59 protein-coding genes (2 of these 59 running past the window's edge) are annotated in these 57,671 nt (G+C 41.6%); 27 read left to right on the top strand and 32 right to left on the bottom strand.

What is annotated here, in order from left to right; translation table 11 throughout:
- Window positions 1–171, top strand: partial view of a hypothetical protein gene (locus EZ437_RS04835; protein ID WP_131593781.1) — the 3' portion only. Its footprint begins 75 nt before the window's first position; the window shows 171 of its 246 coding nt (coding positions 76–246); the start codon falls outside the window, past its left edge; it ends in the stop codon at window positions 169–171.
- Here EZ437_RS04835 and EZ437_RS04830 read toward each other — a convergent pair whose 3' ends face one another.
- A complete protein-coding gene (locus tag EZ437_RS04830) occupies window positions 172–1,896 on the bottom strand; it encodes an FAD/NAD(P)-binding protein (RefSeq protein ID WP_131593779.1) in 1,725 nt (574 codons plus the stop codon).
- A 119-nt stretch (window positions 1,897–2,015) separates the two neighbouring features.
- Here EZ437_RS04830 and EZ437_RS04825 point away from each other — a divergent pair, with 119 nt between their 5' ends.
- The gene (locus EZ437_RS04825; RefSeq protein ID WP_131593777.1) at window positions 2,016–2,618 is read left to right on the top strand and encodes a DUF1543 domain-containing protein; all 603 of its coding nucleotides are present in this window, start codon (window positions 2,016–2,018) and stop codon (window positions 2,616–2,618) included.
- 663 nt (window positions 2,619–3,281) lie between these two features.
- Window positions 3,282–3,761, top strand: a complete 480-nt coding sequence (locus tag EZ437_RS04820; protein ID WP_131593775.1) for an Lrp/AsnC family transcriptional regulator — start codon at window positions 3,282–3,284, stop codon at window positions 3,759–3,761.
- A 7-nt stretch (window positions 3,762–3,768) separates the two neighbouring features.
- Here EZ437_RS04820 and EZ437_RS04815 read toward each other — a convergent pair whose 3' ends face one another.
- The gene (locus EZ437_RS04815) at window positions 3,769–4,173 is read right to left on the bottom strand and encodes a hypothetical protein (protein ID WP_131593772.1); all 405 of its coding nucleotides are present in this window, start codon (window positions 4,171–4,173) and stop codon (window positions 3,769–3,771) included.
- Between the two features lie 69 nt (window positions 4,174–4,242).
- Between EZ437_RS04815 and EZ437_RS04810 the strand changes: the two genes are divergently transcribed.
- A complete protein-coding gene (locus EZ437_RS04810) occupies window positions 4,243–4,587 on the top strand; it encodes a phage holin family protein (RefSeq protein ID WP_131593770.1) in 345 nt (114 codons plus the stop codon).
- Window positions 4,588–4,608: 21 nt separating this feature from the next.
- Here the strand turns inward: EZ437_RS04810 and EZ437_RS04805 are convergent, their stop codons facing one another.
- From EZ437_RS04805 to panC, 3 genes are all read right to left on the bottom strand, one after another.
- Window positions 4,609–5,748 (bottom strand): acyl-CoA dehydrogenase family protein, encoded by a 1,140-nt coding sequence (locus EZ437_RS04805; RefSeq protein WP_131593768.1) that lies wholly within the window; start codon window positions 5,746–5,748, stop codon window positions 4,609–4,611.
- A gap of 98 nt (window positions 5,749–5,846) precedes the next feature.
- Window positions 5,847–6,197 (bottom strand): aspartate 1-decarboxylase, encoded by a 351-nt coding sequence (gene panD / locus EZ437_RS04800; protein WP_131593766.1) that lies wholly within the window; start codon window positions 6,195–6,197, stop codon window positions 5,847–5,849.
- A 46-nt stretch (window positions 6,198–6,243) separates the two neighbouring features.
- Complete coding sequence (gene panC / locus EZ437_RS04795) at window positions 6,244–7,104, bottom strand: pantoate--beta-alanine ligase (RefSeq protein ID WP_131593764.1); 861 nt, start codon at window positions 7,102–7,104, stop codon at window positions 6,244–6,246.
- A gap of 151 nt (window positions 7,105–7,255) precedes the next feature.
- Here panC and EZ437_RS04790 point away from each other — a divergent pair, with 151 nt between their 5' ends.
- Window positions 7,256–8,080, top strand: coding sequence for a glycogen/starch synthase (locus EZ437_RS04790; protein ID WP_131593762.1), 825 nt, complete (start codon window positions 7,256–7,258; stop codon window positions 8,078–8,080).
- Window positions 8,081–8,098: 18 nt separating this feature from the next.
- Window positions 8,099–9,544, top strand: a complete 1,446-nt coding sequence (locus tag EZ437_RS04785; protein ID WP_131593759.1) for a DUF4270 domain-containing protein — start codon at window positions 8,099–8,101, stop codon at window positions 9,542–9,544.
- Window positions 9,545–9,614: 70 nt separating this feature from the next.
- On the opposite strand, the gene EZ437_RS04780 is transcribed toward EZ437_RS04785, so the two are convergent.
- Together EZ437_RS04780 and mutY are read right to left on the bottom strand one after the other, a co-directional pair.
- Window positions 9,615–10,037, bottom strand: coding sequence for a single-stranded DNA-binding protein (locus EZ437_RS04780; RefSeq protein WP_131593757.1), 423 nt, complete (start codon window positions 10,035–10,037; stop codon window positions 9,615–9,617).
- Window positions 10,038–10,051: 14 nt separating this feature from the next.
- A complete protein-coding gene (gene mutY / locus EZ437_RS04775) occupies window positions 10,052–11,101 on the bottom strand; it encodes an A/G-specific adenine glycosylase (protein WP_131593755.1) in 1,050 nt (349 codons plus the stop codon).
- Window positions 11,102–11,271: 170 nt separating this feature from the next.
- Here mutY and EZ437_RS04770 point away from each other — a divergent pair, with 170 nt between their 5' ends.
- From EZ437_RS04770 to EZ437_RS04745, 6 genes are all read left to right on the top strand, one after another.
- On the top strand, window positions 11,272–11,574 hold the full coding sequence (locus EZ437_RS04770) for an HU family DNA-binding protein (protein ID WP_008240139.1): 303 nt from the start codon (window positions 11,272–11,274) through the stop codon (window positions 11,572–11,574).
- 39 nt (window positions 11,575–11,613) lie between these two features.
- Window positions 11,614–12,450 carry a tetratricopeptide repeat protein gene (locus EZ437_RS04765; protein WP_225869490.1) on the top strand — a complete coding sequence of 279 codons (837 nt, stop codon included), beginning with the start codon at window positions 11,614–11,616 and terminating at the stop codon, window positions 12,448–12,450.
- 245 nt (window positions 12,451–12,695) lie between these two features.
- Window positions 12,696–14,246: an Rne/Rng family ribonuclease gene (locus tag EZ437_RS04760; protein ID WP_131593751.1), complete on the top strand. Its 1,551-nt coding sequence runs from the start codon at window positions 12,696–12,698 to the stop codon at window positions 14,244–14,246.
- Window positions 14,247–14,546: 300 nt separating this feature from the next.
- Window positions 14,547–15,923 carry a DNA repair protein RadA gene (gene radA / locus EZ437_RS04755; RefSeq protein WP_131593749.1) on the top strand — a complete coding sequence of 459 codons (1,377 nt, stop codon included), beginning with the start codon at window positions 14,547–14,549 and terminating at the stop codon, window positions 15,921–15,923.
- Window positions 15,924–16,280: 357 nt separating this feature from the next.
- Window positions 16,281–16,838 carry a LemA family protein gene (locus tag EZ437_RS04750; protein WP_131593747.1) on the top strand — a complete coding sequence of 186 codons (558 nt, stop codon included), beginning with the start codon at window positions 16,281–16,283 and terminating at the stop codon, window positions 16,836–16,838.
- Window positions 16,838–17,800 carry a DUF3137 domain-containing protein gene (locus EZ437_RS04745; RefSeq protein WP_131593745.1) on the top strand — a complete coding sequence of 321 codons (963 nt, stop codon included), beginning with the start codon at window positions 16,838–16,840 and terminating at the stop codon, window positions 17,798–17,800. The genes EZ437_RS04750 and EZ437_RS04745 overlap by 1 nt, the downstream gene beginning before the upstream one ends.
- Before the next feature lie 26 nt (window positions 17,801–17,826).
- Here the strand turns inward: EZ437_RS04745 and carB are convergent, their stop codons facing one another.
- Both carB and EZ437_RS04735 read right to left on the bottom strand, forming a co-directional pair.
- Complete coding sequence (gene carB, locus EZ437_RS04740; protein WP_131593743.1) at window positions 17,827–20,643, bottom strand: carbamoyl-phosphate synthase large subunit; 2,817 nt, start codon at window positions 20,641–20,643, stop codon at window positions 17,827–17,829.
- A 216-nt stretch (window positions 20,644–20,859) separates the two neighbouring features.
- Window positions 20,860–21,177, bottom strand: a complete 318-nt coding sequence (locus EZ437_RS04735) for a carboxypeptidase regulatory-like domain-containing protein (protein ID WP_131593741.1) — start codon at window positions 21,175–21,177, stop codon at window positions 20,860–20,862.
- A 159-nt stretch (window positions 21,178–21,336) separates the two neighbouring features.
- On the opposite strand from EZ437_RS04735, the gene EZ437_RS04730 reads away from it, so the two are divergent.
- The 6 genes from EZ437_RS04730 (at window position 21,337) to EZ437_RS04705 (ending at window position 27,568) form a co-directional block, all read left to right on the top strand.
- A complete protein-coding gene (locus tag EZ437_RS04730; RefSeq protein WP_131593739.1) occupies window positions 21,337–21,861 on the top strand; it encodes a hypothetical protein in 525 nt (174 codons plus the stop codon).
- A 97-nt stretch (window positions 21,862–21,958) separates the two neighbouring features.
- The gene (gene pnuC, locus EZ437_RS04725; RefSeq protein ID WP_131593737.1) at window positions 21,959–22,576 is read left to right on the top strand and encodes a nicotinamide riboside transporter PnuC; all 618 of its coding nucleotides are present in this window, start codon (window positions 21,959–21,961) and stop codon (window positions 22,574–22,576) included.
- A complete protein-coding gene (locus EZ437_RS04720) occupies window positions 22,560–23,087 on the top strand; it encodes an AAA family ATPase (RefSeq protein WP_131593735.1) in 528 nt (175 codons plus the stop codon). The genes pnuC and EZ437_RS04720 overlap by 17 nt, the downstream gene beginning before the upstream one ends.
- Window positions 23,088–23,321: 234 nt before the next feature.
- Window positions 23,322–25,592 (top strand): TonB-dependent receptor, encoded by a 2,271-nt coding sequence (locus tag EZ437_RS04715; RefSeq protein WP_131593733.1) that lies wholly within the window; start codon window positions 23,322–23,324, stop codon window positions 25,590–25,592.
- 5 nt (window positions 25,593–25,597) lie between these two features.
- Window positions 25,598–26,230 carry a thiamine phosphate synthase gene (locus EZ437_RS04710; protein WP_131593731.1) on the top strand — a complete coding sequence of 211 codons (633 nt, stop codon included), beginning with the start codon at window positions 25,598–25,600 and terminating at the stop codon, window positions 26,228–26,230.
- A 60-nt stretch (window positions 26,231–26,290) separates the two neighbouring features.
- Window positions 26,291–27,568: an MFS transporter gene (locus EZ437_RS04705; protein ID WP_131593729.1), complete on the top strand. Its 1,278-nt coding sequence runs from the start codon at window positions 26,291–26,293 to the stop codon at window positions 27,566–27,568.
- Here EZ437_RS04705 and EZ437_RS04700 read toward each other — a convergent pair.
- The 15 genes from EZ437_RS04700 to EZ437_RS04630 all read right to left on the bottom strand — a co-directional run bounded on the left by EZ437_RS04700 (window position 27,561) and on the right by EZ437_RS04630 (window position 41,542).
- Window positions 27,561–28,559, bottom strand: a complete 999-nt coding sequence (locus EZ437_RS04700) for a family 43 glycosylhydrolase (RefSeq protein ID WP_131593727.1) — start codon at window positions 28,557–28,559, stop codon at window positions 27,561–27,563. The genes EZ437_RS04705 and EZ437_RS04700 overlap by 8 nt on opposite strands.
- 11 nt (window positions 28,560–28,570) lie before the next feature.
- The gene (locus EZ437_RS04695; RefSeq protein ID WP_131593725.1) at window positions 28,571–30,310 is read right to left on the bottom strand and encodes an ABC transporter ATP-binding protein; all 1,740 of its coding nucleotides are present in this window, start codon (window positions 30,308–30,310) and stop codon (window positions 28,571–28,573) included.
- Window positions 30,311–30,400: 90 nt separating this feature from the next.
- The gene (gene frr / locus EZ437_RS04690) at window positions 30,401–30,964 is read right to left on the bottom strand and encodes a ribosome recycling factor (RefSeq protein WP_131593723.1); all 564 of its coding nucleotides are present in this window, start codon (window positions 30,962–30,964) and stop codon (window positions 30,401–30,403) included.
- Between the two features lie 42 nt (window positions 30,965–31,006).
- Window positions 31,007–31,714 (bottom strand): UMP kinase, encoded by a 708-nt coding sequence (pyrH, locus tag EZ437_RS04685; RefSeq protein ID WP_131593721.1) that lies wholly within the window; start codon window positions 31,712–31,714, stop codon window positions 31,007–31,009.
- A 10-nt stretch (window positions 31,715–31,724) separates the two neighbouring features.
- Entirely contained in the window at window positions 31,725–32,834 is a 1,110-nt protein-coding gene (gene nagA, locus EZ437_RS04680; protein ID WP_131593719.1) for an N-acetylglucosamine-6-phosphate deacetylase, read from the bottom strand.
- A gap of 70 nt (window positions 32,835–32,904) precedes the next feature.
- A complete protein-coding gene (gene tsf, locus EZ437_RS04675) occupies window positions 32,905–33,741 on the bottom strand; it encodes a translation elongation factor Ts (protein WP_131593717.1) in 837 nt (278 codons plus the stop codon).
- Window positions 33,742–33,839: 98 nt separating this feature from the next.
- Window positions 33,840–34,670, bottom strand: a complete 831-nt coding sequence (rpsB, locus tag EZ437_RS04670) for a 30S ribosomal protein S2 (RefSeq protein WP_131593715.1) — start codon at window positions 34,668–34,670, stop codon at window positions 33,840–33,842.
- Between the two features lie 18 nt (window positions 34,671–34,688).
- Entirely contained in the window at window positions 34,689–35,075 is a 387-nt protein-coding gene (rpsI, locus tag EZ437_RS04665) for a 30S ribosomal protein S9 (RefSeq protein WP_131593713.1), read from the bottom strand.
- Window positions 35,076–35,085: 10 nt separating this feature from the next.
- A complete protein-coding gene (gene rplM / locus EZ437_RS04660; RefSeq protein ID WP_131593711.1) occupies window positions 35,086–35,529 on the bottom strand; it encodes a 50S ribosomal protein L13 in 444 nt (147 codons plus the stop codon).
- Between the two features lie 102 nt (window positions 35,530–35,631).
- The gene (locus EZ437_RS04655; protein WP_131593709.1) at window positions 35,632–36,402 is read right to left on the bottom strand and encodes an SDR family NAD(P)-dependent oxidoreductase; all 771 of its coding nucleotides are present in this window, start codon (window positions 36,400–36,402) and stop codon (window positions 35,632–35,634) included.
- A gap of 54 nt (window positions 36,403–36,456) precedes the next feature.
- On the bottom strand, window positions 36,457–36,885 hold the full coding sequence (locus tag EZ437_RS04650) for an L-rhamnose mutarotase (RefSeq protein WP_205942641.1): 429 nt from the start codon (window positions 36,883–36,885) through the stop codon (window positions 36,457–36,459).
- Window positions 36,886–36,893: 8 nt separating this feature from the next.
- Window positions 36,894–38,537 carry a sodium:solute symporter gene (locus tag EZ437_RS04645; RefSeq protein WP_131593706.1) on the bottom strand — a complete coding sequence of 548 codons (1,644 nt, stop codon included), beginning with the start codon at window positions 38,535–38,537 and terminating at the stop codon, window positions 36,894–36,896.
- 6 nt (window positions 38,538–38,543) lie between these two features.
- Entirely contained in the window at window positions 38,544–39,773 is a 1,230-nt protein-coding gene (locus EZ437_RS04640) for an enolase C-terminal domain-like protein (protein ID WP_131593704.1), read from the bottom strand.
- A 240-nt stretch (window positions 39,774–40,013) separates the two neighbouring features.
- Window positions 40,014–40,649 carry a GIN domain-containing protein gene (locus EZ437_RS04635; RefSeq protein ID WP_131593702.1) on the bottom strand — a complete coding sequence of 212 codons (636 nt, stop codon included), beginning with the start codon at window positions 40,647–40,649 and terminating at the stop codon, window positions 40,014–40,016.
- A gap of 473 nt (window positions 40,650–41,122) precedes the next feature.
- The gene (locus EZ437_RS04630) at window positions 41,123–41,542 is read right to left on the bottom strand and encodes a hypothetical protein (RefSeq protein ID WP_205942640.1); all 420 of its coding nucleotides are present in this window, start codon (window positions 41,540–41,542) and stop codon (window positions 41,123–41,125) included.
- A gap of 13 nt (window positions 41,543–41,555) precedes the next feature.
- Between EZ437_RS04630 and EZ437_RS04625 the strand changes: the two genes are divergently transcribed.
- From EZ437_RS04625 to EZ437_RS04615, 3 genes are read left to right on the top strand one after another with little or no spacing between them, the layout of a single operon-like run.
- Window positions 41,556–41,762 carry a YtxH domain-containing protein gene (locus EZ437_RS04625; RefSeq protein WP_131593698.1) on the top strand — a complete coding sequence of 69 codons (207 nt, stop codon included), beginning with the start codon at window positions 41,556–41,558 and terminating at the stop codon, window positions 41,760–41,762.
- A gap of 10 nt (window positions 41,763–41,772) precedes the next feature.
- Complete coding sequence (locus tag EZ437_RS04620; protein ID WP_131593696.1) at window positions 41,773–43,170, top strand: MBL fold metallo-hydrolase RNA specificity domain-containing protein; 1,398 nt, start codon at window positions 41,773–41,775, stop codon at window positions 43,168–43,170.
- 22 nt (window positions 43,171–43,192) lie between these two features.
- Window positions 43,193–43,879: a class I SAM-dependent methyltransferase gene (locus EZ437_RS04615; protein ID WP_131593694.1), complete on the top strand. Its 687-nt coding sequence runs from the start codon at window positions 43,193–43,195 to the stop codon at window positions 43,877–43,879.
- Here the strand turns inward: EZ437_RS04615 and pepT are convergent.
- The gene (pepT, locus tag EZ437_RS04610; RefSeq protein WP_131593692.1) at window positions 43,876–45,135 is read right to left on the bottom strand and encodes a peptidase T; all 1,260 of its coding nucleotides are present in this window, start codon (window positions 45,133–45,135) and stop codon (window positions 43,876–43,878) included. The genes EZ437_RS04615 and pepT overlap by 4 nt on opposite strands.
- Before the next feature lie 56 nt (window positions 45,136–45,191).
- Here pepT and EZ437_RS04605 point away from each other — a divergent pair, with 56 nt between their 5' ends.
- Genes EZ437_RS04605 through EZ437_RS04595 form a run of 3 tightly spaced genes read left to right on the top strand, consistent with a single transcriptional unit; the run spans window position 45,192 to window position 48,222 of the window.
- A complete protein-coding gene (locus EZ437_RS04605) occupies window positions 45,192–45,851 on the top strand; it encodes an outer membrane beta-barrel protein (protein ID WP_131593691.1) in 660 nt (219 codons plus the stop codon).
- A gap of 13 nt (window positions 45,852–45,864) precedes the next feature.
- Entirely contained in the window at window positions 45,865–47,604 is a 1,740-nt protein-coding gene (locus EZ437_RS04600; RefSeq protein ID WP_131593689.1) for a M14 family metallopeptidase, read from the top strand.
- Complete coding sequence (locus EZ437_RS04595) at window positions 47,605–48,222, top strand: rhomboid family intramembrane serine protease (protein ID WP_131593687.1); 618 nt, start codon at window positions 47,605–47,607, stop codon at window positions 48,220–48,222.
- Here EZ437_RS04595 and EZ437_RS04590 read toward each other — a convergent pair.
- Complete coding sequence (locus EZ437_RS04590; protein ID WP_131593685.1) at window positions 48,219–49,187, bottom strand: hypothetical protein; 969 nt, start codon at window positions 49,185–49,187, stop codon at window positions 48,219–48,221. The genes EZ437_RS04595 and EZ437_RS04590 overlap by 4 nt on opposite strands.
- Window positions 49,188–49,272: 85 nt before the next feature.
- Between EZ437_RS04590 and EZ437_RS04585 the strand changes: the two genes are divergently transcribed.
- On the top strand, window positions 49,273–50,307 hold the full coding sequence (locus tag EZ437_RS04585; protein WP_131593683.1) for a dipeptide epimerase: 1,035 nt from the start codon (window positions 49,273–49,275) through the stop codon (window positions 50,305–50,307).
- Here the strand turns inward: EZ437_RS04585 and EZ437_RS04580 are convergent.
- Window positions 50,297–50,482 (bottom strand): DUF6358 family protein, encoded by a 186-nt coding sequence (locus EZ437_RS04580; protein WP_131593681.1) that lies wholly within the window; start codon window positions 50,480–50,482, stop codon window positions 50,297–50,299. The genes EZ437_RS04585 and EZ437_RS04580 overlap by 11 nt on opposite strands.
- A gap of 2 nt (window positions 50,483–50,484) precedes the next feature.
- Window positions 50,485–50,802 (bottom strand): rhodanese-like domain-containing protein, encoded by a 318-nt coding sequence (locus EZ437_RS04575; RefSeq protein ID WP_131595161.1) that lies wholly within the window; start codon window positions 50,800–50,802, stop codon window positions 50,485–50,487.
- A 145-nt stretch (window positions 50,803–50,947) separates the two neighbouring features.
- Between EZ437_RS04575 and EZ437_RS04570 the strand changes: the two genes are divergently transcribed.
- Window positions 50,948–52,048: a DUF4407 domain-containing protein gene (locus tag EZ437_RS04570; protein WP_131593679.1), complete on the top strand. Its 1,101-nt coding sequence runs from the start codon at window positions 50,948–50,950 to the stop codon at window positions 52,046–52,048.
- Window positions 52,045–52,998: a M20/M25/M40 family metallo-hydrolase gene (locus tag EZ437_RS04565; protein WP_131593677.1), complete on the top strand. Its 954-nt coding sequence runs from the start codon at window positions 52,045–52,047 to the stop codon at window positions 52,996–52,998. Before EZ437_RS04570 ends, EZ437_RS04565 begins: the two co-directional genes overlap by 4 nt.
- Here the strand turns inward: EZ437_RS04565 and EZ437_RS04560 are convergent.
- The 4 genes from EZ437_RS04560 to EZ437_RS04545 all read right to left on the bottom strand — a co-directional run.
- Window positions 52,995–53,489, bottom strand: coding sequence for a GNAT family N-acetyltransferase (locus tag EZ437_RS04560; RefSeq protein ID WP_131593675.1), 495 nt, complete (start codon window positions 53,487–53,489; stop codon window positions 52,995–52,997). The genes EZ437_RS04565 and EZ437_RS04560 overlap by 4 nt on opposite strands.
- Window positions 53,486–54,058, bottom strand: coding sequence for a thiamine pyrophosphokinase (locus EZ437_RS04555; protein ID WP_131593673.1), 573 nt, complete (start codon window positions 54,056–54,058; stop codon window positions 53,486–53,488). Before EZ437_RS04555 ends, EZ437_RS04560 begins: the two co-directional genes overlap by 4 nt.
- Before the next feature lie 14 nt (window positions 54,059–54,072).
- Window positions 54,073–56,601, bottom strand: a complete 2,529-nt coding sequence (locus tag EZ437_RS04550) for a family 20 glycosylhydrolase (protein WP_131593671.1) — start codon at window positions 56,599–56,601, stop codon at window positions 54,073–54,075.
- An 83-nt stretch (window positions 56,602–56,684) separates the two neighbouring features.
- Window positions 56,685–57,671 carry the 3' portion of a glycosyl hydrolase family 18 protein gene (locus EZ437_RS04545; protein ID WP_131593669.1) on the bottom strand. 366 nt of this gene lie beyond the right edge of the window, so 987 of the gene's 1,353 nt are visible here — the last part of the coding sequence; the start codon falls outside the window, past its right edge — the gene reads right to left on this strand; its stop codon occupies window positions 56,685–56,687.

The following is a 57,671-nucleotide window of genomic DNA, read 5'->3' as shown; positions in this document are numbered from 1 at the left end:
CTCCTTTATCTCCTCTACTTTAAGGGAATACACCTCCATTCATTGTATATATTCCTGTGCCTGACAGGGCTGATGGCCGGCATTGTCCTTAAAAATAAATACCTTCTGCTTATTGGAATAGCGGTCTATTGGATCGCATTGATCACAATTCTCTCCACAGGACTAAGATAGCTATATTTCAACCGTTTTTATTGCCTTCACGACCTTATCAGATGCCGCCTCACAAAAATCAATGCCCGAGTAATCCGGGTTATACCCGCCTATATACGGCACCGCCAGGATATAAATCCGTTCATTGGCAATCCCCTTTCCATCTACCACCTGGAAATTGTCGTTGATGGTAATCCCCGGAACTTTCAAAAAGAATGCCCCGTCATCATCCTGTTCCACCAGCTCATTGCCTGAATCAACTTCTTCCTTCGCTATGGCTGCCGACTGAAATCTAAGCCTGGCCGGACTAACCGTATTGCCTTCCAATAGTCCTTTAAAAGGAAAATCTTCCATGGAGAGATGTGGCTGTCCCACACAGTCTACAAACGTCTCGAAATGCTGAACCACAGTTTCACCGTCTTCATCTGTATAATGGTAATCAGCCCCGCCTGAATCTACCGGCAGGATACGGCTGTCATCGCCTACCGAAACCAGGTCTAAAACCCCCGCATCATGAAGGGCCATTAGTTCGCGACAGGAACTTTGGGGAACAAAAGCAATCACAATGGAGATCAGCGGCATCAGCACTTTCTGCAGTCGCTGCATATCCTCGGCCGAAAGGTATTTGGCCGGGTAGTTCATGGCAAAACTAAGCACCGCCAGCATTTCCTTCCAATAAATTGATTCCCGCTTTTTTATCGACAGCTCTGCTTCTACATATTCTTTCCTGAACAGTTCAAAAGGGGATATTTTCTCCCTCATTTCCATCATGGCTGCTACAAAGCTTTCAATGTCCATGTCCTTAATAAGGTAGTAGAACTCAGGGTCTTTTTCCGGAAACATGTCTTTAAAGTTTTTCTCAAATACAAAATCCAAAGACAGGAACCCGCCATTTTCTGCAATGTTCTTTTCAATTTCTTTCCGGCCGATCAGCGCATCTTTTCCAAGATGTGAATCTTCCAGGTGGAACCTGATAGCAGGTAAAAGTCCATTCCGTGAATGCATCACTATTTTAAAGTCTTTACAATCAGCATCCAGCTGATAACAAATCTTTCCATCTGCTTCTTCAAAGGTTCCGTTTTTTCTTGCCATCGTCCTCAGCGCATCAATAGCCGTCAGGGAAGCTCCTTTTATGCCAACTGGATGGTTTAGCGTCATTGCAAGCTTCCGGGGAGGATAGGGAGAATCGAAATAACCAGGTATGCGACCTTCGTGTTTCTTCGGCCAGTTATGCCCGGTGCAAACAACCACATGATCAAATATCAGTTCGCCCAGTGTATCAACCGTTACTAAAACAGTGCCGTTGGCTGCTTTATCATGAAGATCTGTGACTTTTGTATTTAAATGGACAACAGTAACAATGCCCTTCTTTTCGGCTACTTGCTGCAATAGCCCGAACTGGGCAGAAAGATATTCCCCAAAGAACAATCTTGGAAGCACCTTATATTCATTAAAATTCTCAGCATTAATGTTAAACTTTTTGAGCACTGCAGGCGGGGCTTCCTTAACCCATTCTTCAATGGTGTTGAATATCACAGGGATTTCATTATCAGAAACATTGGTAATGTGCTCTTCACTGGCACCTTCGTTACTGTAAGGCATACCGGCACCAAGATAATTTTTACGTTCAAAGATCTCTATTTCTATATTTTGTAGTTCAGACTCTATTAGCCGCTTGTACATAAACAGACCGCTCGGCCCGCCGCCAAGTATCGCAATACGTTTTTTCACCGTTGTGTTACCCATTTTCTAATTATCTGGCATATATACCCAATTGAAGGTCAAATTGTTTTAATAAGAGGAGACAAACCATTTAACTTATAACTTTGTAAAAAAATGCCGCCAAATGCAGGCCTATACAAATTATGAATGAACTACAGCTTCAGCCAGGAACTCCCAGGCTTTACATGGTCTTATTAGGTTCCAAAGCTCCCCGGCGAAATGTAGAACAACATGACTATTTCTTTGGCATAGCGGACAGTCTGAAAGAACTGATACCCCAGATGCGCGCATTCTGGCCGGAGGCGGGCGATAGTCTGCACATAGATGGCTGGCGTGAGGTAAACGTGGTAGATGGCTATGAAGTAAAGGTAGTGCCACGCACGCAAAGTTTTCTAACCGCGGAAAAAGCTCAACCTGCATTCCCGGAAAAGCTATTTTTCATCAACCTTGGTGGGTATCAGACAGGCAAACTCGAAGAGCAGCACTATACGGTATTATCAGTAAAAACAGATCGCGCGCAGGCTGTGCAAGAGGCAAAAAAAACAATCTTTTTCAAAAGCAATAAAATCAAAGGCGCCAACTCTCATATAGATGAAAAGTACGGCATTGATGTCGACGACATCTATAAAATAGAAGAAATTCTCGATCCTGCTCTTAAAGAGAATTTTCATATTGAGATCGTCGCAAATGCGGGACTACCTGCCGATCAGGTGCACCTTGGATACTTCAAACTCGATAAACTGTAATAAATTCGGTACTTCATCGGACCTGGGTCAGTACTCCTTCGCAAAAAGCACGCAATTTCCGAACAAACTGCGATTAAAATGCGCCTGAGACATGAAACATCCGCAAATAATGCCAAAAATAGACAAAAACAAAACAGCAGGATTTCCATCCGGACAATCCTGCTGTTTAACCTAAATTTTAATCATCTTTATGAAAGAATGATTTGAATGCATACCGGCTAACTACTTCCGGTGCACTTACAGAAACCCGGGATGATCGGTCTCGGATAAGTATTTTTATGGATATAATCATTTCCAATCATATTATTAAGACTGAACTCAAAGCCGCATGTTACATCCTGTCCGCACCGACAAATCTATAACCGGGCTTTGTGAGCTCAGGGTATTATTTGTCTATAAGACGCATCTAAGCTATAAAAGTTGCACAGAGGTATGAAAAAATATTGACTTTTGTGAAAACCGGAAAATTATTCTAAACGGCCCTTTGTTGCCAAAATTAAATTTTGTATAAAATGGAGGTAATACCATGTAAAAAAAATTCATTTCAGAAAATTTGTGAATGTCACAAGAATGTTATTAATTTGTATTGCAGGCATTACCCCTTGCCGGCTTTTATTGACCTAAATATTGTATGTTTTTTTATTAACAGTAACAAATGGTTATATGAATGCCCACACTTTGGATCAAATTGATCTTAATATCCTTAGCCTGCTACAGCAAGATGCCCGGCTAACAAGTAAAGAACTTGCGTACAAACTACGTAAAGGGAACACGACTATATTTGCCAGGGTAACCCGTATGAAGACACTTGGGTATATAACCGGTAGTGTGACGCTTATAGACCGAAAAAAATTCGGAGATATGCTAATTGCATTTACTCAGGTTAACATAACCAATCACAGCTGTGAAGCACTAACCGCTTTTCAGAAAAATGTGGTCCATTTCCCTGAAGTTTTGGAATGTTATCAGATGACGGGAGCGTATGATTTTTTGTTAAAGATAGTAGTAATTGATATGCCGGCATATAATAATTTTCTTGTTCAAAAGCTTGCCCGACTTCAAAATATAGGCGCCCTGGAAAGTCATTTTGTCCTTACCGAGACAAAAAGAGAGCTTGGCTATCCACTGGAAAGCCTTTTGTAACCAGCGCTCATCTTGTCAGCACCACCTGGTGTGGTCTTACTGCAGTATTCAATTGGGATTTTAGTATTTGTTCCTCCGTTCCAAACCTGGCGTTTAAATACGTGATCACCAGGTAGTCATTCCCACGCAAAAAAGGCCGGAATGGTTTAAAAACAATGTTCGTATCTGTGATTGTTAGTTTTCCTGCTAAAGGTGTTTCTTTAGTTAAACTATCTGTTTCGGACGGCGTTTGCAAAACCGAGATCAGGCTGTTCAGTACTGAATCCTGAGTCGCTACACCGGTAAGCTGGAGCAGGCCCGGCCGGTCAATATTACTAAACACGATACAGGTACTGTCTGCCGAAAAATCAATTAAAAGTGGCTTGCTATTTGTTGTGGAACAAGCAACCTGAATGCAGAAAAATAAATACATAACAGGCAGAAAAAGCCGGATGCCGGAAAATTTAATACGATATTTAACCATACCACTAAATTAAACATTATGAGACTGATTGTAGAAATTTTATTGATGGGCCTTGCGGTACTGCTTGGTGCCTACATTGTACCGGGAGTAGCCGTAGACGGATACGGAACGGCAATAATCGCAGCGATATTGATTGCCCTCGCAAATGCCACCATAGGTTTTATATTGAGGGTACTCACTTTCCCGATCAATTTTCTGACATTAGGGCTTGTTTCCTTCATCATCAGTGTTTTAATGATTTTACTGGTAGATAACCTGATGACGGGGTTTAGCACCACCGGATTCCTTGCTGCGGCAATACTGGCGATCGTGGTTGCGATTATTAAAGCAATCTTTGGCGCCATTGCGGGTACCAAAGATTAGTAAAGTAACTATAACGAACGCTTATCTCAAGATTTCCCTTGAGATCACCATTTTTTGAATTTCTGAAGTACCTTCATAGATCTGAGTAATTTTTGCATCGCGCATCAGGCGCTCTACATGATACTCTTTTACAAAGCCATAGCCACCATGGATCTGAACAGCTTCTATAGTTACATCCATGGCTACTTTAGAAGCATAGACTTTGGCCATAGAGCCTGCAAGGGTATAAGGTAGCCCCTGGTCTTTTAACCAGGCAGCTTTATAAACAAGCATGCGGGCTGCCTCTATATTGGTTGCCATGTCTGCCAGTTTAAATGCAATGGCCTGATGCTCGGCAATCGGCTTTCCAAACGATTTGCGTTCCTTGGAATAGGCAAGGGCCAGTTCGTAGGCGCCTGCAGCTATGCCCAATGCCTGAGCCGCAATCCCTATGCGGCCGCCTTCCAGCGTTTTCATGGCAAATGTAAATCCAAAGCCCTCTTCTCCTATCCGGTTCTCCTTTGGTACCTTAACATCATTAAACATGAGGGAGTGGGTATCGGAACCACGGATGCCCAATTTGTTTTCTTTAGGCCCCACGGTAAATCCCTCCATGCCCTTTTCAACGATAAAAGCATTGATACCTTTATGTTTTAAGGCCCGGTCAGTCTGTGCAATTACTAGATAGGTGGAAGCTGTACTGCCATTGGTGATCCAGTTCTTGGTTCCATTGAGCAGATAATGATCCCCTTTGTCTTCTGCCGTTGTTTGCTGAGAAGTAGCATCAGAGCCCGCCTCAGGTTCTGATAGGCAAAATGCACCGATCACTTCACCAGAAGCGAGTGGCTTCAGGTATTTCTCTTTCTGCTGTTCTGTGCCATAAGCTTCCAGTCCAAAGCAGACAAGGGAATTGTTTACAGATACTACTACCGAAGCAGAAGCGTCTATTTTGGACAGTTCTTCCATCACCAATGCATAAGAAACTGCATCAAGTCCGCTTCCATTGTATTTTGCTGAAACCATCATACCGAGAAAGCCTAGCGCTCCCAGCTTCTTTACCTGCTCAGCAGGAAATTTCTGATGTTCATCTCTTTCGATAACCCCCGGCTTTAGTTCAGTTTGTGCAAAATCCCTGGCAGCCTGCTGGATCATCAATTGTTCTTCACTTAGTTGAAATAACATAATATTATCTATCTAAAAATACGTACCGCCAAATTTAGTTAATTCTGGAGGGCAACACTATGTTTGCATAGTATTTTTTAAATAATATTTATTTTTACTTATTTCAGCAGTTTATTATTGTCGTCCGGAAATACGAGGATTGGGTGATATTTCTTAGCCTCTTCTATTGGCAAAGAGCCATAAGACATAATGATCAGGATATCGCCTACCTGAACTTTGCGGGCGGTAGCTCCATTTAAACAGATGGTACCTGTTCCACGTTCGCCTTTTATAACATATGTTTCAAAACGTTCACCATTGTTATTGTTAACGATCTGTACCTTTTCATTTGCGATGATCTGGGCGGCATCCATAAGATCTTCATCTATGGTAATGCTTCCAACATAATTCAATTCTGCCTGTGTTACTTTAACACGGTGTATTTTCGATTTTAATAGCTCGATAATCATTTTGCAAAGGTAACTATTTTTGCGGAGGAATACCTTTACCTCTTGTTCAGCTTAGTATCATATTATCAATCAGCCTGGTTTCGCCTACTTTAGCGGCCACAAGAACGACAAGACCGGAACCATGATCCGCTGTTGGGGGCATTAGCGTCTTACCGTCTGCTATTACAAAATAATCCAGTGCTACCCCGGGTGTTTGTTGAATCATTCGTTTTGCAGCTTCCTCCAGCAGGTGCAGCTTATCTTTACTATACTGATTTTCCGCCTTTTCAAAATAACCTTTTATATATTCAAGTGATTGGCACAGGACTACGGCGTGCTTCCTGTCTTCAGGATTGAGATGAATATTTCTGGAGCTCATGGCCAGGCCATCCTCTTCCCTGATAATGGGACAGGTGACGATCTTAACAGGCAAATCGAAATAGGCGACCATGTTTTCAATCATCAGTACCTGCTGATAATCTTTCTGTCCGAAAAAAGCCAGGTCAGGACCTACCGCATCGAATAGTTTCTTTACGATCTGTGTAACGCCTTGATAATGCCCCTTTCTGAATTCACCCTCCAGCAGGAACTCAGCCGGTCCGAGGTCAATATGCCAATGCTCTGGCACAGGATACATCTCTTTAACAGAAGGCATAAATACGACATTACATCCTGACGCACTAAGCATGGCCATGTCATGCTCAAGGGGCCTGGGGTATCTTTCCAAATCTTTTGGGTCAGTAAATTGTGTAGGATTTACAAAAATGCTGCAGACAACGATGTCTGCCTCAGACCTGGCGGCCTCGATCAGCGATACATGTCCTTTGTGCAATGCGCCCATTGTAGGCACCAAAGCAATTTTCTGTCCGGCCAATTTAATTGGGCCAAGCAGCGACTTTAACGCCGCAATCGTATTTATAACTTCCAAACCAGCTTATAAAATTTTTGGGGGTAAAGTTGGTTAATTATACATTACCAGCAAAACATCTTGCGTATTATATTGATAAATGTTATTATTTTGCTTACCTTTGCCCCTTGATAATCTTTTCTTTAACATAAATTTTTATTCGAATATGGAGATGGCAAAAACGAAGCTACTGATTGTTACACACGAGATGTCGCCTTTCCTTGAACTCACAAAGATTTCTGAAATTACCCGTCAGTTACCACAGGCGATGCAGGACAAAGGATTTGAGATCCGCATTTTAATGCCAAGGTTCGGTAATATCAATGAGAGAAGGAACAGGTTGCACGAGGTGATCCGCCTTTCGGGCATGAACATCATCATTGATGACAATGACAATCCGCTGATCATCAAAGTTGCTTCTATTCCTGCCGCACGTATGCAGGTATATTTCCTGGATAACGAAGATTATTTTCAGCGTAAATATGTATTCCGGGACAAAGAGGATAAGTTTTATGCAGACAATGATGAAAGGACTATATTCTTTTGCAAAGGTGCGCTTGAAACTGTGAAAAAATTAGGCTGGTCTCCGGATATTGTACACTGTCATGGCTGGATGACCTCACTGGTTCCTGCGTATATCAAGACCGTTTACAAAAACGACCCAACTTTTAAGAATTCTAAAGTTGTGTATTCTATTTATGAAAACTGTTTTTCTGAAACACTTAATACCGACATGTATAAAAAGGCTGTGATGAACTCAATGACAATTGAGGACACCAAAGCCTTTGAAAAGGCAGATTGCTCAGCACTGCACATAGGAGCCGTAACTTACTCAGATGCAGTAGTGTTAGCTGATGAAAACCTGAATGCAGATGTGTTAAAATTTGTTAAAGATTCCAATAAACCAACTTTAGCTTTTAATTTAACCGAAGATTTCGAAAACTTCTATTCATTGTATGAAGAAATTTCGAACGAAGAATTGGTTTCAATAGCATAAACTCAGGTATATTAAAATATGAAATTTATTAAACAAGACTTATTGACCCTGTTGATAGGTCTTTTTCTTTTTGCTTCGTGTAAAAGTTCTAACAGTATTGGTATCACCCCTGATCCTGATCTGGTTATCAAAGGAGCGCTTGACACGGTTCTGGTTGAGTCAAAAACAGTTCCCGAGGAGATCAAATCTACCCTGGGCTTTCCCAGACATCCGTTAGGTTATATAAACGGGGACCCCATTTTTGGAAATACAGAAGCAAGTCTTGCCATGTCGGTAACTTTACCGGCTGGAGGTTATGGCTTCGGGATTAGTCCAGTAGTAGATTCTGCCGTGCTTTTACTTCCGTATTCTACTCAGTTTTATGGCGATACAACTTCTTCTATATACAGCTTTAATGTGCATCAGCTTAAAAACGACCTGTCACTTGAAAAGTCCTTTTTAAGCAATAAGGTATGGCCGGTAGAAACGGATGTGCTAGGTACTTTTACGGGCAAGATCATGCCTAAAACGCCTGTAAAAGTCTTTGATATTGTAACAGGAAAGACAGACACCATTGTAACGTTGCCTCCTCATTTAAGGATCAAGCTGAGCAACGATTTCATTAAAAACAATATTATCGACCTGGATTCTGCGACAAGGTCCAAAAACGGAAAATTTGCGGCAGCGTTTAAAGGCTTGCATGTGAGTGTTAACAAGACAAATTCTACCGGTAAGGGTGGCATTATGTTTTTTGATTTTACAGGGGCCAATGCAAATGTCCAGATTTACTACAAGAAACAAAATGCAGCTGCGACTACTGAGAAGGATACAATAGCGGTAAGTTTTCCCATTGCGTCAACCACGGGGCCAATTGCTGCTACAGTGCTGCATGATTATACCGGGACTCCTGTTAAAACGCAGTTAGATGCCCCTAATCCAGCTACTCCATATAATGTTACTTATCTCCAGGCTTTGGGCGGTGTAAGGAACAAGATTTCTTTTCCTTCATTAAGCAAGTTCATTGAAAGAGTGAAAGGTGGAAATGCACGGGCTAAAATTGTCATTAATAAGGCAGAACTGGTGGTGAACCTAAGCAACGGAACTGATGTGGCACCTTTTACAGCGGCGCCACGTCTGGCATTGTATAGGCTTGATATAGCCGGACAAAGGGCCAATATTCCGGACAATGATGTACCTACACAAACTTCGGGAGATCCATACAGGTATGCGGGGTCAGAACTTGCTTTTGGTGGCTTTTATGAGACGGCAAATAAAAGATATGTATTTACAGTTACCAGCTATCTTCAAGACCTGGTCGATGGCAAGACGGAGGACTATGGAACTTATTTAGCAGCCAGTTCACTTACTGAATTTAACCTTAGCCCCGCTGTCAGTTCGGCTGCCAGAAGTGTAATCAATACAAAATCGCCTTCCACAGGCAATAAAGGCATTGAGCTAAAGATCTATTATACGTTAGTGAATTAATTACTTCATTTATGCTTCATGTCATCCTGAAATTAATTCAGGATGACATGAAGACAAATACCAATGATTTTTAAAACGGCAGATCGCCGGCAGGACCATCAATATAATCAGTTTCGCTTTTTGGAGTAGCATGTTCTGTACTTGCTGGAGTAGGTTCAAAATCGCTTTTCCTGCCAAGGATGGTAAAATTCTCTGCTACTATTTCCGTAACATATTTCTTTATCCGCTCTTTATCTTCAAAAGACCGGGTCCGAAGTTTTCCTTCTATATAGACCAGTTTCCCTTTTTGCAGGTACTTTGATGCAACTTCTGCAAGCCCCCTCCATAAAACAATGTTATGCCATTCTGTTTGTTCTATTCGTTTACCGTCTTTGTTATAGGTTTCCGAGGTTGCCAAAGGAAAGCTAGCCACCGTTACACCACCATCTAAATGTCTGACTTCAGGATCTTTGCCTAAATGTCCGACTAAAATAACTTTGTTAATACCTGACATGAATTCTGTTTTTACTAATTTACCGGAATAGCATCCATAAAATCGGCAATAACTTTAGGTTGTGGCAATTCGTCGAACAAAGCTAAAGTAACCCATTTTATTTCTGCATTCTGATTAAAGTTAATGATATAATTGTCTAAAGCAAAAAATTGAACATATATTGTTTGGTGAGTCAATAAATGTTTTTTATGTATCAGCGGCTTGATTGTACAATCTGGCCCAAACACCATTCTGACCATATTCAGGAACTCATTGTGCTGATCGGCATAGCTTGTAGTTGTTTCAATAAGTGGAAAATCATAGAGTTCCTGCCATATATCGCCTGCGTTTCTTTTATTTATAAGTATTTCATCATCCTTAATGCACACAAAGTAATTGAAATGCCTGTTTCGTTTTTTCAATTTCTTTTCTTTGACGGGAAGTGTAGTTGTGAGGTCGTTCTTTATTGCATAGCAATCTGAACGTAGCGGACAGGAGTGACATAAAGGTTTGGGTTTGCATTGTAAAGCCCCAAACTCCATGATGGCCTGATTGTAGTCGGAAGGCTGAAGTTGCCCGGCGATCAGTGCCTGGGCAAGTTCCATAAATTGCTTTTTTCCCTTACTGCTGTTGATCGGGGTTTCAATACCGAAATACCTGGACAGTAACCTAAATACATTGCCATCAAGTACTGGTCTTGACTCGTTGGCAGAGAATGATGAAATTGCGGCCGCTGTATAATCTCCGATACCTTTTAAGCGGATGAGGCTGTCATAGCTGGTAGGGAAAACTCCATGATGGGCTTCCATTACCTGCCGGGCGGTGAACAGCATATTGCGTCCACGCGAATAATAACCCAGGCCTTGCCATAACTTTAAGATCTGGGTTTCGCTGGCATTTGCAAAATCAGACACGGTAGGATAAGCCTCCAAAAAGCGGTAAAAATATGGCAATCCTTGTTCGACTCTTGTTTGCTGTAAGATAATTTCTGAAAGCCAGATCACATATGCATCTGTTGTATCCCGCCAGGGCAACATTCTTTTATTCTGCTGATACCAATTTAAGATCTCATTCTGAAAAGTCATAGGTACAAAAATACATGCTATAATCTGATATTTCACAAAACTTGCAATCAGGTGATAAAATGGCCAATAAATAAATCATCTTTTATTTTCCTATCTCATTAAAAAGCAATACTTTTGCAACCCCAAAACACTTATAAATATAACACACTGTAAATAAATAATAGAAGAATATGACTAAGGCAGATATTATTTCCGAAATATCAACGAAAACAGGAATTGAAAAGGTAGATGTACAAGAGACCGTTGAAGCATTTTTCAAAGTGATCAAGAATAGCATGATCGGCGGAGAAAATGTATATGTGAGAGGTTTTGGTAGTTTTGTTGTAAAAAAGAGAGCACAAAAAACTGCTAGAAATATTTCTAAGAACACTGCAATCATTATCCCTGAGCACTTTGTTCCAAGTTTTAAGCCAGCAAAAGTTTTTGTTGACAAAGTAAAGAACAATTCAAAAAAAGTAAGCGTAGAAGCTTAATCCAGCATGTTAAAAAGTATCCGATCTAAACAAATTATAGTGACCGCAGCAATCGTATTGCTCGTTGCTTTTTTGTTTTCACGGGATATTAAAGGCTTGGTTAAACCAAAAGAAGAAACCAGCAATGTTCCGGCGGGAGGACAAATGATGTCTGAAGCTGCGGAACAGCAAATCAGCCTGACTGAGGTTTCAACTATTGGAAAGAATATGATCAATGCGGGTTTAGCTGCCGAGATCACCTCACTTGAAAATGCATATAATAAGGCCGCTGATAAAGACAAAGTAGCAGCGGCCAAATTACTTGCCCAAAAATGGGATGACCTGGAACAATCCGTTCCGAGTGCACTATACCTGGAAATTGTGGCAAAAGAATCTCAGTTATTGCCTAACTGGCTTAAAGCCGGGGAGATGTTTCTGAAAGCTTTTGACAATAGCCGTGACAGTTTAATGCAACCTGCGCTATTGCAACGTGCAAATATTGCCTATTCAAATGCATTAAAAATTGACTCTACAAATCTCGATGCCAAAACAGGAATGGGGATTTCTATTGTCAACGGAATGGGAGCACCTATGCAGGGTATTGCGATGCTGCTTGATGTGGTTAAAAAAGATCCTAAGAACTTAAAGGCAAACATGAGCCTGGGGACTTTTGCAATTAAATCAGGTCAGTTTGACAAGGCAATTACCAGATTTATTGATATCATAGCGATAAAGCCCTCACCGGATGCTTATTTCTATCTGGCTACAGCATATGAAAACCTGGGCAAGAATGCCGAGGCCATAGATGCCTACGTAAAAAGCAAAGATTTAGCAGCTAACCCTACATTATCTAAGTTTATAGATAGCAAGGTATTGGAGCTAAAAAACAAAATTTAATAAACAGATTTATAAAAATATTTAAAATTCAAAGTTATGCCAAGTGGTAAAAAAAGAAAGAGACATAAAATGGCCACCCATAAACGCAAAAAGCGTTTAAGAAAAAACAGACATAAGAAAAAATAGTTTTTCTTAATGTGCTGCCCACCAGATAAGGCTATGATTTTTCTTGCCTTATTTGGCATTTGCACTGTTTTTTATTGTCCATTGTTTATAAGGCTTTAATGCCTTAAAATCTGTAGCTTTTGGTAAAAGAATTAATTATAGATTCATCTCCCCTGGGAGTAACCATAGCTTTAGTTGAAGACAGACAGCTTGTAGAACTTCACAAAGAACAGATCAATACCAACTACGCCGTTGGCGATATTTATTTAGGCCGTATAAAGAAAATTATGCCGGGCCTAAACGCTGCGTTTGTTGATGTTGGTTATGAGAAAGATGCATTCCTGCATTATTTTGATCTTGGACCACAAGTACAATCTTTAATAAAGCTTACTAAAATCAAGCGTAATGGCTCTGTTAATGGCACCTTATTGGATAATTTCAAATTAGAGGGAGATATAAACAAAGCCGGAAAAATTTCTGAAGTGGTGAGCAAAAACCTTGTTCTTCCTGTTCAGATCGCAAAAGAGCCAATTTCAACAAAAGGCCCGCGTTTAAGTTCTGATCTTTCTATAGCGGGACGTTACATCGTATTGGTGCCTTTTTCCAATGTAATTTCAATATCTAAAAAAATTAAAAGTAATACGGAACGTAATCGGTTAAAAAAGATTATTGAAAGTATTAAACCAAAAAACTTTGGTGTTATTATCAGAACCGTATCTGAAAGTAAAGGTGTAGCTGAGCTTCAAAAAGACCTTTTGGACTCTGTAACAAAATGGGAGAATTTCATAAAAAAATTACCCGATGCAGAGCCTTCGAAACGTGTCTGGGGTGAAATGGACCGTACATCTACTTTAATACGTGACATCCTGAGTACCGACTTTACAAATGTTTATGTAAATGACGCCAATCTTTTTGAGGATATCCGCTCCTATGTACATGAAATTTCTCCGGAAATGGAGAAGATCGTTAAGCTTTATAAGCATAAGGAGCATATTTTTGAACATTTTGGTATTGAAAAGCAAATCAAGAATTCATTTGGTAAAACTGTAAACCTTGCAGGTGGTGCTTATCTTGTAGTAGAACATACTGAAGCGCTGCATGTTATTGACGTAAACAGCGGAAATAGAACGGCGAGTAAGGAAAATCAGGAAGAAAATGCATTGCAGGTAAACAAGGAGGCGGCAAAAGAAATTGCACGCCAGCTGCGTTTGCGTGATATGGGTGGCATTGTGGTAATCGATTTTATTGATATGCACAAGCCCGTTAACCGTAAAATGTTATTTGATTATCTTAAGGACCTAATGCTGCTGGACCGTGCGAAACACACGATATTACCTCCAAGCAAATTTGGCCTTGTCCAGATTACGCGTCAGCGTGTAAGACCGGAGATGAACATCGTGACCAGCGAAAAATGCCCTACCTGTGATGGTACCGGGGAAATTAAGGCTAGCATTGTTTTGATGGATGACATTGAAAATAACCTGACCTATATTTTGCAGGAGCAAAATGAAAAAAACATTACACTTTGTGTGCATCCATACATTGAAGCATTCATCAATAAAGGACTTATTTCCCTAAAATGGAAGTGGTTCTTTAAATTTGGACAAAGGATAAAGATCAAAGCAATGTCTTCTTATAATCTTACCGAATTTCATGTACTTTCTTCCAAAGAAGAAGAGATTAAATTGTAAAAATTAACTTATTAGCTAAACAGGCCTGCTCTCAAAATGAAAGCAGGCCTGTTTGTTTATATAGATCAATTTACTCCCTTTATTTAGAATTAAAAAGTAAATTTGTAAGTCCTTAGAAAGTTGTAATGCTGTCATTTAGTGCCTCGTCGTCCTGAATTTTTCATTAGTGCGCATTGATTTTGGTATTCAAGTGCACTTCGTGGTTAATTTCAGGATCCCGGAAGAGAAAAACGGCATTGCAGGTACTGGATTCTGAAATAAATTCAGGACGACGAAAGGGTTAAATAAATACAGATCAAATTGGCTAAAAGTAAATCAGCATATTTCTGTCAGAGCTGCGGATATGAATCAGCAAAGTGGTTGGGTAAATGTCCTTCCTGCAACGAGTGGAACACCTTTGTTGAGGAAATAATAGAGAAATCAAATGCTAAAGTACCTTCCTGGAAAACATCCTCAGGTTCACAGCGCCTAAGTAAGCCGACCAGGGTTGACAATATTCAATCGATAAAGGAGGAACGGCTGCTTACCGGCGACCAGGAGCTCGACAGAGTGTTGGGCGGAGGGCTTGTAGCTGGATCAGTAATCCTGATAGGTGGAGAACCTGGAATAGGAAAATCTACGCTGATGCTCCAGTTAGCGCTCAATATTTCAGGAAAGAAAATCCTGTATATTTCAGGAGAAGAAAGCGAGCAACAGATTAAAATGAGGGCGGAAAGGATAACAGCTGTGCCGACAGCGGAGTGCTATATCCTTACAGAAACATCCACCCAGAATATATTTAAGCAGATTGAGACACTTGAACCTCATATTGTCGTGGTCGATTCGATCCAGACCCTGCACTCTGCACACATAGATTCTACCCCGGGTAGCGTATCGCAGGTTAGAGAATGTACTGCTGAACTATTGCGTTTTGCAAAAGAAACAGATACCCCCGTATTCCTTATCGGCCATATTACCAAAGACGGAACGATTGCAGGCCCTAAAATACTAGAGCATATGGTAGACACTGTCTTACAGTTTGAAGGGGACAGACATCACGTTTACCGGATACTCAGGTCTATCAAGAACCGTTTTGGCGCGGCTGCTGAAATGGGGATATATGCCATGCATGGAAATGGCTTGAGGCAAGTTTCTAACCCCTCAGAGATCTTATTGTCGCAAAGAGATGAGGAACTGACGGGTATTGCGATATCGGCCACGCTGGAAGGTGCAAGACCCATGCTTATTGAAACACAGGCACTCGTTAGTGCAGCAGCCTATGGCACGCCTCAGCGCTCTGCAAATGGCTTTGACACCAAGCGAATGAATATGCTGCTTGCCGTATTGGAAAAAAGATGTGGCTTCAGGCTGAGTACCAGAGATGTGTTTTTAAATATCGCCGGTGGTATCAAAGTGGAAGACCCAGCAATTGACCTGGCCATACTGGTAGCGATAATTTCTTCTCACGAGGACATCCCGGTATCATCCAAGATATGCTTTGCTGCAGAGGTGGGCCTGTCGGGGGAAATAAGGGCTGTAAACCGTATTGAACAACGGATAACAGAAGCAGAAAAATTAGGCTTTGAAAAGATCTTTATTTCCAATTATAACAGGAAAGGACTGGTTGTAGAAAAATACAAAATTGAATTGATTGCGGTACGTAAAATTGAAGGTGTATTTTCTATACTTTTTGGTTAATAAAACTAGTTGAGTGAAGAAAAATAAGTAATTATTTCTACATAATGTAGAAATAATTCCCCTAATAAATACATTTATATTTCCTTTGCACGATGTATTTCATTGATAATAAGCACATTAAATAGCATCTGCAAAATGGCGTGTTAGTTGTATATACATCTACGTTGCCATTCATTTATGATTAGTAACAAACAATAGGGATGATTATCCTCGTTATCGTAAGGTAGCGAGGATTTTTTTTGCAATACCCTGTAACTTTTAAAAGAGCATTACCTCTAAAAGCTAAACTTGCTATTGATGAAATTAAGTTTGAATTTCCTATATTTAGCTATTAAATAACCTCTTAAAAAAAGAAACATGATACTAATTGCCATAGTAGTTGCTGTATTGCTCATCATTGGAATAGGGATATATAATTCCTTAATTGGTAAGAAGAATCAGGTTACCAATGCCTTTTCTGCCATTGACGTAATGTTAAAAAAGCGGTTTGACCTTTTACCGAATTTAATAGAAACCGTAAAACAGTACACCCAGTATGAGGGTGATACTTTAACAAAAGTTGTAGAGCTAAGGGCTAAAGCCAATAATACTGATTTGACAAATGACCAAAAGCTGGATATAGACAGGCAATTGAGCTCAGGTGTAAAAAGCCTGATGGTGACAGTAGAGAATTACCCCGATTTAAAAGCTAACCAAAACTTCCTCAATCTTCAAAATACCTGGACGGAAAGTGAAGAACAGATAGCAGCTGCCCGAAGGAATTATAATGCCGCAGTAACAGATTATAACAATGCGATCATGATGTTTCCGGGAAGCATATTTGCCGGCATGTTAAATTATCAGCAGATAGCAGTATTAGCAAATACAGAGGAAGAACGTAAAAACATAAGTGCCAAAGAACTTTTTAACAGCTAATGGCCGAAGACATTCAATCCAATACCGCGCTCCAGGCTACACTTGCGGAACTTGAGGATCAGCGGAAAATAATTTCCCGCCTAAAAACAAAAAGTTACCTGTTGATTTTAGTTGGGATTGTTTGTGCAGCTGCAGGTGTATACTTTGGTGTTCCTATTGTAGCCACGGCCATAGCGGGAGGCCTAGGGCTGATTGCCGGCTTTTATTTTCTCAACAAAGCCGGGCAACTGTTTAACGAATACCGCCATGCGTTTAAACAGCGGGTTATTTCTGCCGCATTGAAGTCTATTGATCAAAGCATGGATATTGACTACCAGTCAGGGATGTCGGAAAATGACTTCGTGTATTCACAGCTCTTTACCAATCGTCCGGACAGGTATTCCAGCCAGGACCAGATCTATGGTGCCGCGGGAAAAACTAAATTCTCCTTTTCAGAAGTACATGCTGAGTACAAAACTGTAACGCAAACTAAAAATGGCAAACAGGAGCATTGGCATACGATTCTTAAAGGCATCGTTTTTTGCGCGGATTTTAACAAGCATTTCAATGGTACAACTGTAGTACGACCTAAAGATATGGGAAGTGCTTTGGGTGCCTGGATCTCTGAAAAAATGCCGCTTTTCTCATCTGGCAGCGATGTTGTTAAACTGGAGAGCCCTGTTTTTGACAAGAAATTCATCACCTACTCTACCGACCAGGTAGAGGCGCGCTATATCCTAACGCCTAGTATGATGGAACGGTTATGTAACCTTGACGACAGCAGCCATTACAGCATCTCTGTTTCATTTATCGGTAGCTATGTATACATTGCTTTTCCGCTGGACAAAGACTACTTTGAGCCCCCTGTATTTAAAAGCCTGCTGGATCAGAAGTCTCTAATGGAAGACCTGGAGATCATCCGGTTTATGTACGGGATCATAGCAGAACTGGACCTGAACACCAGGATCTGGACAAAGCAATAAAAAAGTCCCTTTCGGGACTTTCAATATTACTTAGATAAATACATCGACTTGTCTTTGACAAGCTTTCTGAAATATGGATCTTCAGTGTCTTTAATAAATCTAATGGCTTCTCCTGTCGACTTCATTTCCGGACCTAATTCTTTGGTTACCTCAGGGAATTTATAGAAAGAAAATACCGGTTCTTTGATAGCAAAACCTTCCAGTTTACGCACAATTGTAAAGTCTTTCAGTTTATTCACGCCCAGCATAACTTTCGCGGCGATGTTTATATATGGGACATCATAAGCTTTAGCAATAAAAGGAACAGTCCTTGAAGCCCTTGGGTTGGCCTCAATAACGTATACTTTCTCATTTTTAACGGCGAACTGAATGTTCAGCAAACCGATTACATTTAATGCCCTGGCAATCTTTTTAGAGTAAGTCTCCATATCGCTGATCACTTTTTCAGACAAGCTAAATGGCGGTAACACAGCGAATGAATCTCCAGAGTGAATACCCGCAGGCTCAATGTGCTCCATTAATCCTACGATATGCACATCCTCTCCATCACAAATGGAATCAGACTCAGTTTCCTCTGCCCTATCCAGGAAGTGATCAATCAACACCCTGTTTCCAGGAAGGTCACCTAACAATTTCACAACGGCTTTCTCCAGATCTTCATCGTTGATCACGATGCTCATGCCCTGACCACCCAATACATAACTTGGACGTACCAACACTGGATACCCTACTTGATTAGCAACAATAATTGCCTCTTCTGCATTTTCTGCAACACCGTATTTAGGATACGGAATGTCAAGCTCTTTTAACAGATCAGAGAAACGCCCCCTGTCTTCAGCGACATCCATATCATTATATGAAGTGCCGATGATCTTGATACCATGCTCTTGAAGCTTTTCAGCCATTTTCAAGGCCGTCTGACCACCTAACTGAACAATTACACCCTCAGGTTTCTCCAGTTCAATAATCTCACGGACATGCTCCCAAAACACTGGCTCAAAGTATAGTTTATCAGCCATGTTGAAATCTGTAGATACCGTTTCCGGATTACAGTTGATCATGATCGCTTCAAAACCAGTCTCCTTTGCTGCAAGCAGCCCGTGTACACAAGAATAGTCAAATTCTATACCCTGACCGATTCGGTTGGGACCAGACCCCAATACAATCACTTTCTTCTTATCTGACGAAACTGATTCATTTTCCTCTTCAAATGTTGAATAGTAGTAAGGAGTCTGTGCAGCAAACTCTGCAGCACAGGTATCGACCATTTTGTAAACGCGCTTTATGCCTAATGACTGCCTGCGGTCATACACTTCGTCTTCCGTTACATTTCCAAGCAGGTAAGAGATCTGAATATCTGAGAAGCCTTTCTGTTTTAAGGTAAAAAAGAAATCTTTAGGAATATTATTAAGTGAATATCTTTTAAGCTCTGTTTCCAGTTGAACAAGCTCCTGGATCTGAGAAAGGAACCATTTATCAATGCGGGTTACTTTACGGATGGACTCTAGTGGCACGCCCATGCTCATTGCATCTTTGATCAGGAATAAACGATTCCAGCTTGCGTGCTCAAGGCCGTACATGATCTCTTCGATACTGCGATTATGTTTGCCATCAGCACCTAATCCCGCCCTGCCAATTTCCAAACTCTGACAAGCTTTCTGTATTGCTTCTATAAAAGTACGTCCGATGGCCATTACCTCACCTACAGATTTCATCTGCAACCCTAGTTCGGTATTTGCGCCTTTGAACTTATCAAAGTTCCATCTTGGCACTTTAACAATTACATAATCCAATGTTGGCTCAAAGTAAGCGGAAGTAGTTTTTGTAATCTGATTTTCCAGTTCATCCAGATTATAACCGATGGCCAGTTTGGCGGCTATCTTAGCAATTGGGTAGCCTGTGGCCTTACTTGCCAGTGCTGATGAACGAGAGACTCTTGGATTAATCTCAATTGCGATAATTTCATCATTATCAGGATTTACTGAAAACTGAACATTACAACCACCGGCAAAGTTTCCTATTGCACGCATCATTTTAATCGCCTGATTACGCATATCCTGGTAGCAACGATCAGACAATGTCATTGCTGGTGCCACGGTGATAGAATCACCAGTGTGGATACCCATTGGATCAAAGTTTTCAATAGAACAGATGATAATTACATTGTCATTACTATCCCTTAATAACTCTAATTCATATTCCTTCCAACCTAAAACCGCTTGCTCTACCAAAACCTCGTGTGTTGGAGAAGCTTCTAATCCACGTTGCAAAGCCTGATCAAACTCTTCTTTCTTGTGTACGAACCCGCCGCCATAACCACCCAGTGTATAAGAAGGACGAATCACCAATGGATAACCGATTTCCTGCGCAGCTTCTTTACCTTCAAGGAAAGAGTTGGCTATTTTTGAAGTAGCAACACCCACACCTATATCAACCATCAACTGGCGGAAGGCTTCACGGTTTTCTGTTTTCTCGATTGCAGCTACATCCACACCAATTACCCTAACATTATATTTATCCCAGATTCCGCGTTCAGAAGCCTCGATGCAAAGATTAAGTGCCGTTTGTCCACCCATAGTAGGCAATACTGCATCGATCTTTCTCTCTTTTAAGATCTGCTCGATGGAATCTACGGTCAATGGCCATAAATAAACGTGATCACCGATCACTTTATCGGTCATAATAGTTGCGGGATTGGAGTTGATAATGGAAACTTCAATACCTTCTTCTTTCAAAGATAAGGCGGCTTGAGAACCAGAATAATCAAACTCACAAGCTTGGCCAATAATGATAGGTCCGGATCCGATAATCAGTACTGAGCGTATGGAGGTGTCTTTAGGCATAAGGCTTTAAAAAGTCAAATGTTATATTAGTGAAAAATGCTTTATTGCAGACTAGAATCGTCCAGGAGATTTCTTTAACAATGATTAAAGTTCCCGACTCTTCTGTCGGGATGCAAAGTTACGTTTTTGAACATTATAAATCAGGTATTTTTTCAAAAACCCTCTTTAATAAAAAAAGGGGCGTACGACAGTCTATAAATTTGCCTTAACAAGAAATTATTTCAGCAATTTAATCTCCCCTATATCAGTGATCGTGCTGTCTATCACCGCAACATTCTCCACCGAAGTATCTTTATAGGGCGACTTGGCTTTGATCAGTATCAGGTAGGTATCCGCTTTAGCGCCGTGAAAAGTAAGGTTGCCGCCCTTGATTTCCGCAGTTAATGTATCCTTTCCGGATACGGCAACTACTTTCTCTACTCCGTTTGCGGGTATTATCTTTCCCTGAATGCCTCCCGATCTGGATGATGTGAAAGCAAAAAGACCGGCCAGCAACGCCAGCATGACTACAAAATTCAAGCTTATTTTTTTCATTCTATTTCAACCTATACAAATTTGACACCTAATTTATTTAAATCAGCCAATTTGTTTTAAAAATCAGAATCAGCTGTCTGCTAATGACTACATTTATCATTGGAAATGCAGGTGGATGTCTGTTTTAGCATATGGAACAAGATTTGTATTTGTTCTGCTATGAAAAAGACATTTCCAATTTTGTTTGCTTTTATCATTGTAATTTCTGGATGCGCCACAGTACAATCTATCATCAAATCCACTTTTCCATACACTGCAACAATTATAGTTCCCGCTGCTTCCAAAAGTAACACACCTATTTCAGCGACCTCTTCGGCTACCAGTATAGATGAAGTGTTTGGAAATCAGAACGGTAACAACTATGTAAAAGAGATCAGAATTGCATCAGCCAAGATCGTAGCGAGCAATCCTAACAATAAAAGCTTGGGCATGTTTAAATCTATAAAGCTCTATATATCAAGTAGTAACAGCAACAGCGAGGTAATGGTTGCGTCAAGAAATGATGTTCAGGAAAATATTGGCTCAGAACTTGTACTAGATATAGATAATTCACGGTTTGTAGATGATTACATTAAAGGCAGCAGCATGCGTGTAAGATTGGAATATGTACTTCGAAACAGTGCAACAATGGATGTGAGCGTTAGAACATCGTTAAGCTTTATCTCCTCACCTAAAACACAATAGTAAAAATATCCCTCCGGGGAGAATCTTCATAAATAGTTTGTTTGGTTTATTGTCCGGCGCGGAATCATCCCTGCCGGATTTTTTTTTACTTTTGGTGATGCTCCTTCTAGAGACCTCTTTTTTTCAGTTAATAACAGATCAGTTTAAGCACACTACCTGGGCAGAATGGATTGGTGTGATCAGCGGTTTTATATGTATATACCTGGCTACCAAGGAAAGCATACTCAACTGGCCTGTGTCAATTATCAGCGTTGTAGCCTATGCCTGGGTGTTTTTTACAGCTAAAATGTATGGCGACATGGCCTTGCAGTTCTATTTTTTATTTACAGCATTTTATGGCTGGTATTTCTGGCTCAGGAAAAAAGAGGCCGACAACAAGCCTGTAACCATATTGACAAATCAAGAGTGGATAGCGGTGATCGCAGCCGTGATGATCCTTTCTGTTATACTTGGCTTCTTTCTCGACCGGTTTACAGACACTGACGTTCCGTTTGCCGATGGCTTCTGTACAGCTCTGAGCTTTGTGGCGCAGGTACTGCTGACTAGAAAGATCCTGCAGAACTGGGTACTATGGATTATCGTAGACATCTGTTATGTACCTTTATATATTTATAAGCAGCTAAACCTCAGTGCCATATTTTATACATTTCTGGTAGGCCTGGCAATAAAAGGCTATCTGGACTGGAGAAAAACATATCGTGAACAAATACATTAAGAAAATAGCCATAGTGGGCCCGGAAAGCACCGGCAAATCTACCATTACGCAACAGCTGGCAAGGCATTACCAAACGCTTTGGGTTCCGGAATATGCAAGATATTATTGCGCCGCTCTTACCAGGTCATGTGACCTTCAGGATGAGATCAATATGTTTCACGGACAGTGTGCACTGGAAGATTCCATTTTAGCGATAACGGAAAGGGAACTCTTATTTTGTGATACAACTTTCCTTACAGTGAAAATATGGAGTGATGAAATGTTTGGTGAAACCCCTCCCGTAGTACTTGAGGCACTGCCCCTTTACCATTATGACCTGTATTTATTGATGGACATAGACCTTCCCTGGCAGGAAGATCCTCTACGAGACTTTCCGCACAAGCGTGAGCATTTTATGCAGGTGTGGCATCAGGAACTTAAAGCATTAAATGCCAATTATGTAGTGATAGAAGGTGTTGAAAACAGGCTGCAGAATGCAATAAATGCAGTAGACAACTTTCTTTTGAAGTAATCTTAACCCCTAATTTCTTTCAAAATCCGATTATTTTGTGTATCTTTGTAGCATCAAAAAGGGGTGCCTTGTTTTGAAAGAAACACAAAAACGGGCTGAGAACATACCCATTACATTTGCTTGCAGATGTATACACCTGATCCGGATAATGCCGGCGGAGGGATTGGAGTTATGGAGTTTAACTATGCTGTAAGTACCCCTTACTTATAGTGGTTTAACTAAAGAATCAATAAATTGAAAAAATTAATCTTTGCACTGATCGTGCTGCTTGCGCCTGCTGTATTAAATGCGCAAACCAAACCTCTTGTCAAGTCCAGTAGGGATACCTCTATCATACTAGATGAAATTACTGTAAAGGCAACCCGAGCCGATGCCAAATCAGCAACAACCTATAAAAACATCAGTAAAAAGGAGATTGAAACCAATAACTTTGGACAGGACCTTCCTTTTATCTTAAACAATACTCCCGGTGTGGTAATCACTTCTGATGCCGGTGCGGGTATTGGCTACACAGGGATAAGGATCAGGGGCAGTGATGCAAGCAGAGTAAACATCACCATCAATGGCATTCCGTATAATGACAGCGAAAGCCAGGGAACATTTTGGGTAAACATGCCTGATTTTGCGTCTTCGGTAGACAATATCCAGATCCAGCGCGGCGTCGGCACCTCCACAAATGGTGCAGGAGCCTTTGGCGGAAGCGTAAATATCCAGACCGCATCCCCTTCTGATAAAGCCTATGCAGAACTTAACAATACATTCGGCTCGTTCAATACAAATAAAAATACGGTTAAAGTCGGAACTGGTCTGATAGACAATAAGTGGAGTATAGACGGGCGCTTATCGCGCATACAGTCGGACGGCTTCATCGACCGTGCGGCATCCAATCTTAAATCTTTTTTCCTCTCAGGTGCTTATCACGGCAAGACAGATCTGTTGCGCTTCAACGTATTTGGTGGCTCAGAACAAACTTATCAGGCCTGGAACGGAGTCCCTGAAGCAAAACTAAGAGGAGACCAGTCCGCACTGACCGATCATTATTACAACAACCTCGGTTACTTATACAATACCCCCGCGGATTCCCTCAATCTGTTCAATGCTAACAACAGAAAGTACAATCAGTTTTTATTTAAAGATCAAAACGACGACTACACCCAAAGCCACTACCAGGCTCTTTATGCCAAGCAATTCAGCGAAAAGTTCTCCTTCAATGGTGCCCTGCACTATACCGATGGAAAGGGATTTTTTGAAGAATACAAGAACGACCGCAAGTTTAGCGAGTATGGCTTGCCGAATGTTGTGGTAGGTGGTACTACCATCAGTCGGACCAACCTGATCCGTCGCCGCTGGCTGGACAATGACTTTTACGGATTGACCTATGCATTCAATTACCAGGAAAGTAATGCCTTAAACTTCACATTGGGTGGGGCCTACAATCAATATCGCGGCAAGCACTTCGGAGAGGTGATCTGGGCTGAATATGCTTCTACAGCAGCTAAAGACTATCATTATTATGATGGCAAAGGTGACAAAGATGATTTTAACACGTATGCTAAGGTGAACTACAGTCCTGCAGAACAATTCAACCTATTTGTAGACCTTCAGTACAGGAATGTCCAGTACGACATCAGTGGAACTGACAAGAACCGCAAAGTGCAGGACTTCCGCAACAACTATAACTTTTTCAATCCAAAAGTAGGCGCTACGTATTTCCTGAACGAGCAGAGCAACCTTTACGCCTCATTCAGTGTAGCCAATAAGGAACCCAACCGCGATGACTTCACCAATTTAAAGACTGGCTTGTTAGTCCCAAAAGCAGAGCGTTTAAATAATGTGGAAGCTGGTTACCGTGTGCAAAACGAGCGTTTTACGGGGGGACTAAATGTATATGGTATGTTCTATAAAGATCAGCTGATCTTTACTGGTGAGATCAATGAATATTCTGATGCATATCGTCAGAATGTAGACAAGAGCTACCGTATCGGAATCGAACTGGACGCTTCATATGTGATCAATACTAAGTTTGCTATCAACGCCAATGCTGCATTGAGCAGGAATAAGATCAAAAACTACATAGACTATGTATCGGTTTATGATGACAATTATGACCTGGTCGACGTACAGGCAACGAACTACGCTGATCCGGACATTTCCTTCTCGCCAAATGCCGTGCTTTTCGGCGAGTTGGTTTACAAGCCTATTGCAGGTTTTGCTCTTGCATGGCAAAGTAAATATGTCAGTAAGCAGTTTATGGACAATACACAAAACGATAGTCGCAAGCTGGATGCCTATTTTGTGAACAATGCCAGGCTGGGATATGACCTTCCGATAAAAGGGATAAAAAATGTTAATATCGGTGTATTGGTCAACAACCTGCTGAACGAGAAGTATGAAAGCAACGGCTATACCTACAGTTCCATTTACCCTTCAGGAACACTGACAGAAAATTTTTATTTCCCGCAGGCAGGTACAAATTTCCTACTTTCGCTGAACATTAAATTTTAGTCGCCATGAAGAAGTTTATCGAGAAATTACATTTTATCACGCACGATATTAACCATTTAACCCATATCGAACAGGCACAAATGGCTTGCGAAGCTGGTGCAAAATGGATTCAGTACCGCTGTCTGAGCAAAAATGATGATGAACTTCTGAAAGACATCCATGTGATTGCTGAAATCTGTGACGATTGGGGGGCTACCCTGATCGTCACAGATCATATCCATTTAAATGGCAAAGCTGACATTCAGGGTTTTCATATCGAGAACATGTCGGCCGATTTCACCGACATCCGCAATCTTGTAGGAGAAGACATCACGCTTGGGGGTTCTTCCAATACCATAGAAAACCTGCTGCGCATTGCACAGGAAGGTGCAGACTATGCGGGCTTCGGGCCATTTGCGGAGACCAGAACTAAACCAAACAGCTACCCTCATATCGACCTGTCTCAGTACCACCAGGCCGTAATGGTCTTAAGAGATCAAGGATTAGATCTTCCGATACTGGCTGTTGGCGGTGTAAAACTGGAAGATTTGGATGATCTATTTGGTGCGGGAATTTTCGGAATTGCAGTATCTTCTGCCATCAACCAGGCAGCAGATATGAACGAGGCATACAGGTCATTTTATGACAAAATCATGTAACATCTTTTTATACAGTTTTATGTCACTTGACATACATTTGTGCAAAAAATATTTCCCCCTTTGGAAAACCAAAATTTTATTGAAAAGCCAGACCCTTATGCTGCCCTGCGCTACAGGGAGTTTCGTTCTTATCTGGGCATGCGCTTTTTCTTCACCTTTGCGTACCAAATGCAGGCCGTCATCATCGGTTTCCATATCTATCACCTTACGAAAGATCCGCTGGCACTGGGCCTTATAGGCCTTTGCGAAGCCATTCCCGCCATTAGCATCGCGTTATATGGAGGCTACATTGCAGACAAATCTGAAAAAAGAGGTCTGTTGTTAAAAATCTTTACCGGGGTTTTTATATGCTCCCTCATCATGCTGATTGTCACGACCAAACAGATGCGCAATTACGTACCCTCCAGTTACATCGTCCCGATCATGTACTGCATGATCTTCGGAATCGGACTTGCACGCGGGTTTTTCGGACCTGCCACCTTTTCACTGATGGCGCAAATAGTGCCCAAAAAACTCTATCCAAATTCCAGTACCTGGAACAGTTCGAGTTGGCAAATGGCATCTATTTTAGGTCCGGCGGCCGGAGGTTTGATCTACGGTTTTTATGGGATCACTGTCACCTATATCATTATCATCCTGTTTATCTCAATTGCCTTAGTTTGCATCTTCTTCCTTAAACCGCACCCACCTGCATTTATCCCAAAAGAGAGCATTGTCAAAAGCCTTACTGAAGGGGTACAATTTGTGTTTAAAAGCAAAATGATGCTCGGTGCAATGAGCCTGGATTTGTTCTCCGTATTTTTTGGAGGAGCAGTAGCACTCCTTCCGGTCTTTGCAAATGACATTCTCAAGGTAGGATCTGAAGGACTCGGATTTATGCGTGCTGCAGCATCCGCCGGAGCGGTAGTCACCATGCTGGCCATGACGCGTTTTTCGCCTATGGGCAAGCCTTGGCGAAACCTGCTGATCGCTGTCACCGGGTTCGGTACAAGCATCATCTGCTACGGGCTCTCAAAGAATTTCTATCTTACTCTTGTGTTCCTCTTTGCCGAAGGCGCTTTCGATAGTATTAGTGTAATCATCAGGTCTACCATCATGCAGCTGCTTACACCCGATGAAATGCGCGGAAGGGTTTCGGCTGTGAACAGCATGTTTATTGGCTCATCCAATGAAATTGGGGCTTTTGAATCAGGCCTAACTGCCAAACTGATGAGAACTGTACCTGCGGTAGTTTTTGGAGGAAGCATGACCATCCTGGTAGCAGGCATTACCTATCTCAAGACCAAAGGCATGATTAAGCTTAGTTTACAGGAAATAAACGAGCAAAAGCTTAGTTAAGCCGGAGGGCACTTGCTACAGAAGGCCATCCGTTTTTCCAGGTGATCTGTTCTATTCTAAGCTTGGGTTTTGCTTTATCTTTGGCATCATACCCATGAAATACAAGGAAATCTGCGCCATCAAAAGTGTAAGCAGCGTTGTGGCCAACACCGTACCAATACGCATTCCCTTTCATAACCAGGAGTCCACCGCCATCGTTCATATCCCTGCCTTTTTCATCTAAATAGGGACCCGATACTTGCTTTGACCTTCCTACAATCATCCTGTAAGTACTTTTACTTCCCCTGCAGCAAAAGCCAACTGAAGCAAACAAATAGTAATACTTACCTTTTTTAAAGACAAATGGAGCCTCTATCGCATTGGCTTGCGTTTCTTCCGCGTCGGCATTTGCTGCCCTCTCATAGTTTGCTATGGTCTTTATCGCTTTAAGATTTTGCACCGAAACGCTTACGAGGTCCTTATTAAGTTTCAACAGTTGAATCCCGCCCCAAAAAGACCCAAAAGTAAGCCAGGCATTTTTTTTTGCATCTATAAAAACATTCGGATCAATAGCATTCCAGTTCGTTTTCCCAGGAATTGATTCAAGTACCAAACCCTTGTCTTCCCATTTAAAAGAAGCTGATTCCTCATCCAGCGTCACATTTGTAGCTACGCCTATTGCTGATGTATTCTTTCCAAACGTAGATACACAATAGTACAAGTAATACTTACCATTTATAAACTGGATATCCGGAGCCCATATAAAATCCTTAAAACCCTTAACTACCTTTATCGCCCATTGTGGCCCTTCAGAAAAAACAGGTCTCTCCCGCTTCCAGTTCACCTGATCTTTACTGCTCCAAACATTGATTCCCCGTCCTGTCGCAAATACATAAAATGTGTTTCCTTGTTTGATCATTACCGGATCATGAACAGATATCTCTTTTTGCAGCTCCTGCGAGGCCGCTTCAGAAGCATATATCAAAAGAAATAGCAATACCAATGTTTTCATAAAAAACAAGATTATCGTTCACCTACCTGCTGTCTCCACATGGCAAAGTACAGTCCTTTCTCAGCCAGTAAATCTTCATGTTTACCTTGCTCAATAATATAACCTTTTTCTAAAACATAAATCCTGTCTGCATGGCGGATGGTGGATAGACGGTGGGCAATTAAAATAGTGACATGACTTGTAAGTACAGATACATCACGGATAGTCGCAGTAATTTCTTCTTCGGTTAAGGAATCCAAAGATGAAGTAGCTTCATCAAATACCAGGATATCCGGATTGCGCAGCAATGCCCGGGCAATAGACAAACGTTGTTTCTCACCGCCTGAAACCTTGACACCACCTTCTCCGATTACTGTGTCCAAACCTTTGTCTGCTCTGGCCAGTAAATTCTGACAAGCGGCCTGGTGCAGTACCCGCATGCAGTCTTCATCGCTTGCTCCAGGTTTCACGAATTGTAAATTCTCCCTGATCGTACCAGAAAATAATTGGGTATCCTGTGTGACAAACCCGATTTTTTCCCTCAACAAGTCTAAATCTATTTCTGTCCCTGAATTTCTGTTGTATAAAACCTGTCCTTCTATCGGCTGATAAAGGCCTACGAGTAATTTAACCAAAGTTGTCTTTCCGGATCCAGAGGGGCCTACAAATGCAATGGTTTCACCATTATTTACTTCAAAGTTTACATGGTTTAAGGCATTGGTCTTACCAGAAAGGTGTTTAAAACTCACATTAGAAAATGCCACTGTTTCTATTTTTTCCAACTGGATCGGATTCAGAGGTTTTTTATCTACAGGCGTATTTAAAATGTTTTTGAAATTACCCAATGATACCTCAGCTTCTCTCCAGGCCAAAATCACATTTCCTAATTCCTGCAAAGGTCCGAACAGAAAGAAAGAATAGAAGAGAAATGAGAAATACTGGCCAGGCGTAATGGCCTTATCGAAAATTAACATCAGCAATACCACCACCATGGTGCTGCGTACCAGGTTAACCGTAGTGCCCTGTACAAAACTCATGCTCCGTACGTATTTTACTTTTCTTAGTTCCAGTCCTAGAATTTTGTATGTGGTTTTATTCAGCCTGTCGATTTCCTGACTGGCAAGGCCCAAACTTTTCACCAGTTCAATGTTACGCAAAGACTCTGTCGTTGAGCCCGCCAACGCGGTAGTTTCTGCAACAATAGAACGTTGTATGGTTTTGATCTTCCGGCTTAAAAACCAGCTTAAAAAGCTTATAATTGGAATCGAAGCAGCGTAGATCAATGATACTTTATAACTAACAGACAGCGAATAAACAATTACAAATATCAACCCGATCAAACTCACAAAAAGAATACTGATAAAAGAAGTGATAAACTTCTCGCTATCAAGCCTTACTTTCTGTAAGATCCCCAAAGTTTCCCCGCTTCTTTGGTCTTCAAATACCTGGTAAGGCAATTCCAGAGAGTGCTTCAAACCATCAGCATACATTTTTGCGCCAACTTTTTGTACAATAATATTAGTGAAATAATCCTGAAAGTTTTTGGCAATTCTCGATACCATGGCTGCACCGACTGCCAGACCTACTAGACCAAGAACACCCCAAATATATTCAGTTCTGCTTAATTCATTGTGCCTGTTTATATACCTGTCTAAAATTCTACCCGTAAAATATGGATCCAGCAGTGAAAACCCTATATTGAATGCCGCAAGTACCAGAGCCAGAACAACTACCCATTTATGTGTTTTTAAATATTGTAGCAGTAAATTCATTTTTTTATAATTAGAGTGGCAAAAATAAAGAAAGGGAATGAAGCATTCGCTTCGTTCCCTTTAATTTACAAGTAGATTATAATCCGCAGATTAAACTGTCATAACATCTTTCTCTTTGGCTTCTGCATGCTTATCCACTTTGATAATATATGCATCCGTTATCTTCTGAACTTCAGCCTCACCTGTCTTGATCTCATCATCAGAAATACTTTCGCCTTTCAGCTTTTTAATCTTTTCGTTGGCATCTTTACGGATATTACGAACAGTAATCCGACCTCTCTCAGCTTCTTCTTTAACCTTCTTAACCAAGTCCTTTCTGCGTTCTTCAGTAAGCGGAGGTACTACTAGTCTGATGATGATTCCATCGTTCTGTGGATTGATACCAATATTAGCCTCCATGATCGCACGTTCTATGGGAACCAGGAGTTGCTTTTCCCAGGGTTGTATAATTATTGTTCTTGCATCAGGAGTATTGATACTGGCTACCTGACTTAAAGCTGTAGCAGCTCCGTAATAATCAACCATGATACCATCCAGCATCCCTGCCGAAGCTTTACCTGCACGGATCTTCGTGAGTTCAGCTTCACAGTGCAAAATGGCTTTGTCCATAGTTGCCTGCGCATCCTGTAATTGTTTCTTTATGAGATCATTCATAATTTGTAAAATTTACCAAACTTAAATATAAAAAATTTTAGATCAACTCCTTACTAATGTTCCGATTGCCTCGCCATTCGCAATTTTCATAAAATTGCCATGCTTATTCATATCAAACACGATAATAGGCAACTGGTTTTCTTCGCAAAGCGTAAAAGCCGTCATGTCCATTACATTTAAACCATTGGCATACACCTCTTTAAAAGTAATTTCTGAATATTTAGTAGCAGTTGGATCTTTCTCAGGATCTGCGGTATAGATACCATCCACCCTTGTACCTTTCAATACCACATCGGCTTTAATCTCTATTGCACGCAGAGCTGCCGCAGAGTCGGTAGTAAAATACGGATTGCCTGTACCTGCGCCGAAGATGACCACACGCCCCTTTTCAAGGTGGCGCACAGCCCTTCTGCGGATAAACGGTTCGCAGATTTGTTCCATTTTAATTGCTGTAAGCAGTCTTGTCTTAAGCCCTACTTTTTCAAGAGCATCCTGCAGTGCCATACTGTTGATCACTGTGGCTAGCATGCCCATATAATCAGCCTGGGCCCGGTCCATCCCGGACTTTTCAGCACTTAAACCGCGAAAAATATTACCTCCTCCTATAACTATTGCTATTTGGAGACCTTCATCGTGTACCGCCTTAATGTCTTCAGCATATTGCCTTACAACCTCATTATCAATACCATATTGCTTTTCGCCCATCAGCGATTCGCCACTTAACTTCAGTAGGATGCGTTTATATTTCATGACCTCAAACTTAGATAAAATTGCTTTTATATGCAAAAACCTTTCCCAACTCTAAACTGTCAGATAGCAGTAGCAGATTTGCACTGCTGTTAACAGTCAAACTACCCGTTTTACTGCTGATTCCCATCAATCGCGAAGGATACAAAGAAGCCATTTTAAAAGCATCATTTAAGGAGATGTCACAGTGCCTTACGCAATTACTTACCGCCTGCAGCATCGTTATATTCGAACCCGACAACGTACCATCAGGAGTAATAAATTTCTCACCTGATAGCTGATGCTGATACGGCCCAACCTGGCATTCTGTCACCGCATCGGTGATTAAAAACAACCTGCCGGTCATCAATCTATGGCTCATCTTAATCACTTCAAAATCAACATGGCTTCCGTCGACGATGATACTTGCCATTGCCTCTGGGTGACTGAAAGCAGCAACAGGAAGTCCCGGAGCCCTGTGGTGTATAGCAGACATTGCATTAAATAAGTGCGTAGTCGTTTTAAATCCTTTGTTATAAGCTGCTGTTGCCTCCTCAAAATTTGCATCACTATGACCCAGAGAAAGTACCACCTTATTGTCGAGTAAATAATTGATCACCGAATCATCCTGAAGTTCCGCAGCAAGTGTCATCATTTTTACTGTCCCCTCAGCCCGGTCCAGCAGCTCCTTTACTTCGTCCAGCGATGCTTTGCGAACATATGCTTCAATATGTGCCCCTCTCCTTTTGGAATTGATGTAAGGACCTTCCAGGTGTAGCCCCCAAAATCCCCTGGCTTCATTTCTATAGGCTTTTGCTGCTTCAATGCACTTACTTACTATTTCCTTGCTATTCGTTGCTACACAGGCCAGAAATCCTGTAGTTCCTTTAGCCGACAGGTCATTATCCATCTGCCTTAATGTATCTGCCATAGGGTAGGCAGAGAACAGGTTTCCCCCACTTCCATAGATCTGCAAGTCAGTAAAGCCCGGAGTGATATAACCACCCTTAGCATCCACTACTTCGTATCTATCCAGAATCTGATCAGCACTTATCTTGACTATTTTTCCATTCTTTATGAAAATGCTTTGGCCTGTGATCAGGTTATCATCAATAAAAAACTTACCATTTACAATCGCTATCATAACTACTAATATAAGGCAATAAAAAAGGCCTCTTATAAAAGAGGCCTTTTTTATTTGAACAGGGTGGGTATTAAGCGCCCAATTGTACACGTTTAAATGCAACAACAGTTAAACCTTTTGCAGTTTCATCTAAAAACTTACGAACATCTTTAGAAGAATCCTTTACAAATTCCTGGTTTAATAAAGTACTGTCTTTGTAGAATTTATTCAATTTACCAGCAGCGATTTTTTCAACCATTGCTTCAGGTTTACCTTCAGCTCGTATTACTTCTTTAGCAATTTCAGTTTCACGCTCTATAACAGTAGCATCCACATCATCCTTATCTAAAGCAACCGGGTTCATAGCAGCAATTTGCATTGCTATGTCTTTACCAGCCTCATCTGCGCCAGCCACATCCTGGTTCAAAGCAACCAATACACCTAAACGGTAGTTACCGTGGATATAAGGAATTACTTTCTCGCCAGATACCGTTTCAAATTTAGAGATACCGATCTTCTCGCCGATTTTACCAGTGTTTTCAACGATTATGTCAGAAACCTTCTGACCATCGATCTCCATTGATAAAAGTTCTTCAAGAGAAGCAGGGTTTTTATCGATTGCAAGATCTGTGAATTTGTTAGCCAACGCAACAAAATCAGCATTTTTAGCAACGAAATCAGTTTCGCAGTTTAATTCAACTACTACACCACGTTTGCCATCAGCAGTAGCTTTAGCAACCACAACACCTTCATTAGAATCGCGATCCTGACGTGAAGCTGCTACTTTAGCACCTTTTTTACGTAAATAATCAACGGCTGCTTCAAAATCTCCGTTTGCTTCCACTAATGCTTTTTTGCAGTCCATCATACCGGCACCGGTCTGTTGGCGTAATTTATTTACATCTGCAGCAGTAATTTGTACTGACATCTTTATTTCCTTTTTAAGTTATTATTTAAAAAATTATGGGTCGTACAGTATTGTTGTAAGTAATCCTTCAACGCACCATACAACCCATATTATATTATTTAAGCTTCTTCGCTTGTACCTTCTTCGGTTTCAGCATCAGCACTTACTTTTTTTCTTCTTGCGCCAGGAGCAGCAGCTTCCGGAGCATCAGCAGCAGCTTTAGCAGCTACAGCTTCTTTTTCAGTTTCATCATCCTTTTCGCGTTTACGCTCGTCCAAACCTTCTTCGATTGCTTTGATGATTACATCACAGATTAAAGAGATAGATTTAGTAGCATCATCGTTCGCAGGGATTGGGAAATCGATGTTAGAAGGATCAGAGTTAGTATCTACCATTGCAAAAGTTGGAATGTTCAATTTCAACGCTTCGCTGACAGCAATATGTTCTTTTTTAACATCAATTAAAAAGATCGCAGCAGGTAAACGGTTTAAATCCGCGATACCGCCTAATAAGCTTTCCAATTTGATACGTTCACGCTGGATCATTAAACGCTCCTTTTTAGAAAGGATTGAATAAGTACCGTCTTTAGTCATTTTATCGATGGTAACCATCTTTTTGATTGACTTGCGTACCGTAGCAAAGTTGGTAAGCATCCCACCTAACCAACGTTCGGTTACGAAAGGCATGTTTACTTTTTTAGCTTGTTCAGCAACGATTTCTTTAGCTTGTTTCTTAGTCGCTACAAATAAGATCTTACGACCTGATTTTACGATCTGTTTGATCGCTGAAGCAGCTTCTTCAGTTTTAGTTAAAGTTTTATTTAAATCTATAATGTGGATACCATTGCGTTCCATAAAAATATATGGTGCCATTTTTGGGTTCCATTTACGGGTAAGGTGACCAAAGTGTACACCTGCATCCAGTAAGTCTTGATATGTAGTTCTTGCCATTGTTTTGTCTCCTTAAGATTAACGTTTACTGAATTGGAATTTCTTACGTGCTTTCTTGCGTCCTGGTTTCTTACGCTCAACCATACGCATATCACGGGTCATTAACCCCTTAGCGCGCAATGCTGGTTTTTTCTCAGCATCCAACTCAACAATAGCTTTAGCGATAGCTAAACGAACTGCTTCTGCCTGACCTTTAACACCACCACCTGCTACATTTACTTTTACATCATACTGGCCAACAAGTTCAGAAACTTCGAACGATTGGTTAACGATGTATTGTAAAGGTAAGGTTGGGAAATATTCTTTGTGGTCTTTACCGTTTACGGTAATAGTGCCATTGCCATCTTTTAAATAGATACGTGCAACAGCTGTCTTTCTTCTTCCTGAAGTATTAGTAACTGACATCTCTTCTTAATTAAAGTGTAATGGTTTTTGGTGATTGTGCCGCATGTGGATGCTCTGTTCCTGCGTAAACATAAAGGTTGGTGTACAATTTAGCACCAAGTTTAGTTTTAGGAAGCATACCACGTACCGCTTTCTCGATAACACGCTTAGGATGTTTCGCCATTAACTCTTTAGGAGAAATGAAACGCTGACCACCTGGGTATCCGGTATAAGAAGTGTATACTTTATCAGTAAACTTACTTCCGGTCAACTTAATCTTGTCTGCATTAATAACGATCACGTTATCACCGCAGTCTACGTGTGGGGTGTACTCAGGCTTGTTTTTACCACGGATGATCATTGCGATCTTCGATGACAAGCGCCCCAAAATCTCGCCTTGTGCGTCAACAACAACCCACTGTTTGTTAACAGTTTTAGCATTGGCAGAGACAGTTTTGTAACTTAACGTATTCACTTGCTTGTATTTAATTTGTTAAACAATTATTTATCCCCCGTAATTTTAGGGACTGCAAAGATAGATTAAAATCTTTAATTGTCAAAGAGTTGAGGAAATATTTTACCGCACAGATCTGTAGCCCAGTTCCGCGCCTCCGCTCACTGGCAGATTGGCACCTGTGACAAACCTCGCCTTGTCCGAAATCAGAAAAACACAGGCATCCGCTATCACATCTCCATCAGGACAATAGCCCATAGGATGTATATCGTTTAGGTATTTCTCTATTGAAACCGGATCAGGCTGCTCCCTGCTCCAACTCCTCAGCATAGGTGTCCATACACCCGCCGGCAACACAGCATTTACACGAATGCCATAAGGAGCATAGTCCAGTGCCATCGATTTTGTCAGTACATTCAGCGCCCCTTTTGTTGCAGTATACGCCGCATGGTTGTCCTGCCCTATTTCACCAACCAGGCTACTCGTATTCAAAATACACCCTTTAGATTCTTTAAGCGCTTCAAAACCAAACCTGGTGGTATACAATACACTTTTCAAGTTCACATTCATCACCCTGTCCCATTCCTCATCAGTTGTTTCATGCAGGGGTTTGGAAGGTGCAGCAATGCCTGCATTATTATGTATTGCATTTATCTTTCCATACCGGCTTAGTGTTGCTTGCATAGCCTTTTCTACTTCTCCGGCATTGGCCACGTCACACACAATGCCCATATGCTCATCCCCCAGTGTTTTAGCGGCAGCTTGTACCGGCCCCTCAGAAGAAGCCAGCAAGACCACTTTAGCTCCCTCAGCCGCATATGCCTTTGCACATTCCAGCCCGATCCCCGTAGATCCTCCTGTCAGGAAAATGACTTTATCAGTTAATAATTGCATTCTTTTTATTCTATGATTTTTTATATTCGGTTAATTAATAATAGTTTCATACCGCTAATCGGTATGAAACACGGCTTCCATATCAGTCCATATCTGGTTTTTCACTGCCGCCTGCGGCAATGGCTGCTGGCATGGGTCTGTCTCTTTCCACCATCGCTGCGTAGCCGGATCTGCCGCCATCTTTTTCATGTCGGCATCAAAGTCTTTTCCTGCATACTCAAAATAGCTAAACAGGTAGTATTCATTGCCGATCTTTTGAAGATAGATAGAGTAGTTACGGATGTTGCATTCCTTGATCTTTTTCAGCACCTCAGGCCATGCATCTGCATGAAGTTTTTTATAGTACGCAAGTTTTTCATGCTTAAGGCCAGTTACCGATCCAAATCTTTTCACTTCGGTTTTAGCAGGGCGATCAGCACAAGCAGAAAACAACATACTGCTCAGCAGCAAAGCAAGCACGCTTTTTTTAATTTGTATATTCATTTTAAAGATTACCTAAATACATAATACAACACCCCGGTCAGGAGCAATAACAGTACAGAAAGCACTTTATAGTTTCCAATGCCTTTCCATCCGGCACCTTCCAGAGGCTCCCAGGGTGTCTTCCAGTAGAGCATAGCACTTTCAGCAGTATGTTTTACCGGATATAGCTTCGAAAAACCCACCTGCATCACCACACAGGTACAGAACAGATAAAAAGCCATCATCATAAAAGGAATATGGCCAATGGTCGTTTCCGGGTACAGCTTATTAATGGCAAATACGATCACCCCAAGCGCAGATCCGATCCATAACGTCAGTTTGGCCGATGCAGCTGAAGCTCCTTTCCAGAATACGCCCAGCAAAAACACACAGGTTATCGGAGGCGCTATGTGCGCAATGATGTCGTTCAGCCCGTTAAATATACTCTCATACCGGTTTAACAGGGGCAGCAAGCCTAGCGAAAACACGAGCGCCAGTCCTGCAGAGATTTTCCCCGCCATGATCAGCTGCTTATCTGAAGCCTGCGGACGGTACCGCTGGTACACATCATAACTTACCATGGTAGAGATAGAATTGAGCGCTCCCGATACCTGGCTCATCAGACCTGACAGTAATGCCGCCACCAGTACACCTACCAGTCCTGAAGGCAATAGCTGCGTGATCATTAGTGTATAAATACCTTTGGAGTTTACCTGTCCATTTGAATCTACCCCCAAACTGCTTACATCCAGGTAACCAGATTTTGCCAACGTATAAGCAAAGAGACCCGGCAATACAAAAATAAATACCGGAAGGATCTTGATAAAGCCACAAAACAATGGCCCCACCCTTGCATGGTTTTCATCTTTAGCACCCAATACGCGCTGTACAATCGTCTGGTCAGCGCACCAGTACCAGATCCCTAATATCGGATAGCCTAAAAACACCGTATACCAAGCCATCCCGCTGCTATCTCCATGCGGGCGCAGCATCGATAGCTTATCCATTTGGCCATTATCTTTCAGCACTTGTGTCATTGGCTCCCATCCGCCCATTTTACTAAATGCAGCATAGCTGATAATGCATGCGCCAGTAAGTAAAACAACAGTTTGGATAGATTCCGTTACCACTACCGCCTTCAGACCGCCAATGATTGTATAAATCGCAGTGATGATACAGATTACAATCACGCTTACATACATATTCAGGCCAAACAAAGTTTGCAGTACAATTCCGCCTGCCAGCATAGAAAAAGCGATATGTATGATGATTGCAGATACAATGGAGATGATGGTCAGCCAGTCGCGACTGGACCTGTCATACCGCTTTTCCAGAAAATCAGGTAATGTGGCCACGCCAGATCTAATATAAAAAGGCACAAAGAACAGTGCCAGCAAGATCAGGGTAAAAGCTGCCATCCATTCAAAGTTTCCGTTCAGCAGTCCGCTGTCAAAACCGCTTTGCGCCAGGCTTACCAGGTGCACCGTAGAGATATTCGTGGCAAACAGCGCCAGTCCGATGGCCGGCCATTTCAAAGACTTACCCGCCAGAAAGTATTCACCCGCAGCACTGGCTTTACTTTTCCTGCGATGGCTGATACCCGCCCACAATCCTATAGCCAGGATGCCAAGGATGTAAAAAACGCTGATACCTAAATCTAAAGATTTTAACATTTCCGCTTAATTTAAGGATTTTAAATCACAACTGCTTCCAGGTTCCATTGGTGTCTGATACACCCCGCCTGTTACTTTAACCGGATGTACAAAGTGCTGCTGCAAATGGGGGATATGCTCCAGAAACAAGGCCTCATGTCCCATCGAAATATGATTAAACAAAACCAGGTGCTGATGCAGCTGTCCCATATCCCCCACATGTGGCACCACTGGAATGCCATACTTGCGGCAAAGCAAACTGATGGTGATAAACTCGCTCACACCACCTACCCTTACTGCATCTGCTTGTATAAAACCGGCAGAACCCGTCTGCAGGTAATTCTTAAAGATGATCCTGTTGGGCACATGCTCTCCCAGGGCCAGCTTGGTCGGAGCGATGGCATCTGCCAATACTTTATGTGCCAGTATATCATCAGGGTGGGTAGGTTCCTCAATCCAATAAGGGTTCATGCCCTGCAGTTCCTTACAGATCTTTAGTGCCTGGGGCAGGGTCCATTGCTGATTGGCGTCCAGCATTACTTTTACACTGTCTCCCGCCTCTTCCCTTACTATATGGGACCTGCGGATATCCCTTTCCGGATCAGTGCTGCCTACTTTCAGTTTCATAGCCGTAAATCCCTCAGCTATCGCTTTCTTACAGTTTTCGCGTACTTTTTCATCACTGTAGTTAAACCAGCCTATCGAAGTATCATAACCCGGATAGCCAGTCTGCAAGATTCGTTCCCGTTTATCCTTACCGGCCAGGTTTTCTTTAAGCAAGTGTATCGCCTGTCCAGCTGTCAGTTCATCTTCCAGGTACGACAAGTCTAGTGTGCTCACCACCTCTTCAGCCGAAAGATCATTCAGCAATTTCCAAAGCGGAAGGCCTCTCTTTTTTGCCCACAGATCATAACAGGCATTTGTCACTGAAGCAAGGGCGAGATGCACTATTCCCTTATGCGGGCCAAGCCATCTAAACTGCTGTTCGTTGCTAAGTTGGTTAAATACGCTTCCAAAATCAGCCATCAGTTCTTCAATATCCCTGCCCTTCAGCTGCATTGCATAAAACTCTGCAGCTTTACACACCAGGTCATTTCCTTCACCCAGCGTAAAGGCAAAACCTGTTCCTACGATGCCGCTATCATCTATTAAACTAGTGACCGCATAAGAATAGATAGGGTCCCGGTGAATTGCATCACTGCCGGCACCTTTGGCCAGCGGAAACCTGGCGTCATTTACCCGGATTTTCTGTATCATAATTCATATTCATTTTGGTTTATATTTGTGTATGGCTATGGAGGTCTAAAATAAAACCTTCCACATGTATATACAATGAATTATGCTTCTGTTTTAATGTATTATTCTATTATGGCAGCTCCCTTCGGTTCGGCCAGGGGTAGAGGTTTTCTTTCCCCTTTGCCAGGCATAGCATAAAAAGGGCTGCAGATATTAAAATCTGCAGCCCTTACCCCTACGTCCCCGTATATGTTCGTTTTGTTATTTTCCAATTGATGCGCTCAAGCTATCTGCCTTCACCACTACTGGACCTGCCAGCCTGCTATCCGTTTTGATGCTCACAAAGCTGTCAAACCTTACGTTTCTCATATTGCTGGCAATCAGCGTATGCTGATCAGTTGAACCGCTCATTTTCAATGTTGCATCATCACTTACTACAGTATATAAGCTGCCAGACATGGCGTTCAATTTTGCTTTAGCATCCTGGCTTAAAAATACCTGAAGATACTTCACGTCAAAATTGTTGCTCGTTACTACTGTTGCACTTCCCGCAGCCTCTATTCTCTGAAGGTCTTTGATCGATACATTGATCGTTACCTGGCGGCCTTCAATGGAATTGATATATAGTGTATTTCCTTTTCTCTGGATAAACGTAGTCTCCGCATTAAAGTTCTCACCTGCAGTAATCCCTTCTTTTTCATTTTGGGTCAATACCACTTTTACGTTCCCGCTCGCCCAGATCCTGTTAACTCCGTTTACTGATGTTTGTGGTATTGATGTACTTATATTGATCTCATTGTTGTTCCCATTTACCGCTGCAAAAGTTGTCATTGCTGAGCTGGTTAATACGATACCTGTTAATACTGTGGCGAATAATGTTTTAGTTAAAGTTTTCATAATAATATTTTTTTGCGTTTTAAATTTCTTTGTTGTTTGTAATTAAGACGCCATCCGGGCTAAAACGTTGCACGCAATAATGGCGTATTATACCAGCATCAAGTAACTCACGACAAACACCCAAAAGTTTTCGACGAACCGGATGTAATTTTTGATCATTGCTTAAAGCAGACAGGGCTGGCACCAAGGGTCTGTAAGCCGCCTTGATTACCGATGCCGCGGAAAATTGGATGCATTACAAGAAAATGACCACCCGGGCCTCTCAATTTTGTAAATGCGATGCATCCGGCTTTCCAAGGGCCTTGCATAAGCATTCGTAAAGCATTGCAAGGGGGTTGGAATAGCCTTTCGCCCATCCAACGTTTTTGGAACGCCTCTACAATGCTTTCCCAATTCCGAAGACACGTACACATGTAATGCCAGACAGCCGTCGCGCAGGGTAAAAGGCAGCTACACACACGCTCGTAGTTCATTTACCTGATCAGCCAGGCCAGGACAAGCTGCCAAAGTATACAGATGATAAAAAGCACACTAATGGCGATATACAGCCAGCTGTTAGAAAAGTAATTGTGATCCAAAGAAGACAGGACAATATTTACCGTCCAGGTGATCAGGATGCCGGCAAAGACCAAACTCAAAACTCCGAGACCGTAGTGCAACCAGCCGAATTTTAGTTCACGTTCGATATTCCTGATCATAAAGCCATTGTAGGTAACGATGACCAATATGCCCAGTGCGGCAAAAGAATTGCTGTTTATGAGATAAGAAACATAATAAATTAGTGCCAGTGTAATGTTGATATAGGACAAAGTTTTCAGCATATTTAAATATACGAAATTACAAAGGCTTTCATTTTCAAAACTATTTACCCGATGCTTTTGTTTATATTTCATAAAATATACAATCATGAAAAAAGAAACTAAAATTATAGCAGGTGTATTGGCAGGAGCAGCGCTTGGAGCAGCAATAGCATTGATCCTATCATCAGATAAAAATAGCGAAATGAAGGACAGGGTTAGTGATTGGTTTTGTGACCTGATAGATGCCTCCAAAGATAAATTTGCAGATGTGACCGATAAAGTAAAAGACACCCTATCTAAAGTAAATGTCTAGGGATCACTAAATGAAGATTACTTTTCATGGTGCAGCGCGTGCTGTAACCGGCAGTAAGCACTTAATCGCATTAAATAACAATACAAAAATATTACTGGACTGTGGGATGTTTCAGGGCATGGGCGAAGTAACCGATAAACTAAACGGTTACTTCGGTTTTAAGCCTGCTGAGGTCACCCATGTTGTACTGTCGCACGCACATATAGATCACTGCGGACTATTGCCCAGATTGGTAGCGGAAGGCTTTGCAGGTAATATATATTGTACACCTCCTACCATGGACCTCGCAAGAATACTGTTAATGGACTCAGCAAAGATCCAGATGCAGGATGCAGAATATCTAAACAAAAGCAGAAGGGAAAATGAGGAAGTAACAGAAGCGCTTTATTCAGAGGATGATGTTGCCAAAACTCTCAGTCTTTTTAAGATAGTCGAGTATAACGAAGATTTTGAGATAGATGGACAGATAAGGATACTGCTTACCGATGCCGGACACATTATTGGCAGCTCTGCGGTACATTTAACCATAACTGAAGGTGGTAAAGAAACTAAAATTACTTTTAGCGGCGATGTAGGGAGGTATGGCGATCTGCTGCTTAAAAGTCCGCAAAGTTTTGCCCAGGCTGATTACATCATCATGGAATCTACTTATGGTGATTCCCTCCATAAAGACCTGGAACCGATTGAGGAAATGTTGCTGGAGATCATTAACCGTACCTGTAAAATTAAAAAAGGTAAGGTGATCATACCTGCATTTAGTGTAGGCCGCACGCAGGAATTACTGTATGCGCTTAACGGACTGGAGCTGAAGGGCAAATTGCCCGACCTTACTTATTACGTGGACAGTCCGCTATCATTACAAGCTACCCAGGTCCTTAAAAATCATCCTGAAGTATACAACAATGGGGTTAAAAGGGTGCTTGCTGTAGATGATGAGATATTCAACTTCAAAGGGCTCAGATTTGTGGAAAGTTCGGCAGAATCCAAGGCGATCAACAATGATCCTCGACCCTGTGTGATCATTTCTTCATCAGGCATGGCCGAAGGGGGAAGGGTGAGACACCACATCAAAAACAATATCAGCAATCAGAAAAACACGTTTTTAATGGTGGGATATGCAAGCCCGGATTCTCTTGCCGGCAAGCTGCTGAATGGCGAAAAGAAGGTTTGGATGTTCAGACAGGAATACGATGTGATAGCTGAGGTAAGATCTATTCAATCAATGAGCGCACATGGCGACTATGAAGACCTTTTGCAGTTTTTATCTTGTCAGGACCCGGAAAAAGTGAAGCAGGTATTTCTGGTTCACGGTGAATATGAGGTGCAGCAGCATTTTGCAAAAAGATTGATCGACAAAGGTTTTAAGCGTATTGCCATTCCGGAATACCATCAGGAATTTGAACTGTAAAGTTTTTAGTTAATTTTACCAAATGGATGTGTTTGGCGAAGCGTTAAAAGACCAGTTTATTAAACCTCCGGCAGAAACTTTATGGGTGCATAATTCTTATGACGAGCCGGAAGAAATGCCTGTCGATATTTATTTCAGGGATGAAAAAGAAATGCCCGAACTGGAGCTTAAGGCCCTGGAACTCTGCAAAGGCAAAGTGCTGGATGTGGGGGCGGGAGTAGGCAGTCATGCACTAATTCTGCAAGAGCGTGGGTTTGACGTAACAGGGATGGACATATCTGCTGCCGCTGTCTCTATTATGAAACAGCGGGGCTTAAAAAATGCCATAGAAGGAAATATACTGACTTATACTGAGGGCAAATATGACACTTTACTCTTTATGATGAATGGCATAGGACTGACAGGCTCTATACCGGGACTAAAGGCTTTTTTAAAGCAGGTAAAGCATTTACTGAACTCTGGTGGACATCTGGTATTTGACAGTTCGGATCTTTCTTATTTGTACCAGGAAATAGCATTCCCTTTGAACGGATATTATGGGGAGGTCAGCTTCAGGTATGAATATAAAAGCATAAAAGGCAACTGGTTTAAATGGATTTATGTAGATCAGCAAACATTAAAAACGATTGCCACAGCCCTGGGTTGGGAAGTAACAATCGTTTTTGAAGATGACAATGACCAGTATCTGGCAAGGTTGACACAGTCTTAGACAAATGCCTGTTCTTCCCAGATCAGGGCAATATTAATAATCGTTTCTACTGCTTTTTCCATATCCTGTATAGAGGCCCACTCCTGTTTTCCGTGGAATGCATGTTCTCCAGCAAATATATTAGGACAAGGCAGGCCCATAAATGACAATCTTGAGCCATCCGTACCACCACGGATACTTTGCTGCTTTGGTTTGATGCCAGCCCTTTCAATAGCTGCTATACCATTTGCAATTACCTGAGGATATTGGTCCAATACCTTCTTCATGTTCCGGTATTGCGCTGTGATCTTTAATTCATATGTAGCATTCGGAAAATCTTCAATAATATTCTGTACAGTAGCATCCAGTAATTCCCCGTTGGCTTTCAACTCTTCGTCATCGAATGCCCGGATGATGAACCGGGCTTCAGCCTGTTCAACGCTCCCGCTGATGTTGACAGGATGCAGGAAGCCTTCTTTGCCTTCGGTAGATTCAGGCGACAAGCACTCGGATGGCAGGGAGCTGATCACATCTGACAGGATTTTGATCGCGCTTTCCATTTTACCTTTTGCAAAACCAGGGTGTGTACTGACACCATAGATAGTTAGTACTGCGCCATCTGCCGAAAAGGTTTCGTCTTCTATAGAACCCAGAGTTTCCCCGTCTATCGTATATCCAAAGTCCGCTCCCAGTTTCTTAAGATCCGCCTTGTCTACCCCGCGGCCGATCTCTTCGTCGGGGGTAAATAAAATTTTAATAGTACCATGCTTGATATCGGGATGCTGAACCAGGAAAGCCGCCGCCTCCATGATCTCTGCAACGCCGGCTTTATTGTCGGCCCCCAAAAGTGTGGTGCCACTTGCAGTAATGACGTCATTCCCTATCTGGTCTTTAAGATCCGGGTGCTCAGACATCCTTAAGATAATGGTGTTGTCATCAGGCAGAACAAGATCCTGGCCTTGATAATTGGTATGGATGATGGGCTTAACATTTGTTCCGCTGCAGTCAGGAGATGTATCCATATGCGAACAGAAGCAGATGACAGGCACTTGCTTATCCGAGTTGGATGGTATGGTAGCATAAACATAGCCGAATTCGTCAAGGTGTGCATCATTAATCCCTATCTCTATAAGCTGCTCTACCAGCACCTTTGCAAGGTCTTTCTGCTTCATGGTAGAGGGTACAGTAGGAGATAAAGGATCAGATTGGGTATCTATCTGAACATATTGTATAAAGCGGGCCTGTAGCCCCTTGGCATGATTTTGGTACTTTTGCATAATGTTTTAAAAAAACAAAGTTATAGATATTAGACCCGATACATATAAATTATCTTTTGAAAATTAGCTTTATTTCATTCTTTACGCTTCTACTTTGTTTAAATGCAGATGCCCAGTCTAATTTTTACAAACTTGGTATTGGTGCAGGATACGGCATCACTCAATCTTATACTGACCTCCCTAAAAGTAAAAGCGGACAGGTGTTTTATGCTGCGTTAGATTATTCCATGAGCCCCGGCTTAAGTTTAGGGATTGAATATCAGAATGGAAACATCAGGGGTGAGGGACAGGGCAACAGCACAGACAGCAGGGTCTTTACCAATAGCTTTGCCTCTGCTGCTATTATCGGTAAACTTTATTTAACCAAATGGCTATATATAGGCGGGGGAGCGGGTATTATTCACAATACGATGGTAAAGATAGAACGCAACGGTGTTTCCGACTCGTTATCTTATCGCGGCAATGATGTATCCAACGACTTACTGCTCCCGCTTAATACTGGTATAAGCTATTACTTTTCAGATTATGCCGGAAGGTCCAGATATGGCATCAACCTAAACCTGCAGTACAACATAACCCTGGGCGAAGGCCTTGATGGTTATGACAATTCATTTACAACTTTTAGAAATGATAAGCCTGATATTTATACTTATTTTTCTGTAGGTTTGAGCTATAGGTTTGGCTGGCTGGGAATATCCAAAAAGTCCCTTTATTAAGTCTGCCAGTAGAATGAGACACTATTTATTGACCATATTTTTCTTCCTTGCAATGGATACTTCAGCTCAGTTGACTCCCTACGAACTAAGTGAAAAAAAAGAAACTGCTACTTACCACCAGGTGATTGACTATTATAAAAAGCTGGATGAAGCGTATCCACAGGCAAAGCTACTAACCTGCGGACAGACGGATTTTGGTAAACCTCTGCATTTGCTGGTATTGGCTAAAGACAAGATATTTGATCCAGCACAGATAAGGAAAAACGACAAGCGTATTTTATTGATCAATAACGGCATTCACCCCGGAGAACCGGAAGGAATAGATGCCAGCATGATGGTTGCCAGGGATCTTCTGAAAGGCAACCTGCTGCCCGAAAATGTGGTGATCTGCATCATACCTGTATACAACATAGACGGCAGCTTTAATAGAACAAGCACCTCAAGGGCCAATCAGAACGGGCCTGTAGCCTACGGGTTTAGAGGCAATAGTAAAAACTATGACCTGAACAGGGATTTTATAAAAACGGACTCCAACAATTCCTATTCATTTCAGGAGATCTTCAATACTTGGCAACCGGAGATTTTTGTAGATACGCATACCAGCAACGGTGCTGACTATCAATATGTGATGACACTCATTCCAACACAAAAAGATAAACTGCACCCTGTTCTTTCTAGCTATTTGACCAATAGTATGCTGCCTTCATTGTATTCAAAGATGGCAAATGCAGGGTATGAAATGACTCCATATGTCAACTCGATCGAGGAAACTCCGGATGAAGGCATCATAGGCTTTTTAGAAACGCCCCGCTATTCAACCGGTTATGCAGCACTGCACAATACCATAGGATTCATGCCTGAGACACATATGCTGAAGGAATATGACAAAAGAGTAGATGCCACTTACCAGCTGCTAAAGATCTATCTGGACATTGTAGTACGCGACGCAAAAGTAATAGGGGAAAACAAACGAAAAGCGGATGAAGATGCCCGCAGGCAGGAGTCCTTTGTAATGGAATGGAAACTTGATAAAAGTAAATTTGACCTCATTGAATTTAAAGGATATGCCGCCAAACAAAAACCCAGCGAGGTAAGCGGTATGCAGCGATTGTATTATGACAGGAATGCCCCTTATACCAAGCAAATTAAGCAATGGAATAATTTTGTGCCGGCAGGAATGGTGGATAGGCCAATTGCCTATATCATACCACAGGCATGGAGCAGGGTGATCGAACTGCTGAAACTGAACAGGGCCATGGTATACGAACTGACCGAAGACATTAGTTTGCCCGTAGAGTCTTACTATATCAGTGATTACAAAACACTAACCAAACCCTTTGAGGGACATTACCTGCATTCGGGTGTGAAGCTGGATACCATCTATGAACGACGTAACTTTTACAAGGGAGATTGTGTAGTCTATTCCGATCAGCCCGTTAGCCGCTATATCATGGAGACCTTGGAACCGCAGGCGACAGATTCTTTCTTCAACTGGAACTTCTTTGATTCAGTACTGGGTATGAAAGAACATTTTTCAGCCTATGTATTTGAAGACGCCGCAGCAGAACTGCTGAAGAAAGATCCCCAACTGAAGGCAAAACTGGAAGGGGAGAAAATCAAAAATGCAGAACTAAAGAAAAACCCTGAGGCCCAACTGGACTTTATCTACAAAAATTCGGACTACTACGAAAAAACACATAACCGCTATCCGGTTGCAAGACTAACTACTGACATAAAATTAATGCTTAAATAAATGGAATATATAAACGAAACGCCTGTAGCCACATTGATCCTTATTTTCACGGTTGTAACCAGTATCTATGCTTTCAATGACAATGGTCTGTTTGGAAAATTTATGCTCCACCCGTATAGTGTATCGCGCAGAAACAAGGTATATACACTGATCACCAGCGGGCTGATCCATGCCGACTGGATGCACCTGATATTTAACATGGTCACTTTCTACTCTTTCGGCTTTCCGCTGGAGCGAGCAATCGGATCATGGCAATTTGGGTTAATCTATTTCGTGGGTTTGATCCTGAGTGACATCCCTACGGTAATAAAACATAAAAATGACATGTGGTACAACAGCCTGGGTGCCTCAGGTGCGGTTAGCGCCGTGTTGTTCAGTTCCATACTGCTCGCTCCTTTTGTAAGTTTGTTTATTTTTCCCATCCCCATTCCAATATGGGCCATTGTTTTTGGTCCGCTATACCTGTTGTACTGTGTGTATGCTTCTAAAAACTCAAGGGACAACATCAACCATGACGCCCACTTTTTTGGCGCACTAACCGGCCTTATCGTCACTGTGATGGTCGTACCGGGAGTGATCCCTCATTTCCTCAGTCAGCTGATGGCAAAGATTGGCTAATGAAGTTCCGGTATGGCAGGAGGATTAAAATAACTCATAGGGTTTGTGGGATCTTTGATGATCTCAAACAAGGTATGTCCCCAGGGTTTCCAAAAATCCTGCAATACCTGTGCATAGGTTTTATGCTGCCAATGATCGAACAAGGCTTTTTGCTGCGTACCTCGTAAAGGCATGGCATCGATGTATATGGCCCCTTCAACCGGAAGAATGGTGTATTCAGGCAAACGGTTGAATAAATAGGCTGAATAATAGAACCGTGCACAAAGTTCTTCAAATTGCTGAGCCGACAATGGTTTGACTTCTATCTGCTTTAAAAGCTCCCCGTGATATCGTTTATTGGTTCCATTGTCCTGCAGACAGGCGACGATACCAAAATCGTTGAGTTTTAAAGAAAAAGTGATCGTATTGATCTCGTCCCTGAAACTGAAAGGGGTGTCTGTTTGCTCAAGGGGTACAACCAGGATAGACCAGGGGACAAAATCTTCAAATATGACATCCAGGTAAATCCCCTGGAGCATGGTATGAAGATTGCCAAACTTATGCATCAGGCCCTGCGACATATTGATACCGTCTTCGCTGATCTGCTGCTGCCGCACTGCGGCATTCATCTCTATGTAAATGAGGCCATACATAAACTTGCCGATCCACCTGAAAAGTTCTGTCTGATCGAGTTGGGAAACCGCAGCATAGCCCTTTGAAAATGCATCAGCTATCTTGTCTTCTAATGGCTGCACAAAATGGGAAAGTACCTCAGTATTGCAGGGAACTTTTAGGGAATTGTAACTGCGCACACTTTCATCCAGTAACTTTATCTGTTCTTCTCCGCTAAAATTAGCCGCCTTCAGCAACCATTCGGGCAGAATAGTTGTTTCTACTACAGGAGTAGAAAAAGTATCTCCGCTCAAAAAGCAGTTTTTATACTTAAAATCGAAGTTTTTAAATGGCTGATATATTGTGCTGATCATACTGGGCACAATATTAAGTATATTATTTTTACATTCGCTGAGGCAGTCATTTTTTTAACTTTTACATTACCAAAGACCCCAAACTATGCAGACAGCATACGCGCCATATCAGCTGGAAATGAAGCATCCATTTGCAATTGCTAAATTTTCCAGAACAAGCACCCCCATTATGTTGCTTAGGCTAAGTTATGAAAATGAACATGGTTATGGAGAAGCATCGATGGTACCCTACATGGGTGAAAGTATGGAAACTGCTAATGAATTTTTAAAGAAGGTAGATTGGGAAAGTTTTATATACCCCTTCCATTTTGAAGAAATAATTACCTACCTGGACAGCATATCCATTGGTCAGCCTGCTATAAAAGCAGCCATTGAAATTGCGCTGAATGACTTGAACGGAAAGCTATCCGGCAAACCGTGCTATGAGCTCTACCATGCCGATCCACTGAAAATGCCATTGACCTCTTATACCATTGGGATTGACCGGCCTGAAGTGATCAGGCAGAAAGTGGCCGACGCAAAAGGGTTTAAAGTACTGAAAGTAAAACTGGGCCGGGAGAACGATAGGGAGCTGATCAGTACCATAAGGTCAGTGAGCGACCTGCCGTTGTTTATTGATGCCAATCAAGGTTGGACAGATAAAGCTAAAGCCATAGATATGATCTACTGGTTGCACGATCAGGGTGCATTGCTGGTAGAACAACCAATGGACAAAGCAGATCTGGAGGGCAATGCCTGGCTGACGGGCCGCAGTCCAATACCTATACTAGCCGATGAGGCTTTTCAAAGAATTGGCGATCTGACAGAATTAAAGGGTGCGTATCATGGCATTAACATCAAACTTATGAAAAGTGCGGGGATGTATGAGGCACAGCAAATGATATTAAAAGCACGTGAGCTGGGAATGAAAGTACTGATTGGCTCGATGAGTGAAACATCCTGCGCCACCCTGGCGGGCGTAGCTTTGGCACCATTGTGCGACTGGGCCGATCTGGATGGGCCATGGTTAACAAAAAACAACCCTTTTAGAACACCTGAAATGGCAGAAGGCAAATATCTGCTTAAAGATTCACCTGGCCTGGGACTGGAAGGGATTCCAGAAGGTTTATTTATTTCCTGAACATATTTCGTGTTTCCTTGACAAGCCTGATCTTCAGATAAAGAAAAAATCCGGCAGTGACTACAAATAAAGCGATCAGCGGATACTTACCATTTTCGAAAGACCAGAAAATTCCAAAGAGCGACAAGATGATGCCCAGGTTATAAAATACATTAATTGCGATTTTCTTTATCATGATCAATAAACAGGCATCTCAGGATCAAAGGCTTCCTGCCAGGCAAGAATACCGCCCTGAAGATTGTACAAATTGGTTAATCCCAGCTGCTGCTCCAATTGCATAATTGCCGCCGCGCTTCTCTTTCCACTTCTGCAATGCACAATTACAGGCTTATCAGTAGCAATTTTATCAGTTTCGATCAGAATACCTCCCAATGGAATATTTAATCCTTCAAGATTTGAAGTCTCATACTCGAATGTTTCTCTAACATCGATCAGCTGAAAGTCTTCTTTGTTATCAATTTTTTCTTTAAGCTCTTCTACGGTTATTTCCTTAATCATATCGTTTAATTTTTTCAAAGATATGAATTAGTATCTAGTAGTTAGATACTAGTATTTAGAATCATTTAAATGCCAAATTTCTGTAACAACTAAGCTGGTCAGGCGTTTAATAGTTTTTCCTTACTAACTTTGGGTTATTGTCATGAATACTATTTCGCGCTTCTTTTGGTTTTGTTCCGGAGTACACCTTGCTACTTTAGAAAAACATCCTACTGAGCACAATAAATATGTTGGAATTGGGGCTACCATATTCTTCACAGGTTTATTTGCAGCATTGTCGGGTGGCTATGCCATGTATTTTGTTTTTAAAGGAGACTCCGGCGCTGTATTCTTTGCTGTACTTTTTGGGTTGATCTGGGGCCTTGCCATTTTCAATATGGACAGGTATATTGTATCAAGTATTAATAAGAGTGCTTCCACAACCAAGCAGGTATGGCAGGCGACACCCCGAATTTTACTGGCCATCATGATCGGTATCGTAATCTCGAGACCGCTGGAACTGAAAATTTTTGACAAAGAAATAAAAGAACGCCTTAAAGTTAGCTACCTCAACAATCAGCGCTCTAAAATAGACACGCTTAACGCAGCTTTTGGAAATAAATACAAAATTGAACTTGCCAAGCTTGGTGATTTAAAAACCCGCCGTGATACGATGGCAAATGCCATTAAAAGCGAGGAACAGAAACTAAATTTTGAGATCTTTGGTAATAAAACAACGGAAACTTCTGGAATTATGGGATATGGGCCATATGCAAAGAGAAAAGAAACTGAGCTGAGCCAGAGAAGGCAATCACTGGATACACTGTCGGCCGAGGTAAGAAGGCTTGAAAATTTTGTAGATGGAAGAAAGCAGTTCGACGGCCTCATGGCTGAAAAGATTTATACCAGCAAAGAACTGGACAGCCTGGCGAATATTGCGGGATTCGCCGACAGAAATTGGGCCCTTGGGCAGCTCAGCTTCAGCCCCAATGGCAAACCCGACCTCAGCACTTCTATGGCTATAACATTCATTGGACTGCTCTTTATATTTTTTGAATGCCTGCCTGTGTTTGTAAAGCTGATGAGCAGTCGCGGACCGTACGACAGATCAGTCGAAAACGTTGAAACCTCTCAGATTTATGAATCTGATAAGGACAAAGATTTTGAAGTTACCGTAATAGATGGGGTACATAATACACGTATCTCTACAGAGATTGCAAAAAGAAAAAATAAACTAAATTTGCCACAGCAATACGAGATATGAAAAAGAACCTTTACCTTCTATTTGTTCTGTTAACATCTGCGCCACTGTACGCACAGGACATCAACAAAATAATCACTAAAGAATATGTTGACAGGTTGATTAAAACACTGAGTGCTGATGACATGGAGGGAAGAGCTGCCTTTACGCCCGGAATTGACAAAGCCGCCTCTTTTATTGAGGCAGAGTTTAAAAGTATGGGTCTTTCACCGCTCACAGGCGCTTCAGGGTACCGGCAAACCTTCTTTAAAGATTCGACTGATAACAGGCCTTTGTTTAATGTAGCGGGTATGATCCCCGGCAAATCAAAAGCAAATGAAATTGTCGTTTTTTCCGGGCATTATGACCACCTCGGTATTATTAAGGCAGAAGGAACTGACAGTATAGCAAACGGGTCCGATGATGATGCTTCAGGCACAACGGCCATGATCGCATTGGCAAAGTATTACAAAGCATTAAACAACAATGAGCGTACGCTGATATTTATAGCTTTCACAGCCGAAGAGATTGGCGGTTTTGGTTCAAAGCATTTTTCAAAAACCTTAAACCCTGATGAAGTAGTAGCGATGTTTAATATTGAAATGATAGGTAAGGAAAGTAAGTTTGGAAAGAACACGGCCTTTATTACAGGATTTGACAAATCGGATTTTGGCAAAATCCTTCAGAAAAATCTTGTCGGAACAGAATTTACCTTTCATCCTGATCCTTATCCGAAACAACAACTGTTTTACAGAAGTGACAACGCCACTTTAGCCGCACTGGGTGTTCCAGCCCATACCATCAGTACGGATAAGATAGATACTGATCCTTATTACCACACCGTGAAAGATGAATATGTCACGCTGGACAGTGAGAACATACTGGCAACTATAAAAGGTATTGCAAAAAGTGCGATAAGTATTGTAAAGGGCATTGATACGCCTGTCAGAATTCCTAAACTCGTAGAGCGTTAGAGCGCTTTTACCATCACATAGTCGTTCATGAAATAGCCTTCGCCAATATCGAGGTTTACCGTTTCTTTAATCTCAAACCCTGCTGATTTATAAAAGTCAGCCGCTTTATTATTCCTGTTGACGTTTAGTTCGATGGATTTACCTTCAAGATCCCGAACCAGGTTCATCACTTCATTGACCAGTAATTTTCCAACACCCTTCCCATGCATTTCCGGCAAAACATACAGTTTGTGCAATTTGTAGCTACAAGCTTCTGGATCTAAAATGGAAAACCCGGCATATCCCAGGTCTTTATCATTTTCTTGTGCCATCAAAAAAATATGCCCTTCCTGGAATTGGGAAAGCAACACACCTTTATTGTACATTTTATCAAGCATATATTCAATTTGCTCGGCAGACAGATAATCAGCGTAGGTATTGTACCATGTACTGTTGGCAATATCCTGTATTACTTCAATATCCTCTTCTTTTGCTTTTCTTAAGATAATCATAACATTTCACTTATAAACAGATAGGGTGTGGTGAATATAAATTCCACAAATCCATCATTAATAACTACAAAACTGCCAACTTCATGCTGTTTTAGATTGCTCGTTTCAAAATAAGAAATCACCTCTATATGATAGACCGTGTCTTTAGGCTTCCAAACGCTAAAACCAGATTTAATCGCATAAGCTTTCTCTGTATCTGTGAATATCACAATGTTGATTTCAGAAACATAACTGCCCAGTTCTCTCAATTTACACGTTGAAGCGGAATCAATAACGTTGACAGCGGGATATTTCTCGGCGATGAGGTAATCTAAAACCGCATCGAGGCTATCATTTTCTGCAAGAATCATCTTTGTATTTTCCTGAAAGGAAGTATCAGAAAGAGCTGAATTAACCACGAGATCAATCTTTAGACCCAGGCTGATTCCCTTTTCATAATCTTGCGAACTAACAATGAGTGTAGGGCTCCATTCCAGTAGCTGCCCAAGATATTCTTCATCAAATGTTCCCAGATGATGAATATACAGCGCAGGTTCTTGTTTCTCTCGAACTATGTGATGTGAAGACATGGCTGCGAAGATAATTATTTTACATAGGTAATTGTTCTTCCTCCGCGCCCTGCTTTATTAAATGTGCGGAACGAGAGGCTTTTTATCTCTGAAATCGGGCCTGTGTATAATTTACTATTTCTTGTTGGCATGGTTCCATCTGTGGTATACCTGATTTCAAAACCGGGCAACTGAATATTTACTACAACCTTATTATCCTGCATGGTTATCCCCGGGTCAGGAATACGGTATCTGAATCCACCGCCATAATAGTCTAATCTTGGCAGTTCCTTTTTTGCTACGACATTTAAAAATTCAGACCAGGCGTATTTATAAAGTTCCTGACTTTTGTTAGCATCTGTTTCAATTGCCCAATCAGGGTTGGCAGCCCAGCTTCTTTCTGCAATACCCAAAATTTTTGGTAGCAGCAGGTATTCGAGCTGGGATTCAGATGTGATCACTTCACTCCATAAGGGGGCTTGTATACCTACGATATTTAACTTTCCCTTTTCAGACAGCTGTTCCTTACTGGCAAAATGATCTGCCTTGAGCGGATTGCCTCTTTCATCTTCTATTTGATTTTTATAGAAATTAAACGGAATAAAGCGAAAAAGCTTATCCAGATCGACATAGCCGCCCCAATATTGCCCTGCTTCTTCAAAGTTCTTATTATAAGCCAGATCTATATACATGTTAGTAACATTAGTAAGAACAACTTTGTACCCTGCATTAGCAAGCTTGTATGCCAGGTCCTCATTAGGCGCCAGGTTATTCCAGACGTCAGTATGAAAGTTCTCATTCGCAAAACGTGCGTCAAGCACCATCTGTTTTTGTCCATTTACCAATGCCTTTTTTAAACCAATTTCTTCCCAGCCTGATAAATATAGACCTCGGGATTTTAGTAATTTATTTATGTTTTTAAAGTAATAATTCCATATTTCATCAACGGATTTTACACTTGGATCTCTCTTTAGCAGGGCGGTAACAGCAGGCGATTTCTCCCATACCCCTACCGGAACTTCATCTCCGCCAAAGTGTATGGTTGTCAGTGGGGCATCTGCTTCTTTGTACATCAGCAACATTTCATCTATCAGCTTTTCCATGAACGTATATACTGAAGGCAGCGCCGGATTGATCACATTGTCGTTCCATCCCTGAACAGAGCGATACACAGACTGATCTTTAAGGTCTCTCAGAAGGTATTTTTCTGCTCCTGCCTTATCGCCTGCCTTTAGCAATTTTTCATACCTGGTATTCATAGATTTTATGGCGGCCCTGGCATGGCCTGGCGTCTCAAATTCTGGGATAACACGAATATGCCTTGTTGTGGCATATCTCAGTATCTCAATATAATCAGCCTTTGAAAGATATCCGCTTCCTGAGTTGGCGTTTATATTCGGGCCCGAGCCATAAGATGGAATCAGGTTATCTTTTTCTGTAAGCGTATGTCCGCGTTTGGAGCCTACTTCAGTCAGTTCCGGCAATCCGGGTATTTCTATCCTCCACCCTTCATCATCATTAAAATGCAGGTGCAATACATTCATTTTATATAAAGAGATCATATCTATCACTTTCAGTATCTCCTCTTTCGGCTGAAAATTACGTGCTATATCCATCATGAATGCGCGATGCGGGAAACGGGGAGCATCGGTAACGACCAGTCCCGAAATGCTGATAGATTCTTGTTTTACGGACCAGGTGGCAGATGGAAATAGATTCTTTAAGGATTGTATTCCATAAAATATCCCTTCATTGCCAGATGCACCAATAATGATCGCATTAGAAGTAATCTGCAGCTTATACGCTTCCTCGGATGGCAGTGTGAGTTGTTGCAAAACAATAATGTTCTGCTTTTCTGTTGAGCCGATCAATGGCTTAAAATCACATATCTTTTCGATTTCTGTCGACAAATAAGCCGCTTCTGCGCTAAACATAGGATCTGTAACGATCTTAGTCTGCTTGCTAATGGTAAAATTATCTTTTGTCTTTTTAGCATTCAACGGGGTAGGAAATATCGGTGGTAATATCGCAACTGGAATGTCTTCTATTTCCTCATTACGTGCAAAAGTATTCTCTGAAATCGCCTTCTGCTGATCTTTGTAGTTTACAGCAGTTATCGCTTCGAAAGGAACAGCAATGCCTTCAGCAGGTCTGGAATCAAAGGCAATATAGAAACCTCTGGGGAAATCTGTTCTTTTAATTAAATCCCTGGAAAGCAACTGAACGGTCTCTGATTTTCCGGGCAGCAGTCCCTTAAAAGATTTTGCCGGAGAAGCTTTAAAAAAATCTCCGTTGATCTGCTCCACTTTAAGCGCATTCTGTACCTCTGTAAGACTCCTCGGATTTGCAGCATTGAAATACAGGATCCAGCCGGAAGAAGGCAGTGCTTCTTTCCCGATATTGGTGAGGGTCAATTTAGAATATGTTTCACCGGTTCCCTTGTAGTTATTTTCTACTGTTTCCCAGGTAACCTTTAAATCTTTGGCATTAAAAGCTACCTTTTTTTGAGAGAATCCTTGGCTTATTGTAAAGAAAAAAAGGATGAACGAGCAGATCTTTGTCATAATTAATGATTATGGCACTAAGCTATAAAAATTTACAATCCCCAACGAAAGTCCTGAGCGAATTCCATTAGGGATTGATGTCATTATTTTAGTATATCGTATATGGTTTTAATTAAAGATTTACTGTCCGCTGCATCATAATCTCCAGCCCAGATATAAGCTCCTTTAAAGCCATTGGTTTTAATGTAATTTGCCTTTTCAGTGACCAAAGGGATACCATTGAAATAAACCCCTTTGGCTATTGTGGCATCATATTCTTTAGTATGGATCTGAGGATCTTTAGATGTTGCAATGATGTCTTTATAGGCTATATAATCATAAGAACCCCAGCTCGCATTGTTGCCGTTCGCATCCAGTTCATTATATCTTAAACCAAAAGCCGGAATACCCAAAACGAGTTTATTTTTAGGATATCCCTTATTGACCCATAAAGTTGCAGCATCATTCATAAACCAGAATGGCGACTGTTGTCCAACCGGAGCGCCGGGGCCAACATTAGCACCTGTTTCAAACGCATGTACATTCACCCAGTCTGCATGTAATAAGGAAGTGTACTCCCAATGCATATAATTGGTAGTTACTGTAGCGGTGACAATAGAATTTGCAGGAAGAGCCGCTTTAAGTTCGGCGATGAATGGTCCGACAGACTGTGCACTTTTGGCTGAGATACTATAGTTATCGTTACTTAAATCGGTCATCATCACATCAATACCATCCAGTTTTCTGGCTGTAACATAGGCAGCAAGTGTCGCAACCAAAGTTGCTCTTTTTGCAGGGCTGCTTATTACTGTTCCGAAGTCTACGCTATTATATAGTGCCCATCCGTCAACGCCAGATAGCCTGCCCGAGACGCCAAGGAGCACTGGGGTTTTATTGATATGGCCCCTAGCAACTATTTCATCTATGTTCTGATTCAGATTTCCTTTTGAAAAATCCACACCACCATCGGGAAGTATCCTTGCGCCGTTGAAAGCGACATGGCTTACTATGGCCCAGTTTATATTTGCCGCTACGCCATTCTCCGAAAGATATGGCATTACTACGAAAGCGCTGCTTTTAGGTGTGTAGGT

It is taken from the genome of Pedobacter psychroterrae (assembly GCF_004331695.1).
In the GTDB taxonomy this organism is placed as follows: domain Bacteria; phylum Bacteroidota; class Bacteroidia; order Sphingobacteriales; family Sphingobacteriaceae; genus Pedobacter; species Pedobacter psychroterrae.
Note: the sequence above shows the minus strand (reverse complement) of the source record. Positions and strands in the feature narration are given on the sequence as shown.

What these genes read in the sequence shown, in the direction of transcription:
- EZ437_RS04550 (WP_131593671.1), bottom strand. Translation starts at nt 56,601, where the DNA reads ATGACAAAGATCTGCTCGTTCATCCTTTTTTTCTTTACAATAAGCCAA.
- EZ437_RS04600 (WP_131593689.1), top strand. Translation starts at nt 45,865, where the DNA reads ATGAGACACTATTTATTGACCATATTTTTCTTCCTTGCAATGGATACT.
- EZ437_RS04560 (WP_131593675.1), bottom strand. Translation starts at nt 53,489, where the DNA reads ATGATTATCTTAAGAAAAGCAAAAGAAGAGGATATTGAAGTAATACAG.
- tsf (WP_131593717.1), bottom strand. Translation starts at nt 33,741, where the DNA reads ATGTCAGTACAAATTACTGCTGCAGATGTAAATAAATTACGCCAACAG.
- EZ437_RS04770 (WP_008240139.1), top strand. Translation starts at nt 11,272, where the DNA reads ATGACTAAGGCAGATATTATTTCCGAAATATCAACGAAAACAGGAATT.
- EZ437_RS04650 (WP_205942641.1), bottom strand. Translation starts at nt 36,885, where the DNA reads ATGAATATACAAATTAAAAAAAGCGTGCTTGCTTTGCTGCTGAGCAGT.
- carB (WP_131593743.1), bottom strand. Translation starts at nt 20,643, where the DNA reads ATGCCTAAAGACACCTCCATACGCTCAGTACTGATTATCGGATCCGGA.
- nagA (WP_131593719.1), bottom strand. Translation starts at nt 32,834, where the DNA reads ATGATAGCGATTGTAAATGGTAAGTTTTTTATTGATGATAACCTGATC.
- EZ437_RS04635 (WP_131593702.1), bottom strand. Translation starts at nt 40,649, where the DNA reads ATGAAAACTTTAACTAAAACATTATTCGCCACAGTATTAACAGGTATC.
- EZ437_RS04565 (WP_131593677.1), top strand. Translation starts at nt 52,045, where the DNA reads ATGAAAAAGAACCTTTACCTTCTATTTGTTCTGTTAACATCTGCGCCA.
- rpsI (WP_131593713.1), bottom strand. Translation starts at nt 35,075, where the DNA reads ATGTCAGTTACTAATACTTCAGGAAGAAGAAAGACAGCTGTTGCACGT.
- frr (WP_131593723.1), bottom strand. Translation starts at nt 30,964, where the DNA reads ATGAATGATCTCATAAAGAAACAATTACAGGATGCGCAGGCAACTATG.
- EZ437_RS04750 (WP_131593747.1), top strand. Translation starts at nt 16,281, where the DNA reads ATGATACTAATTGCCATAGTAGTTGCTGTATTGCTCATCATTGGAATA.
- EZ437_RS04780 (WP_131593757.1), bottom strand. Translation starts at nt 10,037, where the DNA reads ATGTCAGGTATTAACAAAGTTATTTTAGTCGGACATTTAGGCAAAGAT.
- EZ437_RS04815 (WP_131593772.1), bottom strand. Translation starts at nt 4,173, where the DNA reads ATGTATTTATTTTTCTGCATTCAGGTTGCTTGTTCCACAACAAATAGC.
- EZ437_RS04655 (WP_131593709.1), bottom strand. Translation starts at nt 36,402, where the DNA reads ATGCAATTATTAACTGATAAAGTCATTTTCCTGACAGGAGGATCTACG.
- pyrH (WP_131593721.1), bottom strand. Translation starts at nt 31,714, where the DNA reads ATGAAATATAAACGCATCCTACTGAAGTTAAGTGGCGAATCGCTGATG.
- EZ437_RS04585 (WP_131593683.1), top strand. Translation starts at nt 49,273, where the DNA reads ATGCAGACAGCATACGCGCCATATCAGCTGGAAATGAAGCATCCATTT.
- EZ437_RS04805 (WP_131593768.1), bottom strand. Translation starts at nt 5,748, where the DNA reads ATGTTATTTCAACTAAGTGAAGAACAATTGATGATCCAGCAGGCTGCC.
- EZ437_RS04745 (WP_131593745.1), top strand. Translation starts at nt 16,838, where the DNA reads ATGGCCGAAGACATTCAATCCAATACCGCGCTCCAGGCTACACTTGCG.
- EZ437_RS04620 (WP_131593696.1), top strand. Translation starts at nt 41,773, where the DNA reads ATGAAGATTACTTTTCATGGTGCAGCGCGTGCTGTAACCGGCAGTAAG.
- pnuC (WP_131593737.1), top strand. Translation starts at nt 21,959, where the DNA reads ATGCTCCTTCTAGAGACCTCTTTTTTTCAGTTAATAACAGATCAGTTT.
- EZ437_RS04640 (WP_131593704.1), bottom strand. Translation starts at nt 39,773, where the DNA reads ATGATACAGAAAATCCGGGTAAATGACGCCAGGTTTCCGCTGGCCAAA.
- EZ437_RS04785 (WP_131593759.1), top strand. Translation starts at nt 8,099, where the DNA reads ATGAAATTTATTAAACAAGACTTATTGACCCTGTTGATAGGTCTTTTT.
- EZ437_RS04645 (WP_131593706.1), bottom strand. Translation starts at nt 38,537, where the DNA reads ATGTTAAAATCTTTAGATTTAGGTATCAGCGTTTTTTACATCCTTGGC.
- mutY (WP_131593755.1), bottom strand. Translation starts at nt 11,101, where the DNA reads ATGACTTTTCAGAATGAGATCTTAAATTGGTATCAGCAGAATAAAAGA.
- panD (WP_131593766.1), bottom strand. Translation starts at nt 6,197, where the DNA reads ATGATTATCGAGCTATTAAAATCGAAAATACACCGTGTTAAAGTAACA.
- EZ437_RS04590 (WP_131593685.1), bottom strand. Translation starts at nt 49,187, where the DNA reads ATGATCAGCACAATATATCAGCCATTTAAAAACTTCGATTTTAAGTAT.
- EZ437_RS04555 (WP_131593673.1), bottom strand. Translation starts at nt 54,058, where the DNA reads ATGTCTTCACATCACATAGTTCGAGAGAAACAAGAACCTGCGCTGTAT.
- pepT (WP_131593692.1), bottom strand. Translation starts at nt 45,135, where the DNA reads ATGCAAAAGTACCAAAATCATGCCAAGGGGCTACAGGCCCGCTTTATA.
- EZ437_RS04580 (WP_131593681.1), bottom strand. Translation starts at nt 50,482, where the DNA reads ATGATAAAGAAAATCGCAATTAATGTATTTTATAACCTGGGCATCATC.
- EZ437_RS04570 (WP_131593679.1), top strand. Translation starts at nt 50,948, where the DNA reads ATGAATACTATTTCGCGCTTCTTTTGGTTTTGTTCCGGAGTACACCTT.
- EZ437_RS04700 (WP_131593727.1), bottom strand. Translation starts at nt 28,559, where the DNA reads ATGAAAACATTGGTATTGCTATTTCTTTTGATATATGCTTCTGAAGCG.
- EZ437_RS04595 (WP_131593687.1), top strand. Translation starts at nt 47,605, where the DNA reads ATGGAATATATAAACGAAACGCCTGTAGCCACATTGATCCTTATTTTC.
- EZ437_RS04730 (WP_131593739.1), top strand. Translation starts at nt 21,337, where the DNA reads ATGAAAAAGACATTTCCAATTTTGTTTGCTTTTATCATTGTAATTTCT.
- EZ437_RS04710 (WP_131593731.1), top strand. Translation starts at nt 25,598, where the DNA reads ATGAAGAAGTTTATCGAGAAATTACATTTTATCACGCACGATATTAAC.
- EZ437_RS04820 (WP_131593775.1), top strand. Translation starts at nt 3,282, where the DNA reads ATGAATGCCCACACTTTGGATCAAATTGATCTTAATATCCTTAGCCTG.
- EZ437_RS04735 (WP_131593741.1), bottom strand. Translation starts at nt 21,177, where the DNA reads ATGAAAAAAATAAGCTTGAATTTTGTAGTCATGCTGGCGTTGCTGGCC.
- EZ437_RS04830 (WP_131593779.1), bottom strand. Translation starts at nt 1,896, where the DNA reads ATGGGTAACACAACGGTGAAAAAACGTATTGCGATACTTGGCGGCGGG.
- EZ437_RS04825 (WP_131593777.1), top strand. Translation starts at nt 2,016, where the DNA reads ATGAATGAACTACAGCTTCAGCCAGGAACTCCCAGGCTTTACATGGTC.
- EZ437_RS04810 (WP_131593770.1), top strand. Translation starts at nt 4,243, where the DNA reads ATGAGACTGATTGTAGAAATTTTATTGATGGGCCTTGCGGTACTGCTT.
- EZ437_RS04630 (WP_205942640.1), bottom strand. Translation starts at nt 41,542, where the DNA reads ATGAAATATAAACAAAAGCATCGGGTAAATAGTTTTGAAAATGAAAGC.
- rpsB (WP_131593715.1), bottom strand. Translation starts at nt 34,670, where the DNA reads ATGGCAAGAACTACATATCAAGACTTACTGGATGCAGGTGTACACTTT.
- EZ437_RS04790 (WP_131593762.1), top strand. Translation starts at nt 7,256, where the DNA reads ATGGCAAAAACGAAGCTACTGATTGTTACACACGAGATGTCGCCTTTC.
- EZ437_RS04615 (WP_131593694.1), top strand. Translation starts at nt 43,193, where the DNA reads ATGGATGTGTTTGGCGAAGCGTTAAAAGACCAGTTTATTAAACCTCCG.
- EZ437_RS04695 (WP_131593725.1), bottom strand. Translation starts at nt 30,310, where the DNA reads ATGAATTTACTGCTACAATATTTAAAAACACATAAATGGGTAGTTGTT.
- EZ437_RS04625 (WP_131593698.1), top strand. Translation starts at nt 41,556, where the DNA reads ATGAAAAAAGAAACTAAAATTATAGCAGGTGTATTGGCAGGAGCAGCG.